The 55136-nt window shown below is 74.4% G+C and carries 50 protein-coding genes; 24 read left to right on the forward strand and 26 right to left on the reverse strand.

From position 1 onward, the window contains the following. Window positions 1-91: 91 nt before the first annotated feature. Window positions 92-1744, reverse strand: coding sequence for a hypothetical protein (locus ACZ6Y1_RS00005; protein ID WP_469619874.1), 1653 nt, complete (start codon window positions 1742-1744; stop codon window positions 92-94). Window positions 1745-2074: 330 nt separating this feature from the next. Here ACZ6Y1_RS00005 and polX point away from each other — a divergent pair, with 330 nt between their 5' ends. Both polX and thpR read left to right on the forward strand, forming a co-directional pair. After that, the gene (gene polX, locus ACZ6Y1_RS00010) at window positions 2075-3790 is read left to right on the forward strand and encodes a DNA polymerase/3'-5' exonuclease PolX (protein WP_469619877.1); all 1716 of its coding nucleotides are present in this window, start codon (window positions 2075-2077) and stop codon (window positions 3788-3790) included. Between the two features lie 52 nt (window positions 3791-3842). Then, window positions 3843-4430, forward strand: coding sequence for an RNA 2',3'-cyclic phosphodiesterase (gene thpR, locus ACZ6Y1_RS00015; protein WP_469619879.1), 588 nt, complete (start codon window positions 3843-3845; stop codon window positions 4428-4430). Between the two features lie 39 nt (window positions 4431-4469). Here the strand turns inward: thpR and ACZ6Y1_RS00020 are convergent, their stop codons facing one another. From ACZ6Y1_RS00020 to ACZ6Y1_RS00030, 3 genes are all read right to left on the reverse strand, one after another. Continuing rightward, the gene (locus tag ACZ6Y1_RS00020; RefSeq protein ID WP_469619881.1) at window positions 4470-5042 is read right to left on the reverse strand and encodes a hypothetical protein; all 573 of its coding nucleotides are present in this window, start codon (window positions 5040-5042) and stop codon (window positions 4470-4472) included. A gap of 57 nt (window positions 5043-5099) precedes the next feature. Continuing rightward, window positions 5100-6482, reverse strand: a complete 1383-nt coding sequence (locus ACZ6Y1_RS00025) for a L,D-transpeptidase (RefSeq protein WP_469621671.1) — start codon at window positions 6480-6482, stop codon at window positions 5100-5102. Between the two features lie 169 nt (window positions 6483-6651). Beyond that, window positions 6652-7050 (reverse strand): RidA family protein, encoded by a 399-nt coding sequence (locus tag ACZ6Y1_RS00030; RefSeq protein ID WP_469619883.1) that lies wholly within the window; start codon window positions 7048-7050, stop codon window positions 6652-6654. A gap of 131 nt (window positions 7051-7181) precedes the next feature. On the opposite strand from ACZ6Y1_RS00030, the gene ACZ6Y1_RS00035 reads away from it, so the two are divergent. Further along, window positions 7182-8417, forward strand: coding sequence for a serine hydrolase domain-containing protein (locus ACZ6Y1_RS00035; protein ID WP_469619884.1), 1236 nt, complete (start codon window positions 7182-7184; stop codon window positions 8415-8417). 1 nt (window position 8418) lies between these two features. On the opposite strand, the gene ACZ6Y1_RS00040 is transcribed toward ACZ6Y1_RS00035, so the two are convergent. Then, window positions 8419-9210, reverse strand: coding sequence for a class I SAM-dependent methyltransferase (locus tag ACZ6Y1_RS00040; protein ID WP_469619886.1), 792 nt, complete (start codon window positions 9208-9210; stop codon window positions 8419-8421). An 86-nt stretch (window positions 9211-9296) separates the two neighbouring features. On the opposite strand from ACZ6Y1_RS00040, the gene ACZ6Y1_RS00045 reads away from it, so the two are divergent. Beyond that, complete coding sequence (locus ACZ6Y1_RS00045) at window positions 9297-9923, forward strand: L-threonylcarbamoyladenylate synthase (RefSeq protein ID WP_469619887.1); 627 nt, start codon at window positions 9297-9299, stop codon at window positions 9921-9923. 39 nt (window positions 9924-9962) lie between these two features. Continuing rightward, window positions 9963-10502, forward strand: a complete 540-nt coding sequence (locus tag ACZ6Y1_RS00050; protein WP_469619890.1) for an isochorismatase family protein — start codon at window positions 9963-9965, stop codon at window positions 10500-10502. A gap of 95 nt (window positions 10503-10597) precedes the next feature. On the opposite strand, the gene ACZ6Y1_RS00055 is transcribed toward ACZ6Y1_RS00050, so the two are convergent. Further along, the gene (locus ACZ6Y1_RS00055) at window positions 10598-11098 is read right to left on the reverse strand and encodes a hypothetical protein (RefSeq protein ID WP_469619891.1); all 501 of its coding nucleotides are present in this window, start codon (window positions 11096-11098) and stop codon (window positions 10598-10600) included. Between the two features lie 246 nt (window positions 11099-11344). Here ACZ6Y1_RS00055 and ACZ6Y1_RS00060 point away from each other — a divergent pair, with 246 nt between their 5' ends. After that, complete coding sequence (locus tag ACZ6Y1_RS00060) at window positions 11345-13432, forward strand: SpoIIE family protein phosphatase (protein WP_469619892.1); 2088 nt, start codon at window positions 11345-11347, stop codon at window positions 13430-13432. A gap of 30 nt (window positions 13433-13462) precedes the next feature. Here the strand turns inward: ACZ6Y1_RS00060 and ACZ6Y1_RS00065 are convergent, their stop codons facing one another. Continuing rightward, window positions 13463-13897, reverse strand: a complete 435-nt coding sequence (locus ACZ6Y1_RS00065; RefSeq protein WP_469619894.1) for a MarR family winged helix-turn-helix transcriptional regulator — start codon at window positions 13895-13897, stop codon at window positions 13463-13465. A 133-nt stretch (window positions 13898-14030) separates the two neighbouring features. Here ACZ6Y1_RS00065 and ACZ6Y1_RS00070 point away from each other — a divergent pair, with 133 nt between their 5' ends. Beyond that, a complete protein-coding gene (locus ACZ6Y1_RS00070) occupies window positions 14031-14726 on the forward strand; it encodes a beta-glucanase (protein ID WP_469621674.1) in 696 nt (231 codons plus the stop codon). A gap of 30 nt (window positions 14727-14756) precedes the next feature. Here the strand turns inward: ACZ6Y1_RS00070 and ACZ6Y1_RS00075 are convergent, their stop codons facing one another. Then, entirely contained in the window at window positions 14757-15467 is a 711-nt protein-coding gene (locus ACZ6Y1_RS00075; protein ID WP_469619895.1) for a ribonuclease H family protein, read from the reverse strand. Between the two features lie 159 nt (window positions 15468-15626). Continuing rightward, a complete protein-coding gene (locus ACZ6Y1_RS00080) occupies window positions 15627-15830 on the reverse strand; it encodes a cold-shock protein (protein ID WP_030036890.1) in 204 nt (67 codons plus the stop codon). Window positions 15831-16186: 356 nt separating this feature from the next. On the opposite strand from ACZ6Y1_RS00080, the gene ACZ6Y1_RS00085 reads away from it, so the two are divergent. From ACZ6Y1_RS00085 to ACZ6Y1_RS00105, 5 genes are all read left to right on the forward strand, one after another. After that, complete coding sequence (locus tag ACZ6Y1_RS00085; protein WP_469619898.1) at window positions 16187-16684, forward strand: SigE family RNA polymerase sigma factor; 498 nt, start codon at window positions 16187-16189, stop codon at window positions 16682-16684. After that, entirely contained in the window at window positions 16677-17084 is a 408-nt protein-coding gene (locus tag ACZ6Y1_RS00090; RefSeq protein WP_469619900.1) for a hypothetical protein, read from the forward strand. The genes ACZ6Y1_RS00085 and ACZ6Y1_RS00090 overlap by 8 nt, the downstream gene beginning before the upstream one ends. 97 nt (window positions 17085-17181) lie before the next feature. Further along, window positions 17182-18402 carry a mannosyltransferase family protein gene (locus tag ACZ6Y1_RS00095; RefSeq protein WP_469619902.1) on the forward strand — a complete coding sequence of 407 codons (1221 nt, stop codon included), beginning with the start codon at window positions 17182-17184 and terminating at the stop codon, window positions 18400-18402. Window positions 18403-18463: 61 nt separating this feature from the next. Then, on the forward strand, window positions 18464-18703 hold the full coding sequence (locus ACZ6Y1_RS00100; protein WP_469619905.1) for an antitoxin MazE7: 240 nt from the start codon (window positions 18464-18466) through the stop codon (window positions 18701-18703). 249 nt (window positions 18704-18952) lie between these two features. After that, a complete protein-coding gene (locus tag ACZ6Y1_RS00105) occupies window positions 18953-19783 on the forward strand; it encodes a class I SAM-dependent methyltransferase (RefSeq protein WP_469619906.1) in 831 nt (276 codons plus the stop codon). Here ACZ6Y1_RS00105 and ACZ6Y1_RS00110 read toward each other — a convergent pair. After that, complete coding sequence (locus tag ACZ6Y1_RS00110; protein ID WP_469619910.1) at window positions 19737-20729, reverse strand: LysR family transcriptional regulator; 993 nt, start codon at window positions 20727-20729, stop codon at window positions 19737-19739. The genes ACZ6Y1_RS00105 and ACZ6Y1_RS00110 overlap by 47 nt on opposite strands. A gap of 180 nt (window positions 20730-20909) precedes the next feature. On the opposite strand from ACZ6Y1_RS00110, the gene ACZ6Y1_RS00115 reads away from it, so the two are divergent. Continuing rightward, window positions 20910-24386 (forward strand): M28 family peptidase, encoded by a 3477-nt coding sequence (locus ACZ6Y1_RS00115; RefSeq protein WP_469621677.1) that lies wholly within the window; start codon window positions 20910-20912, stop codon window positions 24384-24386. An 82-nt stretch (window positions 24387-24468) separates the two neighbouring features. Here the strand turns inward: ACZ6Y1_RS00115 and ACZ6Y1_RS00120 are convergent, their stop codons facing one another. Further along, entirely contained in the window at window positions 24469-24870 is a 402-nt protein-coding gene (locus ACZ6Y1_RS00120; RefSeq protein ID WP_469619912.1) for a RidA family protein, read from the reverse strand. A gap of 103 nt (window positions 24871-24973) precedes the next feature. Between ACZ6Y1_RS00120 and ACZ6Y1_RS00125 the strand changes: the two genes are divergently transcribed. Further along, on the forward strand, window positions 24974-25948 hold the full coding sequence (locus tag ACZ6Y1_RS00125) for a helix-turn-helix transcriptional regulator (protein ID WP_469619915.1): 975 nt from the start codon (window positions 24974-24976) through the stop codon (window positions 25946-25948). Window positions 25949-25990: 42 nt separating this feature from the next. Here ACZ6Y1_RS00125 and ACZ6Y1_RS00130 read toward each other — a convergent pair whose 3' ends face one another. Continuing rightward, window positions 25991-26287 carry a hypothetical protein gene (locus ACZ6Y1_RS00130; protein ID WP_469619917.1) on the reverse strand — a complete coding sequence of 99 codons (297 nt, stop codon included), beginning with the start codon at window positions 26285-26287 and terminating at the stop codon, window positions 25991-25993. Window positions 26288-26385: 98 nt separating this feature from the next. Between ACZ6Y1_RS00130 and ACZ6Y1_RS00135 the strand changes: the two genes are divergently transcribed. Continuing rightward, window positions 26386-26775 (forward strand): response regulator, encoded by a 390-nt coding sequence (locus tag ACZ6Y1_RS00135; protein ID WP_469619920.1) that lies wholly within the window; start codon window positions 26386-26388, stop codon window positions 26773-26775. A gap of 214 nt (window positions 26776-26989) precedes the next feature. On the opposite strand, the gene ACZ6Y1_RS00140 is transcribed toward ACZ6Y1_RS00135, so the two are convergent. The 3 genes from ACZ6Y1_RS00140 to ACZ6Y1_RS00150 all read right to left on the reverse strand — a co-directional run bounded on the left by ACZ6Y1_RS00140 (window position 26990) and on the right by ACZ6Y1_RS00150 (window position 28710). Next, entirely contained in the window at window positions 26990-27400 is a 411-nt protein-coding gene (locus ACZ6Y1_RS00140; protein ID WP_469621680.1) for a rodlin, read from the reverse strand. Between the two features lie 394 nt (window positions 27401-27794). Then, entirely contained in the window at window positions 27795-28343 is a 549-nt protein-coding gene (locus ACZ6Y1_RS00145) for an RICIN domain-containing protein (protein ID WP_469619922.1), read from the reverse strand. 178 nt (window positions 28344-28521) lie between these two features. Next, a complete protein-coding gene (locus ACZ6Y1_RS00150) occupies window positions 28522-28710 on the reverse strand; it encodes a hypothetical protein (RefSeq protein WP_469619926.1) in 189 nt (62 codons plus the stop codon). 78 nt (window positions 28711-28788) lie between these two features. Here ACZ6Y1_RS00150 and ACZ6Y1_RS00155 point away from each other — a divergent pair, with 78 nt between their 5' ends. Both ACZ6Y1_RS00155 and ACZ6Y1_RS00160 read left to right on the forward strand, forming a co-directional pair. Beyond that, window positions 28789-29220, forward strand: a complete 432-nt coding sequence (locus tag ACZ6Y1_RS00155; RefSeq protein WP_469619928.1) for a GNAT family N-acetyltransferase — start codon at window positions 28789-28791, stop codon at window positions 29218-29220. Between the two features lie 106 nt (window positions 29221-29326). Beyond that, window positions 29327-30022 carry a hypothetical protein gene (locus tag ACZ6Y1_RS00160; protein WP_469619931.1) on the forward strand — a complete coding sequence of 232 codons (696 nt, stop codon included), beginning with the start codon at window positions 29327-29329 and terminating at the stop codon, window positions 30020-30022. A gap of 19 nt (window positions 30023-30041) precedes the next feature. Here the strand turns inward: ACZ6Y1_RS00160 and ACZ6Y1_RS00165 are convergent, their stop codons facing one another. Next, window positions 30042-31037: a quinone oxidoreductase family protein gene (locus ACZ6Y1_RS00165; RefSeq protein WP_469619936.1), complete on the reverse strand. Its 996-nt coding sequence runs from the start codon at window positions 31035-31037 to the stop codon at window positions 30042-30044. 97 nt (window positions 31038-31134) lie between these two features. Between ACZ6Y1_RS00165 and ACZ6Y1_RS00170 the strand changes: the two genes are divergently transcribed. Further along, window positions 31135-31788, forward strand: a complete 654-nt coding sequence (locus ACZ6Y1_RS00170) for a CGNR zinc finger domain-containing protein (protein WP_469619939.1) — start codon at window positions 31135-31137, stop codon at window positions 31786-31788. A gap of 1478 nt (window positions 31789-33266) precedes the next feature. Then, on the forward strand, window positions 33267-35213 hold the full coding sequence (locus tag ACZ6Y1_RS00175; RefSeq protein ID WP_469619943.1) for a D-alanyl-D-alanine carboxypeptidase family protein: 1947 nt from the start codon (window positions 33267-33269) through the stop codon (window positions 35211-35213). A gap of 19 nt (window positions 35214-35232) precedes the next feature. On the opposite strand, the gene ACZ6Y1_RS00180 is transcribed toward ACZ6Y1_RS00175, so the two are convergent. The 3 genes from ACZ6Y1_RS00180 to ACZ6Y1_RS00190 all read right to left on the reverse strand — a co-directional run bounded on the left by ACZ6Y1_RS00180 (window position 35233) and on the right by ACZ6Y1_RS00190 (window position 39277). Beyond that, entirely contained in the window at window positions 35233-37041 is a 1809-nt protein-coding gene (locus ACZ6Y1_RS00180; protein ID WP_469619945.1) for a serine/threonine-protein kinase, read from the reverse strand. Window positions 37042-37151: 110 nt separating this feature from the next. Further along, a complete protein-coding gene (locus tag ACZ6Y1_RS00185; protein WP_469619948.1) occupies window positions 37152-38000 on the reverse strand; it encodes a hypothetical protein in 849 nt (282 codons plus the stop codon). Continuing rightward, window positions 38000-39277: a VWA domain-containing protein gene (locus ACZ6Y1_RS00190; RefSeq protein ID WP_469619951.1), complete on the reverse strand. Its 1278-nt coding sequence runs from the start codon at window positions 39275-39277 to the stop codon at window positions 38000-38002. Before ACZ6Y1_RS00190 ends, ACZ6Y1_RS00185 begins: the two co-directional genes overlap by 1 nt. Window positions 39278-39409: 132 nt before the next feature. On the opposite strand from ACZ6Y1_RS00190, the gene ACZ6Y1_RS00195 reads away from it, so the two are divergent. Beyond that, window positions 39410-39763, forward strand: a complete 354-nt coding sequence (locus tag ACZ6Y1_RS00195; RefSeq protein ID WP_469619953.1) for a DUF6204 family protein — start codon at window positions 39410-39412, stop codon at window positions 39761-39763. Between the two features lie 25 nt (window positions 39764-39788). On the opposite strand, the gene ACZ6Y1_RS00200 is transcribed toward ACZ6Y1_RS00195, so the two are convergent. Further along, complete coding sequence (locus tag ACZ6Y1_RS00200) at window positions 39789-41420, reverse strand: FAD-dependent monooxygenase (protein WP_469619956.1); 1632 nt, start codon at window positions 41418-41420, stop codon at window positions 39789-39791. A gap of 105 nt (window positions 41421-41525) precedes the next feature. Next, entirely contained in the window at window positions 41526-41936 is a 411-nt protein-coding gene (locus tag ACZ6Y1_RS00205) for an organic hydroperoxide resistance protein (protein ID WP_384578983.1), read from the reverse strand. Window positions 41937-42062: 126 nt separating this feature from the next. Between ACZ6Y1_RS00205 and ACZ6Y1_RS00210 the strand changes: the two genes are divergently transcribed. Together ACZ6Y1_RS00210 and ACZ6Y1_RS00215 are read left to right on the forward strand one after the other, a co-directional pair. Next, on the forward strand, window positions 42063-42563 hold the full coding sequence (locus ACZ6Y1_RS00210) for a MarR family winged helix-turn-helix transcriptional regulator (RefSeq protein WP_469619960.1): 501 nt from the start codon (window positions 42063-42065) through the stop codon (window positions 42561-42563). 62 nt (window positions 42564-42625) lie between these two features. Continuing rightward, window positions 42626-43660, forward strand: coding sequence for a PHP domain-containing protein (locus ACZ6Y1_RS00215; protein WP_469619963.1), 1035 nt, complete (start codon window positions 42626-42628; stop codon window positions 43658-43660). Window positions 43661-43754: 94 nt separating this feature from the next. Here the strand turns inward: ACZ6Y1_RS00215 and ACZ6Y1_RS00220 are convergent, their stop codons facing one another. Next, window positions 43755-44750, reverse strand: a complete 996-nt coding sequence (locus tag ACZ6Y1_RS00220; protein WP_469619966.1) for a hypothetical protein — start codon at window positions 44748-44750, stop codon at window positions 43755-43757. A gap of 165 nt (window positions 44751-44915) precedes the next feature. Between ACZ6Y1_RS00220 and ACZ6Y1_RS00225 the strand changes: the two genes are divergently transcribed. Then, complete coding sequence (locus ACZ6Y1_RS00225; RefSeq protein ID WP_469619969.1) at window positions 44916-46601, forward strand: carboxylesterase/lipase family protein; 1686 nt, start codon at window positions 44916-44918, stop codon at window positions 46599-46601. Here the strand turns inward: ACZ6Y1_RS00225 and ACZ6Y1_RS00230 are convergent. After that, a complete protein-coding gene (locus ACZ6Y1_RS00230; protein WP_469619972.1) occupies window positions 46585-47343 on the reverse strand; it encodes a hypothetical protein in 759 nt (252 codons plus the stop codon). The genes ACZ6Y1_RS00225 and ACZ6Y1_RS00230 overlap by 17 nt on opposite strands. A gap of 65 nt (window positions 47344-47408) precedes the next feature. On the opposite strand from ACZ6Y1_RS00230, the gene ACZ6Y1_RS00235 reads away from it, so the two are divergent. After that, the gene (locus ACZ6Y1_RS00235; RefSeq protein WP_469619974.1) at window positions 47409-47897 is read left to right on the forward strand and encodes an HAD domain-containing protein; all 489 of its coding nucleotides are present in this window, start codon (window positions 47409-47411) and stop codon (window positions 47895-47897) included. On the opposite strand, the gene ACZ6Y1_RS00240 is transcribed toward ACZ6Y1_RS00235, so the two are convergent. Genes ACZ6Y1_RS00240 through ACZ6Y1_RS00250 form a run of 3 tightly spaced genes read right to left on the reverse strand, consistent with a single transcriptional unit; the run spans window position 47887 to window position 55111 of the window. Further along, window positions 47887-49962, reverse strand: a complete 2076-nt coding sequence (locus tag ACZ6Y1_RS00240) for a hypothetical protein (RefSeq protein WP_469619978.1) — start codon at window positions 49960-49962, stop codon at window positions 47887-47889. The genes ACZ6Y1_RS00235 and ACZ6Y1_RS00240 overlap by 11 nt on opposite strands. Beyond that, window positions 49959-53963, reverse strand: a complete 4005-nt coding sequence (locus tag ACZ6Y1_RS00245) for a DUF5682 family protein (protein ID WP_469619980.1) — start codon at window positions 53961-53963, stop codon at window positions 49959-49961. Before ACZ6Y1_RS00245 ends, ACZ6Y1_RS00240 begins: the two co-directional genes overlap by 4 nt. Continuing rightward, window positions 53960-55111, reverse strand: a complete 1152-nt coding sequence (locus ACZ6Y1_RS00250; protein WP_469619983.1) for an ATP-binding protein — start codon at window positions 55109-55111, stop codon at window positions 53960-53962. Before ACZ6Y1_RS00250 ends, ACZ6Y1_RS00245 begins: the two co-directional genes overlap by 4 nt. Between the last annotated feature and the right edge of the window lie 25 nt (window positions 55112-55136).

Consider the following 55136-nt stretch of genomic DNA (forward strand, 5'->3'; position numbering starts at 1 on the left):
CCTCGTACTGGGCGTACTCGGGGCTTCGGCCGGTGCGGCGAGAGTGCGTGCCGGGCGCCGTGGGCGCCGTGCGGGACTTTCGCAACACCCCCTAGTCGCGACGGCCGCAGACCAGCGCCCATTTGTCGCCGGGGACGCCGCCGCACCACAGCTTGCCGTCGTCGGGCTTCTGCCACCAGTTCCGCGTGGTGACGCCCTGGCAGTCCTTGACCGGCGCGTACCGCGGGCAGGTGCCGTCCGCCTTCTTCACGGTGTGCGCACGGTAGGCGTCGATGCCCATGCTCGTCGCGTCGGGCGAGGGCATGTACCGGTTGACGCTCCACGACGCCCCCATCGTCGCGAACAGCGCGATGACGCACACCATGCCGGCGGCGACCTGCTGGACGACCGGACGCGGGACGACGCTTGCCCGAGCGGGAGCAGTGGGCCGCAGCGAGCGCTCGATCCACCCGGAACCCCGCTGCACCAGGGCCATCACGCCCAGCACGGCCAGGATCATCAGGCAGTACATGATCAGCCATGTGGTCCGCGGGTAGAGCTGCACGGCCTGCGCGTGCTCCATGTTCGAGGCCAGCGTGAAGCGGAGCACCCACGCGCTGGCGAGCACGACCGCCGCCGTACGGACCGCCAGGCTGCGCATCCCGAGGCCGATGCCGAGCCCGACGCCGAGCAGCAGCAGCAGCGCGAAGCCGCTCTGACCCGCCATCTCGCCCGGGACGGGCCAGTTCTCGTACGTCAGCGAGCCGGACCGGTCGCTCGCCCAGCCCAGGACGTAGGCCGGGTCCACGTACGCGGAGAGGTAGGCGTAGCGGTCCGGGTGCCCGGAGCGCAGCCGCAGCATCTGGTAGACCAGCGGGGCCCCGATGACCCCGGCCGTCACCACGGTGGCGGCCAGGAAGGCCAGGGCCCGCCTGCGGACCGCCTCGGACCCCCGCCAGGGGAAGACGAACAGGGCGAGGAGGAACGCGCCGGGCACGGACCACACGAACCAGCCCGAGTACCAGAGGAAGAGCACTCCGAACACGAGGCCGAGGCCGGCTCCGCGCAGCAGCGTCGCCCGCAGCGAGCGCTCGGCCGTCCCGCGCATCTCGCGCATGCAGTACACGAGCAGCGGGAGCAGCACGATCATGACGATGTGGCTGTACGGGCGGATCGGGTCGAGGAAGAGCACGGCCGACGGAACGGCGATGAACAGGGCCCAGAAGGGGCGCAGCAGCAGCCGCCAGGCGAGGTAGGCCATCGGGCCGGCCAGCGCGCTGAAGAAGATCTGCAGGTCGTGCAGGGAGTAGCCGGTCCCGCTCGTACCGCCGTACCGGACCTTCGCCCACACCGCCATCAGCAGCGGGAAGGCGGGCGGGTAGATCCCGGACATCCCCTCGCCGTGCAGGAACGAGTTGGCCATGGTGACGAGGGTGTCGGGGTCGCCGTCCTTGCCGCCGAGCGGGGAGGGGGTACCGATGAGGGCGACGGTGGCGCCGCCCGCGATGACGCCCGTCGCCAGACCCGCGAGGGCGGCGCAGACCAGGCGCTTGACCAGCTGGTGGCGGTGGGCCGGGCCGCGGTGGGCCGTGTACAGGAGCAGCGCGAGCAGCGGGAGGCCGATGACGGCCGCGTACTGCTGGAGCTTGGCGAGGCCGCTGACCTGGCCGATGCGGATCAGCGGGTTCACGTCCACGCGCGTGCTGAGCAGCGTGTACCCGAGGGCGGCGGCGACGCTGACCGTCACCTCGGCGACGATGAGCACCCTTCTCCTGCCGGCCCGTGCGGTCCACCGTCCACCGGTGGCCGCTCTCTCCTCGCCGTCCGGGGCGCCGGGCCGGTGGGATGCCGTTCCTGCCCCTTCCGCCGGTTCGAGCTCGGGGGCCACACTGCTCATCTCGTCCACTTCCGTCGTCGTGTCACCGCGGTGAAGATCTCGCGGCCCTCGACCGTACCAAGCCCGGGTTGTCCGGGAACGGCCGGTACCGTTGATGATTCACGTTCCGCCGGCCGACGGGAGGGCAGCGAGGGGGAGTTCACCGGGCGGCACGGCGAACTCTGGCGGAACCGCGGGCACCGGGCGCACCCTGGAGGTATGGGCCGGGCCAACGACGAGGTCGAGGCGCTGCTGCAGGAGTACGCCGACCTGATCGCCATCAGCGGCGGGGACGCCTTCAAGGTGCGTGCCTACGAGAAGGCCGCCCGTTCCATCGGAGGCAGCCCCCTGGATGTCGCGGAGCTCGACGCGAAGGGTCTCAAGGAGATCCCGAACGTCGGCGCCTCGATCGCCGAGAAGGTGCTCGATTACCTGCGCACCGGCCGTGTGCCGACCATCGACGAGATCAGGGCGTCGGTTCCGGCGGGGGTGCGGGAGCTGACCCGGATCCCGGGGCTCGGGCCGAAGCGGGCCATGCAGCTCCACGAGCGGCTCGGGGTCGCCACGGTGGATCAGCTGCTCGACGCCATCCACGCGGAGCGGCTGCGCGACCTGCGCGGTTTCGGCGAGAAGAGCGAGGAGAACATCCTCGCCGGCATCGCGCTGATGCAGAAGGCCGGCAGCCGGATCCTGATCGGCGCCGCGACCGAGATCGCCGAGCAGATCACCGGCGAGCTGTCGTCGGTGCCGGGCGTCGTCCGGTGCGCGCACGCGGGGTCGCTGCGGCGGATGCGCGAGACCATCGGTGACATCGACGTGCTGGTGGCGTCGGAGCGGCCGGGCCCGGTCATGGAGGCGCTCGTCGCCCTGCCGTACACGGCCGAGGTGCCGGCGCGCGGGGCGAAGAAGACCTCGATCCGTACGACGAAGGGCCTCCAGGTGGACCTGCGGGTGCTGCCGCCCGTGTCCTGGGGGGCGGGCATGCAGTACTTCACCGGGTCGAAGGCGCACAACGTACGCACCCGGGAGCTCGCGGTCCGCCAGGGGCTCAAGCTGTCCGAGTACGGGCTGTTCGACGCCGAGAGCGGCGAGCGGCGGGCCGGCGAGACGGAGGAGGAGGTCTACGCCGCCCTCGGCCTGCCGTGGATCGCCCCGACGCTGCGCGAGGACCGCGGGGAGATCGCGGCCGGGCTGCGGGACGAGCTGCCCGAGCTGGTGGAGGAGCGGGACCTGCGCGGCGATCTGCACACCCACACCGACCTCACCGACGGGCTGGCGCCGCTGGAGGAGATGGTGGAGGCGGCGGCCGCGCGGGGGTACGCGTACTACGCCGTCACCGACCACGCACCGAACCTGTACATGCAGCGGATGACCGACGAGAAGATCCTGGCCCAGCGGGAGCGGGTGCGCGCCCTGGACCGGGCCCACCGCGGAATGCGGCTGCTGCACGGCACGGAGCTCAACATCGGGCCCGACGGGGAGCTGGACTGGCCCGACGAGTTCCTGGCCGGGTTCGACCTGTGCGTGGCCTCGGTGCATTCGCACTTCGGGCTGGACCGGCAGGCGCAGACCCGCCGTCTGGTGCGGGCCTGCGAGAACCCGTACGTGCAGGTCATCGGCCATCCCACCACGCGGCGGATCGGCCGCAGGCCGGGCATCGAGGCCGATTTCGACGAGGTGTTCCGGGCCTGCGCCCGGACCGGGACCGCCCTGGAGATCAACGCGCACCCGGAACGGCTCGACCTGTGCGACGAGGACGTCCTGCGGGCGAAGCGGTTCGGCGTGCGGTTCGCGGTGGATTCCGACGCCCACTCCCCCACGCATCTTCCGTACGTGCGCTACGGGGTGGGCACCGCGCAGCGGGGCTGGCTGACGCGGGAGGACGTCGTCAACACGTGGCCGCTGACCCGGCTGCGCAGGTTCCTGCGTCCGTGATTTCCGCTGCCGGATGTGACCGATCGGCCCGGGGCACGGTACTAAGTGCTGTGTGAAGGAAAAGTCCCAGACCTCGACCGTCCGGATATTCGTCGCGCTCGCCCCGCCCGACGACGCCAAGCAGGAACTGGAGCAGGCGCTGCGCCCGGCCTACGAGGCGTACCCGCGCATGCGCTGGAACCGCATCGAGGACTGGCACATCACGCTGGCGTTCCTCGGCGAGCTCCCGGTGGCGGCGGCCACGCTGCTGAGGCCGCCGATGGCGGAGCTCGCGGCGGCGCACCGGCCGCTCAGCCTGGCGCTGCGCGGCGGCGGGCACTTCGACGAGCGGGTGCTGTGGACCGGCGTCGACGGGGACCTCGACGGTCTGCACCACCTTTCCGACGCCGTGCGCGCCCTGGTCAAGGAGTGCGGGATCCCCTTCGAAGGGCGGCCGCTGCGCCCCCATCTGACGCTGGCCCGGTCCCGCCGGAACGAACCTCCGCACGCGGTGGAGGCCGCTGCCGGACTGGCCGCGTTCACCGGCCGGCCGTGGCCGACGCGGCGGCTGCACCTGGTCGGCAGCAACATCGGGCGCGGCCCGGGGCCGATCCACTACCGGGACATCGAGGCCTGGGACTTCGGCGGCGGGCAGGGCTGAGCCTTTCCGGGCCACGGTCGGGCCACGGTCAGGCGGCGGTCAGGCGGCGGGTTTGCGGCGTCGGGCGAGGCCGGTGCCGAGGGCGAGGAGGAACACCGCGCACACGCCGGCCGTCCACGGCGAGGTCCCGCCCTCCGCCGCCGGGGACACCCGGCGTCCGGGGTCGTAGGTGACCCGGATCTCCGCGCCCACCGAGGCCTCGGGACCGTCCCTGAGCTCCGCCGGGTAGCCGCCGGGGCAGTCCAGCGCGAGGCGGTAGACGGTCTTCGGGGCGGGCCCGTCACCCTGGGACTCCTGGCTCCTGGCCCGGACGTCCCGTACGACGCAGGTGGCGACCTCGCCGCGGGCCGTCGTCTGGTCCGCGGTCGCCACCGTCGCCAGCAGCCCCAGTGCCAGGAACAGCGTCCCGAAGAAGCCGCCGCTGCCGCCGACGCGTACGAAGTACACCGCGCACGCGGCGAGGACGAGGATCCCGGCGCCCGCCACGGTGACGGTGACCGACGGCGCCGCGGCCCCTCTGAAGCACCAGGCGGTCCAGGCGAAGACGGCCGCCGCGGCGGCGGCGGGCAGGGCCGCGACCGGCCCCCGCCCCTTCGGTTGCTCCTCTGACATGGACACCACCCCCGCAGGGGGACGCCCGCCGGGCCCCGGGCGGTTTCGAGGAGTGCGTCAGGTGGTCGGGGACAGCCGGGACGGCGCCGGCGGGTCGCCGGGGGCGGGGGCGCCGTAGGTGGTGGCCAGGGCGCTGCCCGCCCGCCAGGCCTGCCAGTCCAGGTTCCAGTCCCCGATGCCGTTGGTGAAGGGCTCCATGAGGGGGCCGCCGCTGTTGACGACCTCGACGATGTCCCCTTCGCGGACCGTCTCGAAGAACCAGGCGGCGTCCTGCGTGCTCATGCCGGTGCAGCCGTGGCTGACGTTCTCCTCCCCCTGCGCCTCCACGGACCAGGGCGCGGCGTGCACGTACTCCCCGCTCCAGGTGACACGGGTCGCGTACTGGACGGGGAGGTCGTAGAACTCGCTGGTGCCGCGCTTGATGCCGACGGAGTCCCCGCGCATCCGCACTTTGGGTTCCTTGCCGAGGACGACCTTGACCCCGGCCCGGGTCCTGAACCCGGGTTTGCCCGTGGTGACCGGGATCGTCCTGAGGATCCGTCCGTTGCGGCTCACCGTCATGGTGTGCGCGGCGGAGTCGGTGATCGCCTCGATCCGGTCCGCGACGGTGAACTCCACGCCCTCGGAGGGCCCTCCGTGGAGTCCCCCGCCGATCTCGACCCCGTCGAGGCCGCTGCGGACGCTCACCGTCGTGTGTGCGGGCCAGTACGTGCGGGGGCGGTAGTGCAGGGTCGACTCGTCGACCCAGTGCCAGGCTCCCTCCACCCGTGGGTGGGAGGTCACCTGGAGCGCCTGTTCCACCCGGCTGCGGGCCAGGCCGTCGGTGGCCGGCACCGGGTGGCTCAGTTCCGCGGTCACGATCTCCCCGGCGCCGTACGTCCCGCCGCGCGGCCCGAACTCCGCGGTCAGCCGCCCTCCTTCGGCGGCCGTCGGCGCGGTACGGAACTCCAGGGTGACGCCCACGGCGTTGCCCGCCGGGTCCTGCGCGCCGACGCGCACCGTGTAGGACTCACCGGCCCGCAGCGACTCCGCGTTCACCCAACGCCCGCCGCCCTCGGCGAGGGTGCCCGCCAGATGGCGGCCGTGGGCGTCCGTCACGGTCACGTCGGTGAGGATCCCCTGCCCCGGTTCGGCCACGGAGATCTCCAGGGGCCCGCCGGCGTGCGTCCCCCGTGCGGGCCGGCGGGACACTCCGTCGAGGGCCGGCGGGGGCAGCACCGTGCCCTGGCCGCCGGTCGTGGCGACCACCCGCTCCTGCCGCCAACTCCGGCACATGCCCGGCCGGAAGACCTCCACCGCGCACTGCTCGCCGCCGGGGCGGACGGTCTCGCGGCCCTCGTCGAGGACCCGGCCCACCAGCAGGCCGACCGAGGCCGTCCCGGGCGCACGACGCCCTCCGTCCGCGCCGAGCACCTGGCCGGGGGCCGCCGCCCCGACCATCAGCAGCACGCTCGCGCCTGCACCCGCAACCACCATCCGTGTCCGTCGCGCCCGCCGCATGACCACACAACCCTCCCTGAACCGCTTCAGCCCGGAGAGGCATCAAAACGGACAAGACGCCAGAACGATGATCACCACCTCGGGCGTGCGGCCGAACGAGACCCCGAACTCAACCCGCACGGACCACGGCGTCGACCTCGACCTCGACGAGCCAGGCGGGGTCGATGAAGCGGGACACCTCCACGAAGGTGGTCACGGGCCGGACGGCGGCGAACCGCTCGCCGTGCGCCCGCGCGGCCTCCCTCCACCGCGTCACGTCCGTCAGCAGGATGCGCGTACGGATCACGTCCTGCGGGCCGGCCCCCGCCTCGCGCAGCGCCCGCTCGGCGATGTCCAGGCACCGCACCGTCTGTCCGTACACGTCACCGGGCGCGGCCGTGGAGCCGTCGTCCGCGATGGGGGCCGTGCCCGCCACCGCCACCTGGCTCCCGATGCGTACCGCGCGGGCGAAGCCGATCTCCGGTTCGAGGGGCGATCCTGAGCTGACGATGTGACGCGTGGTGTCCATCGCGCCATGATGCCAGCGCGCCGGACGGCCCTCCGCGGTCACCGGCCGGCCGCGGTCGCGGGCCCGGTGGGGCGGGTCTAGGCTGGTGAGACTGCCTTGCCTTTGGTCCTTCGCACGACAGGAGGCACGCCGTGAGGCCGACGCACGAACGACTTCGCCGGGCCTGTGCGGCGACCGCCGCCGCGGGCCTGCTCGCCCTCCCCGCCACCACGGGCCCGGCGCACGGAGCGGCGGCACCGGAGCCCTCCGTCTCCGCCTCCTCGGCCTCGCCCTCACCGGACGGCTCCGAGTTCCCGCAGCTCACGCCCGCCGTCGCGGGTCAACTGGACGCGGCCGTGCAGAAGGTGCTGAGGGAGACGAAGGTGCCGGGCGTGGTCGTGGGCCTGTGGGCGCCCGGCAAGGGCAGCTACGTCCGGACCTTCGGCGTCGCGGACAAGGCCACCGGTGCCCCCATGGAGACCGGCTTCAACTTCCGGATCGGCAGCGAGACCAAGACGTTCACCGTCACCGCCCTGCTCGAACTCGTCGACCAGGGCAAGCTCGCACTGGACGACCCGATCGGCAAGTACATCGAAGGCGTTCCGAACGGGTCCCGCATCACCCTGCGCCAGCTCGCCGGCATGCGCAGCGGTCTGTACAACTACAGCGAGGACCCCACCTTCAACAAGGAACTCACCACCAGCCCCAAGAAGTACATCCCGCCACGGCAGTTGCTGGCCTACTCGTTCAAGCACCCCGTGCAGTTCGAACCGGGCGCGCAGTTCGACTACAGCAACACCAACCTGATCCTGCTCGGACTCGTCGTGGAGAAGGTCGGGAAGAAGCCGCTCGGCGAGTTCATCCGGCAGGAGGTGCTGGAGCCGGCCGGGCTGCGCCGCACGGTCTTCCCCGTCGACGCGAGCTTCCCCGATCCGCACCCGCAGGGCTACACCGACCAGTCGGCGACCGGCAAGGTCGTCGACGCGACCGACTGGAACCCCTCCTGGGCCTGGTCCGCGGGAGCGATGATCTCCGATCTGCTGGACCTGCGCAGCTGGGCGCGCACCGTCGCCACCGGCACCCTGCTGACGCCCGCCACCCAGGCCGAACGGCTGAAGACCACGCCGATGGACATCCCCGGAGCCGGGTACGGGCTGGGCATCTTCGACGTCCAGGGCTGGATCGGCCACAACGGCTCACTGCCCGGGTACGAGTCGCTGACCATCTATCTGCCCCAGTACCAGGCGACCCTGGTCGTCCTGCTCAACACCGACATCCTGAGCGACGGCCAGGAGCCGAGCACGCTCTTCGGCGAGGCGGTCACGAGCATCGTGACCCCCGACCACGTCTACCCCGGCCACAAGCCGCCGGAGCCCAAGGCGAGCTGAGTCAGGCCGCCGATGCGGTGGTGACCACCAGGGGCGGCCTCGCCCGCTCCGCCGCCCAGGCTCGGGCGCGTACGAGTTCCGGGTCGGCGACCGTGAGCGCCTGGTCCACCGTGGGGCGCTCCTGGGCGATGTCCCGGAAGCGGGCCGGTCCCAGGAGGGCCGGGAGCAGGCCGACCGGCCAGGCGTGGTTGCGCACTTCCTGCCAGGTCCCGTCCGTGCGCCGCAGGCCCACGGCGAGCGGGTCGCCCGGCGCGTACGGCGTGCCCGGGTCGGCGATGCGCAGGGAGGCGTACTCGGTGCCGGAGCACGCGGGGTCGGTGGTCAGCAGGACCAACGGCGCCCCTGGGCGCAGGAGTCGGCGGATCTCCGTGAACACCGCCAGCAGGGCTTCCCGGGTCGGCAGGGAGGCGAGGACGTGGTTGCACATCACCGCGTCCGCGCAGCCGTCCGCGAGGCCGGTCGCGCGCCCGTTCTCGATGAGGTGGTACCCGGCGACCGCCTTCCCCCCGGCACGTGCCAGCTCCAGCATCTGGGGGGAGGTGTCGGCGCCGAGCACGCGGGCGCCGAGCCGGCGGGCCGCGGCTTCTGCCACCCTGCCCGGTCCGCACCCATAGTCCACGAGGACGTCGCCGCGGCCGATGCGCCGGGACAGCGAGCGGAAGACGAACGGATATCCGAGCAGCCAGTCCGTGGCACCCTCGACGGCGGCGAAGGCGCGCGCGCCTTCGTGTCCCGTCCAGTCCGTGCCCGGTGCGGCGCCGTCCCGTCCCGTGCCCTGCGAGGAGTCGCTCACGGGCCCACTATCGGCCCGGCGCCGTGTCCGCGCGCGGTGCGACACGAGGTGTCGGAGGCGGGAGGCGGATCCCGTAGTCTCGGCGGATGGCGAAGTACTTCGACGTGCACCCTGACAATCCGCAGGCGCGCACCATCAGCAACGTGGCCGACAGCATCCGCTCCGGCGCGCTCATCGCGTACCCGACGGACTCCTGTTTCGCTCTGGGATGCCAGCTCGGCAACCGTGAAGGCGTGTCCCGGATCCGCTCGATCCGCAACCTCGACGACAAGCACCACTTCACCCTGGTGTGCCAGAACTTCGCTCAGCTGGGGCAGTTCGTGCAGATCGACAACGACGTGTTCCGTGCGATCAAGGCGGCGACGCCCGGCCCCTACACCTTCATCCTCCCGGCCACGTCGGAGGTGCCGCGCCAGCTGCTGCACCCGAAGAAGAAGACGGTCGGGGTCCGCATCCCCGACCACGGCGTCACTCAGGCCCTGCTGGCGGAGCTGGGCGAGCCGCTGCTGTCCAGCACCCTCCTGCTGCCCGACGAGGACGAGCCGCTGACCCAGGGCTGGGAGATCAAGGAACGGCTCGACCACGTGGTCGACGCGGTGGTGGACTCGGGCGACTGCGGCACCCGGCCGACCACGGTCATCGACTTCTCCGGCGGCGAGGCGGAGATCGTCCGGCGGGGTGCGGGCGACACCTCCCGCTTCGAGGCCGAATAATCGTTCCGGCCGTGCGGTCCGGCTGACTACGATCACCGCGTGACGCATACCTCGGCCGGCACCGCCCTGGTCCTCGTGGACCTCATGCCCCGCATCATCGCCCTGCCGGTCGCTCCGCACTCCGGTGCGGAGGTCGCGGCCCGCTGCGCACGGCTGGCCGAGGCCTTCCGCGCCGAGGGGCGCCCGGTGGTGCTGGTGCGCGTCGAACGGCCCGGCGTGGCGGAGCAGCCGCCCGGCAGCGGTCTGGCGGAGGGCCTCGCGCGCCCCGGTGACATCGAGATCGTCAAACGGACGGTCGGCGCCTTCCACGCGACTGGCCTGGACGAGGAACTCCGGGCGCGCGGCGTCGACCGGCTCGTGCTGGCCGGGCTGGTGACGACGATGGGCGTGGAGTCCACGGCACGCGCGGCGAGCGACCACGGCTACGAGCTCGAGTTCGTCGAGGACGCGATGTCCGCGTTCGCGGCGGACGAGCACGAGTTCGCGGTGCGCAGGATCTTCCCCCGCTTCGGCGAGGTGCGCGACACGGCCTCGTACACGGGCTCCGTGCGGCGGGACGGCCCCGGCCCCGGCGCGTAGCTCCGGGCCGGCGGCCCACCTCGCGCCACCCGGGACGGCGGGCATCGTGGACGGCGCCGGCCGCCGGGTGGGGCGAGGATTCCGCCCGGCGGCGGCTACAGCGGGGTGCCGGATTCGTTCGCGCGCTTGACGGCGGCCAGGCCCTCGGGGGTCCACGCTCCGTCGTCCGCGATGTAACCGAGGTCGAGCCAGCGCTTGAACTGCTGGAGGGCGATGACCGGGTCGTCCGCGTACTCGATCTTGTTCGGGTTGAACCAGCCCGCCTTCCGGAGCCGGGCCAGCTCGTTGCCCGCCGCGGTCGGGTCCTCGGTGAGGGTGACCTGCGGCCTGTCCCCCTTGGGAGTGGCCGCCGCCGTCGCCGAGGGCCGGGTGACGGCCGGGGACGGTGCCGCGGAGGCGGTGGGTGAGGAGGCGGTGGGTGAGGAGGCGGTGGGTGAGGGGGCGGCCGGGGAGGAGGAGGCGGGCCGCGAGGCGAGGCTGGGCGCGGCGGATCCGGACTCCCCGCCGGTCTTCGCGCACGCTGCCGTGGCGAGGGCGCCGAGGACCGCGGCCGCGGTGAGCAGCACCGCCTTGAGCTGAGGGTTACGCATCGTCATGTCTTCCCCTGGTGGGTGCGGATGACCGGCGCCGGCCGGAACGGCACTGAACGGAACGGACCCTACTGTTTGCGCGCCCGTCCGGCGGCCAGGCCCGCGGGGCGGGTCGGGCGACCACGCGGGCACGGCGGTGACGGGTCCCCCGCGTGCCGCCCAGAGGTCGCGTGGCGCTCTTCTGGGCCGCAGCATGGAAGAAGGCCCGGGTCCGTCCGGGCTGCCCGGCGTGAACGGGTGAGGAGGCCGGTGATGGCCGCTGACCAGTCCCTTCCGCCGGTCCCTGGCCCCGGCGCGGGGGACGTGGCGCTCGCGGCGGGCGGTCTCCTGGACGTGCTGGGGGTCGCGGCGATCGTCCTGGACGGCGAGGGGCGGGTCACGCTGTGGAGCCCGCAGGCCGAAGAGCTGTTCGGTTACACGGCGGAGGAGGCCTGGGGCCGGTACGCCGCCCAGATGCTGGTCGACGAGCAGCACCGGGACGTGGTGCTGGGCCTGTTCGCCCAGGTGATGGCGGGCGACGGCGCCTGGGCCGGAGCCTTCCCCGTCCGGCGCCGGGACGGGACGACCGTACTGGTGGAGTTCCGCAACATGCGGCTGGAGGCTGACAGCGGCCGCGCCTTCGCGCTGGGGCTCGCCTCCGACCGGGCCACGCTGCGCCGGGTCGAGCGGGATCTGGCGCTCTCGCTGCGGCTGGTCGACCAGTCGCCGATCGGGCTGGCCGTCCTGGACACGGAACTGCGGTACGTGCTGGTCAACCCCGCGCTGGAGCGCATCAACGGGGTCCCGGCCGAACAGCATCTGGGGCGGCGGATCAGCGAGGTCCTGCCGTTCCTGGACGGGGCCGGCATCGAGGCGGGGATGCGGGAGGTCATGCGCACCGGTGTGCCCCGGCTGGACGACTTCACCACCGGGCGCATCTCGCCGCACTCGGAGAGTGAGCACGCCTGGCTGTCGTCCATGTACCGGCTGGAGGACCAGGCGTCCCAGGTGATCGGGGTCGCCATCTCGGTCGTCGACGTGACCGAGCAACACCTGGCCGCCGTGTCGGCGGCGCACGCCCGCCGCCGCCTGTCGCTGATCGCGGACGCGTCGGTCCGCATCGGCACCACCCTCGATCTGGACGTGACGGCCCGGGAGCTCGCGGACGTGGCGGTGCCCGAGGTCGCGGACATCGCCGCCGTGGACGTCCTCGACACCGTCCTCGCGGGGCCCCGGCCCGGCGAGGGCGCGGACGGCGAGGCCGTACGGTTCCGGGCGCTCGCGCTGAAGACCGCCTACCCCACCCCGGCCGAGGAGGCGGCCGACCCCGTCGGGGACGTGGCCCTGTACGGCCCGACCCGGCTGGTGTCGCGCTGTGCGAGCACCGGCCGGCCGGTGCTGGTCCCGCACGTACGGCCGGAGGACCTGCCCCGCATCGCCCGCGACGAGAACGCGGTGCGGCTGCTCGCCGAGGCGGGGGTGCACTCCTACCTCGCGGTGCCGCTCATCGCCCGCGGCCAGGTGCTCGGCGCGCTGGACCTCAAGCGGGCCCGCAATCCGGAGCCCTTCGGCCCGGACGACGTGCTGCTGGCCTCCGAACTCGCGGCCCGCGCCGCCGTTTCCGTGGACAACGCCCGCTGGTACCAGCACCAGCGGCACACCGCGCTGGCCCTCCAGCGCCACCTCCTGCCCCAGCACCCGCCGACGGCCGTGGGACTGGACATCGCCTACCGGTACCAGCCGGCCGGCGTGGCGGACGAGACCGGCGGCGACTGGTTCGACGTCGTCCCGCTCTCCGGGGAACGCACCGCGCTGGTCGTCGGGGACGTGATGGGCAGCGGCATCAACGCTGCGGCCACCATGGGCCAGTTGCGCACGGCCGCCCGCACCCTGTCGCGGCTGCGACTGGAGCCGGCGACGGTGCTCGGCCACCTCGACGGGGTCACCGCCGACGTGGGCGACGCCATGGCGACCTGCATCTACGCCGTCTACGATCCGCACACCCGGCTGTGCCGCATCTCCAACGCCGGGCACCTGCCGCCGGTCCACCTCCACGCGGGGCAGCCGCAGGTGGTGGAGCTGGAGACGGCCGTGCCGCTGGGCGTGGGCGGCATTCCCTTCAGTACGACCACCGTCACCCTCGCCCCCGGCGACACGCTCGTCCTGTACACGGACGGGCTCGTCGAGACCCGTGACCAGGACATCTACACCCGCATCCAGACCCTCACGGACCTGCTCGCGGGCCCCCACCGCCCGATCGAGGAGACCTGCGACCTCCTCCTCTCGGCCCTGCGCCGCCCTGACACCCATGACGACGTCGCCCTGCTCATCGCCCGTACCCACGGGCCGGAGACCCCCTGAGGCCGCGCCAGCCGGCGGTCGTCCCGGCGGTCATGCGGACACCTCCGTCAGGGCGTCCAGGCCCGCGCGCAGGCCCGCCAGCGCCTCCGGCGACAGGCCGCCCAGCGCGCGGTGCTCCAGCGCCGTGACGGTCTCCCGGATGGTGGCGGAGGCCGCCCGGCCGGAGTCGGTGAGCTCGACGAGCACGGCGCGGCGGTCTCCCGGACGGGAGCCGCGGGTGATGTGCCCGCGCCGTTCCAGGCGGTCCAGCACGCTGGTCAGAGTGGTGGGCCGGGTGCCCGCCGCGGCGCCGAGTTCGGAGACGGTCCGGCTGCGGCCGTCCGCCAGGTTCGCCAGCGCGTTGATCTCGGACGCGGTCAGGTCCAGGTCGGCGAGCTCCGCGGCGAGCACCTGGAGGGTGGCGTGCGTGGCTCTCTGCAGCGCGAGGAGCGCGGACCAGCCCGGTGCGACGAATTCGGAATGCATAATTTCGGACCATACGATTTCGTACCATGTGCTGCAAGCGAGCATCTGTGCGCCGGTATGCGCTCCCGTGACGGCCGGGCATGAGCCAGTGGCATCCGTAGCGTGAAAGGACCGCGCCTTGGCCACTCAGCTCATCGCCCGGCTCGTACGACAACTGGAGCGGCGCACCGGCAAGGGGCGCCCCGCCGTGGTGTTCACCGCCGATTTCGGCTCGGCCTCCCAGTGGGTGGCCGGCCGCTCCTGGGCCTATCCCGACGGGGGTCCCACCAATCCCGGGGACAACAAGCTCGACCACCTGGTGGAGGATCCCGCGTACAGCCGCACCGGCACCTTCCTGGCCACCCGCCGGGCGGACGGCGACTGGGACGCCGGCCTGCTCACCACCGAGGGCAGCGACGAGGGGTTCATGGTCCGCACCGGGGACGTGCTGGAGACCCGGGTGCGGCTGCCGACCGAGCTCGGGGCCTGGCCGGCGGTCTGGACCTGGCGGGACGGGGGGAACGAGGTGGACGTCTTCGAGTACCACCCCGACAACCCCGACCTGCTCGAACTCTCCAACCACGTCAGAGGGGGACAGCGCTACCACCGGGACCCCGCCGTCACCCCCGGCGGCTGGGTGGACCTGAAGGTCGAGTTCGGTTCCCGCTCGGTGGTGTGGTGGGTCGACGGGACCCGCGTGTTCGCCGACCGCCGGGGCGTGGGGCGCGGCTGGCGGGCGTACCTCATCGTCAACCTCTCGGTGTGCGCCGGGCGTTACCACCCGGCGCCCGATCCCGATGTGACGCGCATGTCGTTCGAGGTCGCGCACCTGCGCGTCCGGCGGCCCTGACGGCGGCCCGCGGGGGACCGCCCCGGCGGTCTAGGAGGCGGGGGCGGAGGTGGAGGCGGCGCCGGCGCAGGCCTCGTGACCCCAGCGGCTGCCATTCTTGGCGATCATGTCGCCCGCGGCGTAGGGCTTCCCGCAGGGGCAGCTGCCGGGGAACTTCGCCTTGATGGCCCGGGAGGGGCGGCCGCCGGAGGCGCCCTCGGCCGTACGCTTCTTCGGCGCGGCCGCCTTGCGGCGCGCGGGCGCGACCGGTGCGGGCACCGGCATGTCCGCGTCCCCGTGGGCCGTGCCGGCGGCCTGCTGGGTGACGGCCGCGTCGCTGGCGGCCTGGTCGGCGATGGCGTTCAGGTGGTCGCCGTCCTCGCGGTGGGCGGGCACGTAGAGGAACGTCACGTCGCGGTCGGCCAGCAGCTCGTCGATGCGCTCGACGAGTTCACGGTTGGCGACGGGCTGGCCCGAGGAGGTCTTCCAGCCGTTGCGCTTCCAGCCCGGGAGCCACTGCGTCACGGCCTTCATCGCGTACTGCGAGTCCATCCGCACCTGCATAGACGTCCCGGGAGCGACGGCCTCCAGGACCCGCTGGAGGGCGGTCAGCTCCCCGATGTTGTTGGTGGCCCGCCCCAGCGGACCGGCCTCCCAGCGCTCGGGGCGGCCCTCGGAGTCGGCGATGACCCATCCCCATCCGGCGGGGCCGGGATTACCTTTCGCCGCTCCGTCACAGGCGGCAATGATGCGTTCGGACATCCCCCGATCATGCCGCATCCGGAACGGCGGCAGGATGACACCAGGGCCGTGCGGCGATCGCCGCACGGCCCTGGTGGTGCACGTCATCCGTTTCCGCGCCTCAGCGGTGAAACGGTTCCTCGCCCGCCCCCGGGCGGGCGCCGGAGATCAGACGCGGGCTCAGGCGGGGGTGATGTTCTCCGCCTGCGGGCCCTTCTGGCCCTGCGTGATGTCGAACGTCACGGCCTGGCCCTCCTGGAGCTCACGGTAGCCGGTGGCGTTGATCGCGGAGTAGTGCGCGAAGACGTCCGGACCGCCGCCGTCCTGGGCGATGAAGCCGAAGCCCTTTTCGGAGTTGAACCACTTCACGGTTCCCGTAGCCATGTTCATGCCTTCCATTTGACGTACGTCTCCCACACCGCGTGGGAGACGGAGGTGATCGCCCTGGTCCTACGGCACAACACAGCAAAACTGCCCACACCGAACGGCGCGGGCAAGGCACTTGGAACCACGACAGCTACCGGAGAAGGTACACGTCTGCACGCACCGTCACCAGGGGGTTTGATCGTTCCTTGACGGCGGGTCGCGGATCGGGCCGGATCCGGGTCCTCCGCCCCGCCCGGAATGACCCCCGCCGTGTGACCGCACTCACACGAAGTTCCGAGCCCGCCGTGTCGACCGGACGCCCGGCGCCGGGCGTATGCCTGGAGAGGGGGACACATGGATTCGGGAGCGATTTCTTGACCGTCGAGGAGTTCGAGGAGTTCTACGCGCAGGCGGCGGGACGGCTCACAGGGCAGTTGTACGTGATGCTCGGCGATCATCACGAGGCACAGGACGTGGTGCAGGAGGCCTTCGTCAGGGCCTGGGACCGGCGCCGCCGGCTGGAGCGCGACGGCCGGCCCGAGGCCTGGATCCGCACCGTCGCCTGGCGGCTCGCCGTGAGCCGCTGGCGCGGGCGGCGCCGCAGCGCCGACGCCTGGCGGCGCACCGGGCCCGCGGGCCACGTGGAGGGGCCGGGGCCGGAGGTGGTGGCCCTCGTACAGGCGCTGCGCCTGCTGCCGCTGAAACAGCGCCGGACCATGGCGCTCCACTACCTGTGCGATCTGACCGTCGAACAGATCGCCGCCGAGACCTCGCTGTCCGCGAGCACGGTCAAGACGCACCTGGCCCGGGGCCGGGCCACCCTCGCCCGCGAGCTGCGGGACCCCCGCATGGAGGAGGCTCCCGATGCCTGACCCGTACGACCACGACCCGCTGCGGTCCCTGTTCCGGGAAGCGGCCTGCGCCGGCCGCTCCCGCGCCGCCCTGCCGCCCGTGTCCGTCATCGCGCGGCGCGGGGAGAAGGCGCGCCGGCGCCGGATCGCCGGCCTCGCGCTCGCCTGCTGCCTCGTCGTCGGCGGTTCCGCCGCGGCCGTCGCCGCGTTCCTGCCGCGCGGCACCGGCCCGAGCCTCCCGGCGACCACTCCCCCGCCCCTGGCGCCGTCCCCCGTACCCCACCAGTCCCCGCCGCCCACGACGGGGACGTCCGCCCCTCCCACCCGGACGGCGTACCCGGGCGCGTCCGCCACCACCACGGCCTATCCCCCGTCATCGACGCCGACCTCGGCCCACAGCTCGACGCCGTTCTCCCCGTAACCCTCCGGCGACGACCGCACCGCCACCGGCCCGGACCTCGGCACCCCGACCCCGGCCGGCGCTTCCGCACACCCCAGAGCCGATCAGGAGATCCCGTATGCCCGTTTCCGCCCCGCCCCGGCCGCTCGCCGCCCCCGGCCCGCCCGCCCCCGCGCGGCGCCCGCCCGGAGCCCGGTTCCCGAGGTGGCGGCCCGGTCCGGACGACCGCGAGGTGCTCTGGCTGTACGTGCTCACGCGCGTGGGGATCTGGACGACCGCCGGCGCGGTCCGCTGGCTCTTCCCGGCGGGCGGGGGCAGGGCCCTGTGGCCCGGCTCGCTCTTCTCGCCCTGGGAGCAGTGGGACTGGTCGCACTACCTCCACATAGCCCGGGACGGCTACTTCCCCGCCGGAGCGGGCCCGTGGACGGCCGGCTGGGACAACCGGGAGGCCTTCCTGCCCGGCTTCCCGCTCGTTCTGCGCGCCGTCCACACGGTCGTGCCGCACTGGGCGGCGGCGGGAGCGCTGGTCTCGTTCCTCGCGGGAGGCGTGGCCGTCCTGGCCCTGGGGCGCATCGCCCGGCACCAGCTGCGGGACGCGGAGGCGGGGCGGCGCGCGGTCCTGTTGCTCCTGCTTTCCCCCTGCGCCGTGTTCCTCGCCGCCGGGTACACCGAGGCGCTGTTCCTGGCGCTGGCCCTGCCCGCGTGGCTGGCGGCCCGGCGCCGCAACTGGCCTGCGGCGGCGGTGCTGGCCTGCCTGGCGTCCTCGGTGCGCGTCACGGGGCTGTTCCTGACGGCGGCGCTGGCACTCCTGTTCGTGCTCACGGCGCGGGACCGGCGCGACTGGCGGGCGGCCCCGTGGCTGGGCCTGCCCGCGCTGGCCCCGGCCGCGTACAGCTGGTTCCTGCACGCGCGGACCGGGGACTGGATGGCCTGGAAGCACGCCCAGGAACGGGGCTGGTACCGGGACTTCCACACGCCGTGGGAGGCCTGGGCCAACACCTGGAACGCAGCATTCCAGCACACGCAGCCCACCGGGTACGCGCTGATGTGGCAGGCCGAGCTGGTGGCGATGGTCGTCGGCCTCGCGCTCCTGGTCCTGCTCCTGCGGCGCCGCCAGTGGCCCGAGGCCCTCTACACCGCCCTGACGCTGTGGGCCCTGGGGACCTCGTACTGGTACACCTCCGTCCCCCGTTCCACGCTGCTGTGGTGGCCGCTGTGGATCGCCCTGGCGGGCTGGAGCCTGCGCCGTCCGCGCCTGCGGACGGCGTACGTGTGCGTGGTGGGCCCGCTGTCCACGCTGGTCGCCGTCACCTTCCTGACGGGTCGCTGGGCGGGCTGATGCCTCACGGGAGGGTGTCGAAGGGGCCCCCGGCCGGGTCGCGGACGCGCATACTCGGTGCATGGCTGACACCACCACAGTCGAGGTCGACACCGATGTGCACGAGCGGCTCACCGCGCTCGCCACGGCCCGCGGACTGAGCCTGCGCGCGTACCTCGCCGAACTCGCCGCCTCCCAGGAGAGCGAAGCGGCCCTCGCCCGCGCCGCGCACGCCTTCGAGCGGGCGGTCGAACGGCCCGGGTTCCGGGAGGGTTTCGAGCGGGACTTCGGCCCCGGCCGGGAGGGCGGCCGGGTGGCGTGAGCCGGCCGGCCCGACGCCGAGGCGGGGCCGGTGCGGGGCGCGTAGGGTTCCGGGTCCGCCCGGCGGGCCCGGCCGGGGTCCACCGCCTCGGCGGGCGGGGCCGGCACGGCGGCCGGGTCTTCGTACGCGGGGCGCAGGGCGGGCGATCAGCCGCTCGGCCCGCGCTGCGGCGGTGTCGACGGGCCGCGTCGGCGGAACCTACCTATGCTCGGAAGAGAGCCCTGACCCGACTCCTGGAGGGCGGCTGTGATGACCGAGTCGAACGACGCGGCCCAGGCAGACCGCGCACTGAAAGCCAAGCACCGCGCCATGTGGGCCATGGGCGACTATCCGTCGGTGGCCTCCCACCTCATTCCGGACCTGGGCGCCGTGCTCGTCCGGGAGTGCGGGGTGGGCCGGGGCGACCGGGTGCTCGACGTCGCCGCGGGCTCCGGCAACGCTGCCATCCCGGCCGCGCTGGCCGGCGCGGACGTGGTGGCCTGCGACCTCACCCCCGACCTCCTGGAGGTCGGGCGGCACCTGGCCGCCGTACGCGGTGCCCAGCTGGAGTGGCGGGAAGCGGACGCGGAGGCACTGCCCTTCGCGGACGGCGAGTTCGACATCGTGATGTCCTGTCTGGGCGTGATGTTCGCGCCGCACCACCGGGCCGCCGCGGACGAACTGCTGCGGGTCTGCCGGTCCGGGGGCACCATCGGGCTGATCAACTGGACCCCGCAGGGCTTCATCGGCCGGATGTTCGCGACCATGAAGCCGTACGCTCCCCCTCCCCCGCCCGGGGCGCAGCCGCCGCCGCTGTGGGGCGACCCGGAGCACGTCCACGAGCTGCTGGGCACCGGGGTGACCGATCTGGTCGCCCGCCGCGAGACGGTCCGCGTGGACCGGTTCACCAAGCCCGCCGACTTCCGGGAGTTTTTCAAGGCCCTCTACGGGCCGACCATCGCCGTCTACCGGTCGATCGCCGAGGACCCCGACCGTGTCGCCGGCCTGGACCGCGACCTCGACGCGCTCGCCGCCGAGCACACCGTCGACGGCGTCATGGAATGGGAATACCTGCTGCTGACGGCTCACCGCCAAGGCTGACCTGCAGCTCGGGATGGGCGTCCCACCACTCCTTGTGGAACGCGTTGTTGTCCACGTTCGCCAGATAGGCACGGGCCGCCGCACGGTAGAGCAGTTCCGCCTGGCCGGCCGATACCGCCGCGCGGTTCCACGCGAGGCGGATGCGGCCGGTGATCGGCGTGCCCGCCAGCGGACGCATCACCGTGCCGGCCACCTGCGGGGCCGTGGGCTGGCTGAGCGAGATGGCGCGGCCCGCGGCGATCAGGTCGTACTGCAGCATGCGGTCGGTGATCCGGTAGCGCAGTGACGGGGTGAAACCGACGTTCGCGCAGGCGGCGATGAGCGCCTCGGGTCCGCCGTCGTCCTCCTCCACCAGGGTCAGCCAGGATTCCGCGGCGAGGTCGGCGAGGTCGACGCGCTCCCGGCCGGCCAGCGGGTGGCCCGCCGGAAGACGGATGCAGAACGGCTCCTTGGGGACGAGCGTCCGCGCGAGGACTCCCGTGGGGAGCGGCACCTCGTGGTCGTTGACCTCGCCGTAGACGATGGCGTCGTACCGTCCGGTGCCCAGCATCCGGGCCAGCGCGGTCACCGAGTGCTCCAGGTTGACCGTGATCTCCTGACCTGACATGAACAGGTCTGTCTGGGCGAGCAGTCCGTCGACCAGCACGAGCAGGATGCAGCCGAGCCGCAGCGGGGTGCCGGTGCCGATGGCCCGCGCCTCCGCGCCCAGCGCGTCCATCTCGCTCAGCACCCGCCGCGCCTTGGCCAGTACGAAGTGACCCAGTGCGGTCGGCTCCACCCCGCTGCGGCCGCGCACGAAGAGCTCGCCACCCGTGACCCGCTCGATCCGCCGCAGTTGCGCCGAAAGCGCCGGCTGGGACACCCCCAGCCGCCGCGCCGCGCCCCCCAGGCTGCCCGCCTCCGCTATCCGGCAGACGGCTTGCAGATGCCTCAACTCCAGCTGCATCCGGGCAGCGTACGCAGCACGCCGCCACCGCACCATAACGCGGACCTTATGTCCGCCGAGATGACCCAAAGCCGTCATGTACACGCTCATACTCGGCCGCGAACGAACACTCATCCATCCAACCCCCCACGATCGGAGTGGACGTTGCAGCCCACCAGATGGACGGCGGCCCTGGCAGCGATGGTGCTGACCGCGGGTCTCGCCGGCACCCTGGCCGCCGGGACGGCGTCGGCGGCGCAACACGCCCAGCCGGCCCCGGCCCAGAAGGACACCCCCGCGGCACGCGCGGTCGCTGCCGCCGACCAGGCCGTCGCCAGCGGTCTCGACACCCTGGTCAACTCCTCGCAGGAGCAGTACGAACGCCGCCAGGTCACCCCCTGGGTCAAGGACCTGTTCTCCGTGGCGTACGAGCGCAGCTACCGCGGACTGCCCGTGGTCGGCGGCGACGCGGTGGTGCTCGCCGACGGCGCGGGCAAGGTGCGCGCCCTCCAGTCGGCCTCCTCCGTACGGATCGACGTCCCGACCCGGGCGACGGTCAGCGCCAAGGAGGCCGAATCCACGTCCCGTTCGAAACTGGCCGCGGTCGACAAGGTCGACAGCAGCCGGCTCGTGGTCCGGCTGAAGGACGACAAGCCCGTGCTGGCCTGGGAGACCGTCCTGATCGGCCGGACCAAGACGGCGCCCAGCAAGCTGCACGTCTTCGTGGACGCCCGGACGGGCGCCTTCGTCGACAGCTACGACGACGTCGTCGCGGGCACCGGCAACAGCAAGTGGAACGGCCCGAACCCGCTCACCATCGACACCACCAACTCCTCCGGCACGTACTCGTTGCGCGACCCGAACCGCACCGGCCTGAGCTGCGCGGACTACAGCACCGGCACGGTCTTCTCGAAGTCCTCCGACTCCTGGGGCACCGGCAACCCCACGGCCAAGGAGACCGGCTGCGTCGACCTGATGTTCGCCGCGCAGAAGCAGTGGGACATGCTGAGCCAGTGGCTGGGCCGCAACGGCGTCAGCGGCAACGGCCGCAGCTTCCCCGGCAAGGTCGGCCTGGGCGATCTGAACGCCTACTGGGACGGCAGTTCGGTCACCATCGGGCACAACAGCGCCAACGAGTGGATCTCCGGCGTGGACGTGGTGGCCCACGAGTACGGGCACGCCATCGACTCCAACACCCCCGGCGGCACCAGCGGCCAGGAGGCCGGGCTCGGCGAGGGAACCGGTGACATCTTCGGCGCGCTCACCGAGGCGTACGCCAACGAGCAGTCGCCGTACGACACTCCGGACTACACGGTCGGCGAGATGATCAATCTCCAGGGCCAGGGTCCGATCCGCAACATGTACAACCCGTCGGCCATCGACAACGACCCGAACTGCTACAACTCGTCGATCCCGAACACCGAGGTGCACGCGGCGGCCGGACCGCTGAACCACTGGTTCTACCTGCTCGCCGAGGGCAGCAACCCGGGCGGCGGCAAGCCGAACAGCCCCACCTGCAACTCGTCCACCGTGACCGGCGTGGGCGTCCAGAACGCCGGAAAGATCTTCTACGGCGGGATGCTGCTCAAGACGAGCAGCATGTCCTACAAGAAGTACCGCACGGCCACGCTCAGTTCCGCCAAGTCTCTCGACACCACCTGCGACCTCTTCAACAAGACCAAGGCCGCCTGGGACGCGATCAGCGTGCCCGCCCAGTCCGCCGATCCGACGTGTACCCCGAGCGGTCAGAACAACGACTTCTCGATGAGCCTCAACCCCACGTCGGGCACCGTCCAGCAGGGCGGTACGGTCACCACCACCGTCGGCACCACCGTCACGACCGGCACCGCCCAGTCGGTGACGCTGACCGCCACCGGCCTGCCGGCCGGAGTGAGCGCCTCCTTCAGCCCGGCCACCGTTCAGTCCGGCCAGTCCTCGACGCTGACCCTGAGCGCCACCGCCAACGCGACGCCCGGCGCGGCCACCGTGGTCGTCAAGGGCCAGGGCAGCACCCTCTCGCACACCGTCGACTTCGCGCTCAACGTCGGCGGCACCCAGCCCTCGAACGACCCGCCGAACATCGACGTCGCCAACATTCAGGCGCACCTGGCCCAGCTGAACACGATCGCCTCCCAGAACGGCGGCAACCGCCGTGCGGGCAGCGCCGGTTACACCGGGTCGGTGGCCTACATCAAGGGCAAGCTCCAGGCCGCCGGCTACACGGTCATCGAGCAGAACTGCACCTCCTGCACCTACCCGTCGAACAACCTGATCGCCGACTGGCCGGGCGGCCCCGCCGACCAGGTCGTCATGTTCGGCGCGCACCTCGACAGCGTCTCGGCCGGTCCGGGCATCAACGACAACGGCTCGGGCTCCGCGACCCTGCTGGAGAACGCCCTCGTACTGGCCCAGAAGAACCCGACGATGACCAAGCACGTGCGCTTCGCCTGGTGGACGGACGAGGAGCAGGGCCTCAACGGCTCGGCGTTCTACGTCAGCCGGCTGAGCAGCACCCAGAAGGCCGCCATCAAGGGCTACTACAACTTCGACATGGTCGCCTCCCCCAACGGCGGCTACTTCATCAACAACATCAACTCCACGACCGCCGGGCCGCTCAAGGCGTACTGGACCTCCCTGAACCTCGCCCCCGAGGAGAACACCGAGGGCCAGGGCCGCAGCGACGACTACTCCTTCCAGCAGGGCGGCATCCCGACCTCCGGTTACGCGGCCGGCGCCAGCGCCCGCAAGACCTCGGCGCAGGCGGCCAAGTGGGGCGGCACCGCGAACGCCGCCTACGACTCCTGCTACCACAGCGCCTGCGACACCACGAACAACATCAGCGCCACGGTCCTGGACCGCAGCGCCGACGGTGTGGCCTACGCCGTGTGGAAGACGGCGGTCGGCGGTGAGACGCCCGCGCAGGACTTCTCCATCGGCGTCAGCCCGACGGCGGGCAGCGCGGCCCAGGGCGGTTCCACCTCCGCCACGGTGAACACCTCCACCGTGAGCGGCGCCGCCCAGACCGTGGCCCTCTCGGTCTCCGGCGCGCCCGCCGGGGTGAGCGCCACGCTCAGCCCGACGTCCGTGCAGTCGGGCAGCTCCTCGACGCTGTCCGTCCAGGTCGGCGCGAGCACCGCGCCCGGCACCTACACCCTGACGATCACCGGCTCGGGCACCGTCAGCCACAGCACCACGTACACGCTGACCGTGACCGGGACCGGCGGGTGCACGCCGCGCCAGCTCGTGGTCAACGGAGGCTTCGAGAACGGCTCCTCCCCGTGGACCGCGACGGCGGGCGTCGTCACGAACCAGTCCGGCCAGGTCGCGCACGGCGGCAGCTACTTCGCGTGGCTGAACGGGTACGGCTCCAGCCACACGGACAGCGCCTCCCAGTCGCTGACCGTCCCGTCGGGCTGCTCCTCGTACCAGCTCTCGTTCTTCCTGCACATCGACACGGACGAGACGGACCCGGTGGTCTACGACAAGTTCACCGTCTCCGTGGGCGGCCAGACCCTGGAGACCTTCTCCAACCTGAACCCGACGTCCGGCTACGTCCAGAAGACCTACAACCTGGCGCAGTTCGCCGGCCAGACCGTCACCCTGAAGTTCAACGGCGTGGAGGACCAGTCCCTGCAGACCTCCTTCGTCGTGGACGACGTCACGGTCCAGGTGAGCTGACACCGCACCACCGCATGAGCACGTGAAGTCCGGCCCGGTCCCCGCCCGCGCGGGGGCCGGGCCGGACGCGTGCGGCCGGGCGTCAGGGCCGGACGGCGAGGGCCTCGACCTCGAACAGCACGCCGGGGGCGGCCAGGCAGGCGACACCGATGAGGGTCTGCGTGGGCGGCTCCTTGCCCCAGATCTCCTGCACGGCCCCGCCGATCGGCCCGAGCCTGCTGACGTCGTGGTCCACCACGTACGTCCTGAGCTGGACGACGTGGCCGAGGCCGAGGCCGTGCGCGGCGAGGGCGACGGAGATGTTGCGGAACGTCTGCCGCACCTGCTCGGCGAAGTCGTCCGAGACGACCCTGCCGTCGGGACCCGATCCGTACTGCCCGGAGACGAGCACCAGTTCCGCGCCGGAGGGGACGGTGGCGGTGTGGCTGTAGCCGAACGGGACCGGGTCGTGCAGGCCGTCCGGATTGACGATGGCGTGGGCCATGGGGATCACCCTTCATGTGGGATGGAGCCTGGATCTGTGCCGCCGCCAAGCCTCACAACTCATCACGACATCCTCTGTCGTGTATTGCCGGTACGGTTTTCGTATGCGCGCCGACCGGTTGGTTTCGCTGGTGCTGCTGCTGCGGCGGCACGGCCGGCTGTCCGCGGCCGCGCTCGCCCGCGAGCTGGAGGTATCGACCCGCACCGTCCTGCGCGACGTCGAGGCGCTGTCCGCGGCCGGTGTCCCGGTGTACTCCGAACGCGGCCGGCACGGCGGTTTCGCATTGCTGCCCGGTTTCCGGACCGAGCTCACCGGGCTGAACCACGACGAGGCGCTCGCCCTGCTGATCGCCGGATCACGGCGCGGCGCGCAGGCGTTCGGGCTCGGCTCGGCGCTCGCCTCGGCCATGCTGAAGGTGGTCGACGCCCTGCCCGAAGGCCTGCGGGCCGTCGCGGCCGGTGCGGTGGAACGGTTGCTCATCGACCCGGAGACCGACCTCCTGTCCCGCCGGCAGGCCGTCGACGAGGTGCCCGACGCGGTCGTGGCCGAGGTCCGTCGGGCGGTGCTCGCCGGGCACCGGCTGCGCATCCGCTACGCGGCCGCGGGGCAGGACCCGAAGTGGCGCACGGTGGACCCCGTGGGCCTGGTCACGGTCCGCGACCAGGGCTACCTGCTGGCCACCCGGTCCGGGGCCGACCGCACCTACCGGCTGTCCCGCGTCCTGGCCGCCGAGGAGCTAGCCGAACCGGCACTGCGCCCGGACCGTGTCGACCTGGACCGGGCCTGGCGGGAACGCGGCACGCGGTTCCGGACCGGTGGCGGCCAAGTGAGCGTGCGCGTACGGATGGATCCGGCGCGGCGGGACGAACTGACCGGCACGGCGCTGGCGGTCCTCGCCGAGGAGAGCGCGGCCGACGGCCGGCTGGAGCTGGAGCTGGCCTTCCAGGACGCCCGGCACGCCGAGTGGGCCCTGTGGCAGCTCGCCCCGGACGCGGAAGCCCTGTCTCCGCAGTGGTTGCGCGACTCCCTGCGCGACCGCGCCACCGCGCTCGCCGCCCGGTACGGCGCCTCGCCCTGAGAACGCGGACGCGGTCCGGATCCCGGGCGGGCTACCGTCATGCTACGAGCGGCCCTTGGCCCGGCCGGAGCCCTTGCCGCCTTCCGGGGCGACCATGGCGATCAGCCCGAGGTCCAGTTCCGCGCCGTCGACGAGGAGGGCCTCGATCGCGCGGGTACGCGGGTCGATGTCCGCCTCCACGCCCTGCCCGCGGTAGCGGGGATAGCCGGAGGCGCCGGTCTCGCCGGTCGCCTCGACCAGGGCCACGCGCAGGGCCCTGTCGGCTGCCGAGCCGCCGCGCAGGTTCTCGATGTGCTCGGGCACCAGCAGGATCTCGAAGCTCTGCGGCTCAGGGGTCATGTCCCGAAACTACCCGATAAGGCCCCCCGGGGCAGGCGGGCGCGCGCCCGCTCTCGTACCCTCGGCGGGAGCACCGCCGGCACGAGCAGAGGAACACGATGAGCGGCCATTCCCCGACCAGGATCCTCCTCGTGGCGAGGGAGGGAACCCTGCGCGGCCTGCTGGAGCGCCTCCTCGTGGCCCGGGGCCACACCGTGATCGACGGCGGGAGCGGGACGGACACCCTCGCCCTGCTGGGCAGCGAGGCCCCGGTGGACCTGGTGGTGTGCGAGCGCACGGGGCCGGGTCTGGACGAGGTGGCACTGTTCGAGGAGATCCGCCGCCACCCCGACCACGGCCTCGTACCGATCCTCGCCCTGCCGCCGGCCGACCCCGAGTGCACGGCCCGCGCGCTGGAGGCCGGGGTGGACGACTGCCTCGCCAAACCGTTCCACCCGGCCGAGTTCCTGACCCGCGTCGAGCGCCTGGCCGCCCGTCCGGCGGCCTAGCGGGACGCTCCGTACGCACCGGCGCGGGCACGCGCACACACCACAGAGCCTCCGGCCCGTTCCGCGGGGCCAGGAGGCTCTGTCTCGCACCTGCGGGTCCGTACCCGCCCCGGCGGCCTCACGGCCGACGCGCGCCTGCGGTGTACGGGTGAAGCCGGGGCCCCGTGGGCACTCGCGCAGGCATCGGAGGCCCCGGCTCGTGAAGGGGACTGCGTCAGCTGCCGGCCGAGAGGTTGCCCGAGAGGACCGGGATGTTGTCCAGGATGTGCGAGAGCGGCTCGTCGCCCTTGGCCTGGGTGGAGTTCTCGGTGCACTGCTGGTTCTGCGGGTTGGACAGGACGTTGATGTCCTGGACACCGACGTTGACCGCGGCAAGGATCGACTGCGCGTTGAGCTTGGCGGGCAGGCCGATGCAGGGCTTGTTCAGGGTGCCCTGGACCACGCCGAGCTGCGGGCTCAGGTCGCCGTGCGTCTTCTGGTTGCCGTAGATCTGCTGGGCACCGTTGCCGTTGACGGTGTTGATCCCGTTGTCGTTGCCGATGGCCATGGCCGGGGCTGCAACGGCGGCGCCCGCGCCGAGGATGGACGCGGTGGCGGCGGCGGTGGCCATCATCTTCTTGATCATCATTGGTCCTTCTGTTGCACAAGTGCATGGGGGTGAGCACCTTGATCAACGGACGCGATCACTCCAGGTTTCTCAGCTTCACCCGATCAGCGGCGCAGAACCTCCGGGCCGGGTCCTGGACGAGCACGTCGGCGTCTGTCGCAGCCGGACTGGCCGGGCAGGCAGAAGAACTCCGCGGCCAGGTGGTTTCGGGCGAGGCCGCAGCCGCGAAGTCTTCGGCCATAGGGGGTGTTGCGGAAGTCCTGTGCGGCGCCCGCGGTGTCCGGTGCGTGCTCTCGGCGTGCCGGGCGAAGGTCCTCGTACTGGGCGTACTCGGGGCTTCGGCCGGTGCGGCGAGAGTGCGTGCCGGGCGCCGTGGGCGCCGTGCGGGACTTTCGCAACACCCCCTAGTCGTCTAGGTGGCGGTGAAGAACCGCCACTGCTGGCTGTTGTCGTCGAGGTTCCGGCAGGTCCACTGGTGGATCTGCGCCCCGTCGTTCAGCCAGGGCCCCTCCACGTCCGCGCACTTCCCGCTGTACGGGCTGACCAGCTTGAAGTATTCGGTGGTCGTGTACCGCAGCTCCCACTTCTGGCTGCCGTAGCCCGAGCAGGTCCACTGGTGGAGGTGCGCCCCGTCGGCGAACGAGGGGCCCTGGATGTCCAGGCACTTGCCGCTGTTCTGGTTGACGACGTTCCAGTACCCGTCGGCCGTGCGGCGGAACGTCCACTTCTGGTTCGCGTCGTCGTCCAGGCGGCAGCTCCACTGGTGGACGCTGGCGCCGTCGTCCTTGGACCACGCCTCCACATCGGCGCACTTCGACGAGTTCCTGTTCACGAGCTTGGTCGGGCCGGCCGGCGGCAGGGCCGCGGCCTGCGCCCCGTGGGCCGGAACGGAGGTCGGGAGCAGGGGAAGGACGGCCGCGGCGAGCGCGGCCAGGATGCGGTTCTTACGATTCATGGTCATGGCACGGGTTTGTAGCGATCCGGTCCGTCCCGCGGAAGAGGACCGGCTTCGCGGTCACCCGATCGGGCGGTCCGGTTCACCGCAGAAACGGCACGTCGGCGCCGGTGCCCCTGCATGCCCTCAAAGCTGCTTGATCGGAGACGGTTCCGCGGGAAGGCCTGCGGTCGGACTTATTCGTCTAGGCCGCCGGCACGACCGAGGCGCGGATCGCCTCCGCCCACTCCTGCAGCAGCGAGGCGTGCCGGACGCGCTCCGCGTCGGTCAGGCGGCCGTCGGCGCGGGCGAAGAGGCCCCTGATGTCGGCGTTGATCTCGGAGAGGGGGCGCTCGGGGGCCGGGCGGGCGTCGCTTTCGGGGGTCGGGCTCACGTGATCAAGAGTAGGGGGAGGGTCCGACAACGATGGACGACGTCCGGCATGCGGACATGCTCCTACTAGTCTGAATTCATGAAGATCATCGACTTCGAGCCCGGGGATCCGCGACTGACCGGGGACCTCCTGCCCGTGCTCCTCGAACTGCGCCCGCACCTCACCGAAGAGCTCTTCCTCGGGATCCTCGCGGAGGGCGGGCCCCAGGGGCTGCGGTTCACCGCCGCGTACGACGGGGACGGCAGGTGCGTGGGCGCGGCCGGCTGGCGCGTCGTCGCCACCACCTGCCTGGTCCGCAAGCTCTACGTCGACGACCTGGTCACGGCCTCCACCGCCCGTTCGGGCGGCGTGGGTCATGCGCTGCTCGCGCACCTCGAGGAGCACGCGCGCGCCGCCGGGTGCGCCGCGCTCACGCTCGACTCGGGAACCCAGCGCGCCGACGCGCACCGCTTCTACTTCCGCGAGCGGATGTCCGTGACCGCGTTCAGCTTCGAGAAGCCGCTCGCCTGAGGTGCGGCCGTGACCGAAACGTCGTCCGTCCGAGTCCCTCCCGGGCTCATCGGGGCGGGTCGCGGTTGTTAGGTTCCTGGGAAACGACCTCGGGGAGACCGATCTCATGCCCGTTTCCGGGGGAACCAGCCGGTCCCTCACCGCCTCGGCCCTGGCCGCCGTCCTGCTGGCTGGTGCCGCCGGGTGCGCGGACGAGGGCGGCGAGCCGTCGGCGAGCGCGGCGGCCTCGGTGCCGTCGGCCGCCTCCGCGCCGGTCTCTCCTTCGGTGACGCCCGCGCCTTCGGCCGCGGCCACGGCTTCCGGGGGGCCGTCCGTCGCCGCTTCGCCCTCCGCCTCCCTGTCCCGTACGCCGGCCCCGACGCGGCCGTCGGGCTCCGTCGAGACCCGGGGCGGCGCGCTGTCGCTCGTACGCGGCGGCGCCGGCCAGGAGTTCACCGTCACCCTGCGGAACGGGAACTCCGCCGGGTACCGGCACGTGCTGGTCGCCTTCCAGATGGAGTTCCTCGTCGGCGGGCCCGGGGACGGGCCGGGCAGCGGACCGGGCTTCCTGCTGGAGCGCTTCGACGCGGCCACGGGCGCCTGGCGTCCCGCCGACCTGCGCATCGCCAACGACGTCAAGCCGCCCTCGCTGTTCACGGGCGGTGCGCCGCTCGCCCGCGAGGCCGTCCGCGTCGAGCGTTACCGGATGCGCGCGACCACCGGCGGGCCCACGGGCAGCAGTCCGGTGATCGTGTCGTTCATCGACACGGACGCCGGCCGGGAGGTCGCGGCCCACCTCGTCCTCGGGCACACCACGCGCTGAGACCGGGCCGGGGCGGCCGTCAGCCGGACACCGAGAGCACGATCTTCCCCCGGTTCCCGCGCTGTTCGAGGCGCTCGTGGGCCTCGGCCGCGCGCTCCAGCGGGAACCGCGCCTCGACGGGGACCCGGTAGGTGCCCGCCGCGACCCGGGCGGCGATCTCGCTCAGGTCCGCGCGGGGGTCGTAGCCGTGCTCCAGCAGATTGGTGAGCTGGAAGCCGTGGACGGAGGCGTTCTTCGGGTAGAAGTCGCGGGTGTCGACGGTGCTCGGCTCCAGGGCGACGTTGGCCAGGGCCACCACCCGTCCCGCGTACGCCGTCATCCGCAGGCTCTGCCCGAACACCCGCCCGCCGACGGTGTCGAGGACCACGTCCGCGCCGCGGCCGTCCGTCAGCCGCAGTACCTCCTCGGCCGGATCCCCACCGGCGAGTGACGACAGGTCGACGGCCTCGTGGGCGCCGAGCCCGGTCGCCCAGGCCGCCTTCGCCGCCGAGCCGGCGACGGCGACGACCCGCGCCCCGGCGTCGGCCGCGATCTGCACCGCCGCGCTGCCGACGCCACTGGCCGCCGCGTGCACCACCACCGTCTCGCCCGCGGCGACGCGGGCCAGCCGGCGCAGGGTGTACCAGGCCGTGAGCCAGGCCACCGGGAGGGCGGCCGCCTCGGCCGCGCCGACTTCCCCGGGCAGCGCGACCAGGCGCCCGACGGGCACGGCCGCGCGTTCCGCGTAGAAGCCGGGGGCGCCCGCGGCACCCAGGGCCATGACCCGGTCGCCCACGCCGATGCCGGTCACGCCCGGCCCGGTCGCCTCGACGGTGCCGGACGCCTCGAGGCCGGGGAGGATCGGCGGGCGGCCCGCCCGGTGGTAGCTGCCGGCGCGGGTGAGGGCATCGGCCCGGTTCACCCCGGCAGCATGGACCCGGACGAGCACCTCGCCCGGTCCCGGTACGGGGTCGGGCAGCTCCACCGGGACCAACACCTCAGGGCCGCCGAACTCTTCGATCCGCACTGCTCGCATGCTGTGCCCTCTCTCATCCTGACACCGGTTGAACCGGTTGAAGTGGTGTCACCTTGCGACACCGCACGAACAGGTGTCAAGGGAGTAGAGTCGGCCCATGACCCTCACCCCGGCCGACCCGCTGCTCGCGTTCCCGTTCACCGGGGGGCGCCCGTGCCTCGATTTCGTCGCCACGCTCGGCAAGCGGTACACCGCCCCCTTCGAGCGGCTCACCGACCCAGGCGCGCTGGGCCGGTGGATCGATGAGGCGGGACTGCGGGTGGAGCGGCCCGGCGGGGAAGGCGTACGGGTGACGGCGGCGGAGCTCGGCGCGGCGCGGGAGTTGCGGGAATCGGTCCACCGGGTGCTGCGTGCCGCGATGGGCGGGGGCGAGCGGGTGGTGGCGGGGCCGGACGCGGGGGATCTCGTACGGATCAACGAGGCGGCGGCCCGGCCGGACCTCGCGCCGCAGCTCGCGTTCGCGGGGGGTGGCGGCGGTGGCTGGGCCGTACGGAACCACGCGGGCGGGGCCTCGGCCCGGCACGACGTGCGGGCGGCGATGGCCACGGTGGCGCGGGACGCGGTGCTGCTGGTCGGCGGTCCGCTGGTGGCGCGGGTGAAGGAGTGCGAGAACCCGGAGTGTTCGCTGCTGTTCCTCGACGACTCGCAGGCGCGGCGGCGGCGTTGGTGCTCGATGGAGCGCTGCGGCAACCTGGCGAAGGTCGCGGGCTACCGGGCCCGTTCGCGGGCGGCCGGGGCGCCGCGCCGCTGAATATGACCGAACGGTCACAGGATCGGACGCGGGGAACGGGTGGGCGGCCGCGCACATCTAGGCAGGCGGCGAGGGCCCGCGGGGGCCTCGCCGCACGGTATCGGCAAGGACCGGCCGGCCGCCGGGCACCGCGTGTGCGTCGCGGTGGGGACCGGGGCGAGCGGCAAAGCGGGGCTGGGATGAAGGCAGTGACGGCGGCGGACGGTTCCCCGGACGGCGAGGAGAGGGAACGGACCACCGTTCTGCGGATACCCGGGGCGGCCCCGGCGGAGGCCGGGCGTGTGCCCTCCAGGGGGCGGGGGGCGTACACGGATTCCGCGCGGACCCGCGAGTTCGGGGCACCTGAAGAGCCGGAGCCGGAGCCGACGGGGGCGCCGGGGGCGCCGGCCGCGGCCGGTTCGGCGGACGCCGGAGCAACTGCGGGGCGGCGGCCGGGCGGGGGTGCCGCCACCGAGCCGGTTGCGGAGCCCGGGGCGGCGTCCCCGCAGGACCCGGCCCCCTCCGAGGCCCCGTCGAACACGGGCGCGGATGCGGGCGCGGGCGCGGATGCGGGCGCGGGCGCGGATGCGGGCGCGGGCGCGGATGCGGGCGCGGGCGCGGATGCGGGCGCGGGCGCAGGCGCGGTCCCGGACGCAGAGGCAGGCGGGGACGTGGAGGCCACACCGAACCCGGACGCAGACCTGGACGCCGATGCCGACACGGGCGTGAACCCGGGCCCCGACGCAGACCCGGACGCCGACGGGGGCGTGAACTCGGGCCCGGACGCGGACCGGGACGCGGACGCGGAGCCTAAGACGGACGCGGACGCGAAGGGTGGTTACCCCGCGAGCCGCCAATCCGAAGGACTCACCGAGGCGGCAGCCGGCGTGGAGGCAGTTCGCCGTTCTGACTCCGCCGACGGGGCCGCCTCGGGCTCCGCCACGAGCCTTCAGGGACCCGGCGACCGAGGGCCGGGTGCCGGACCCGCGACCGACGCAGAAGGCCACGCGGCCGCGGGAACGGGCGCCCAGGCACATCGCGACGCGGGGGCCACGACCGGTATCGGGGCGGCGCCCCTGCCGGGCGCCGAGGCGGCAGCCGGCGCACAGGACCGGACGGCCGCAGCGGCGGCAGCCCGGGAACGCCCCGACGCCGGGGCCACGACCGACGCGGACGCGGGCCCCCGGGCAGGACGGGGCTCCGGGCCTGCGACCGGCGCGGGGGGTGGGCTCGGCGCTTCAGCGCGCGGCGACGCGCATGCGGACCTCCGGCCGGACCCGGAAGACCCGGCGGTAGCCGACCCAGGGGGCCAGGTGGCCGCGGAGGCAGGCCCCCAGGCACACCGCGACGCCGCAGCAGGCGCCGGGACAGCCGTGGGGGCGCAGGGGCGCCCGGACGGCGCGGCGACGCCGGGGAACGCCGGTGCGGGTACAGAGCGACGCCCGAACGGCGCGGCGAAGCCGGGAGGCGGGGAAGCCCCGGTACCGCCGCTCGCGGCCGTGGGGCCGGAAGGGCGCCCGGACGACGCGGCAACACCGGCGGAGGCCGAGCAGGGTACGGCGGCGGGGCCGCACAAGCGCCCCGACCACGCGGCGACGGCGGCGGAGGCCGGGGCGGGTACGGCGGCGGGGCCGCACAAGCGTCCCGACGACGCGGCGACGGCGGCGGTCGCCGGGGCGGGTACGGCGGCGGGGCCGCACAAGCGTCCCGACGACGAGGCGACGGCGGCGGTCGCCGGGGCGGGTACGGCGGCGGGGCCGCACAAGCGTCCCGACGACGAGGCAACACCGGCGGAGGCCGGGCCGGGTACGGCGGCGGGGCCGTACGAGCGTCCCGACGGCGCGGTCACGGCGGTTGACGCCGGGGGACGTACGGGGGCCGGGGCGGAAGGGCGTCCGGACGGCGCGGCGAAGCCGGGGCGCGGGAAGGCTCCCATGCCGCCGCTCGCGGCCCTGGAGTCGCAAAAGCGCCCCGAGGGCGCGGCGGAGCCCGGAGGCGCCGGGGCAGGGGCGCAGGGGCGTCCGGATGGGGCGGTGGCGTCGGGAGGTGGCGCGGCCACCGTGCCGTCGGCCGTGGGGGCGCAGGGGCGTCCGGGGGCGGTGGGGGTGTCGGCGGGACCCGAAGTCGCCGTGCCGCCGCTTGAGTTGCCGGCCTCGCTCACCAACACCGCTCCGGCTCCCAAGACGCCCCGCCGGACCGTCGTGCGGCGGGTCAAGGTGTGGACGCCGTTGCTCCTGCTGGCCGGTGGTGTGTTCGTCGGTGCGCAGTTGCTGCGGCCGCTCCCCGCGCCGGTGTTCGCCGGCGCCGAGCCCGTCCACGCCCTGGACGGGCAGTTCACCGTGCCCTGGCCCGCCAAGGGGCAGGGGGCCGTCCGCGTGTCCGGATCCGGGGACGTCGGCACCTTCGGGGAGCAGAAGCCCGTCCCGACGGCCAGCGTCGCCAAGGTGATGACGGCCTACGTGATCCTCAAGGGCCACCCGCTCCGCAACAAGAACGACGCCGGCCCCGACGTCGAGGTCGACGCGAAGGCCGTCGCGGAAGGCAACTCCGAGAGCGAGTCGCGCATCGAGGGGCTCACCGCCGGAACGAAGTTCAGTGAGCAGGACATGCTCAAGATGCTGATGATCCCGTCCGCCAACAACGTGGCCCGGCTGCTCGCGCGGTGGGACACCGGCAGCGGCGACGAAGCGGCGTTCGTGGCGAAGATGAACGCCGCCGCCAGGGAACTCGGGATGAAGGACACCACGTACACGGACCCCAGCGGCCTGGACGCGGGTACCGTCAGCACCGCCGTCGACCAGCTCAAGCTCGCCGAGGCCGTCATGAAGGACGAGGCCTTCCGCGCGGTCGTCGCCATGCCCAACGCCACCATCAAGGGCCTGCCGAAGCCGATCTACAACAACAACAGCCTGCTCACGGCGTCGGGCCTCAGCATTCGGGGCATCAAGACAGGTTCGAGCACGCCGGCCGGCGGAACGCTGATGTGGGCGGCCTACAAGTCGGTCGGCGACGAGACACCGCTGGTGCTCGGCACGATGATGGACCAGCGCGTGGACGGACCGGACCCGGACGCCCGCAACAGCCTGGTCCTGGTGATGGAGAACAGCCGGAAGGTGATCGAGGCGGTGCGGGGTGCACTGGCCTCGGCGCCGGTCGTCCGCAAGGGCCAGCAGGTGGGTTACGTGGACGACGGGCTCGGCGGCCGCACCCCGCTCGTGGCGACGAAGGACCTGAACGTGATCGGTGTTCCGGGGCAGCGGCTGCGGCTCTCGCTCGGAGCCGCAGCCGGTGCCGGGACCAAGGGCGTGCCCCGTACCGCCAAGGGCGGTACGGAGGTCGGCGTGCTCACGGTCGGCGACGGGGACGCGGCCAGGAGCGTCCCGGTGGCGGTCCGCGGGGACCTGGCCGAGCCCTCGTTCAGGGCCCGGCTCACCCGTCTGGGATAGGAGGGCGGGCGCGCGGCCCTCAGTCCTTGCGGGCCGCGCCGCGCCAGACCGTCACGTCCAGGGTCGCGTAGGTGCTCGGGTCGCCCTTCGCCGAGCTGCCCTTGTAGATGACCAGCGCGATGCTTCCCTGCTCGGTCTTGACGCACATCGCGCCTCCCTTGGAGAGCGCCTCGACGGGGATCCTGGTGGTGTACCGGGTCTCCTGGCGGCACGCCTGGAGCGAGCCCTCGGCTCCGCTGTCGAGGCGTGCGAGCTTGGATCCGTAGGTGCCGAAACTGCACTCCCCGCTGGAGCAGTAGTAGTAGAGGTCGTCCTCCTGGCCGTCGCGGGGCTCGAGCGTGTCGTCCGCGAACTTCAGGTGGTAGTTGGAGGTGAGCCTGAAGTCCTTGGTGACGACGGGCTCGGGGTCGGGGCGCGGCTGTCCCTTGGGCGTCGCCGTGGACCCGCCCGCGCCGCCGGAGGAGTAGGAGGTGCTCTTGCCGAGGGAGTTGATGAAGGCGCCGCAGCCGGCCAGGAAGAGGAGCAGGCCGCCGAAGACGGAGACGAGGATGATCGCGGTCCGGTTGCGCCGCTTCGGCGGGTGCGGCGTTCCCACCTGGATGAGCGGCATGGGGACGGGCATCGGCACGGGCGTGGGATGGGGGCCGTACGCGGCGCGTGGCGGCCCGAACGCCGCGGGCGGGCCGTAGCCCTGGGGGTGGGGCGGCGTTCCCGGCCGGGAGGGGTGTGCCGCGGGGTGGGTGGCGCCCGAGGGGTGACCGGCCGGTGCGGCGGGTGCGGCGGGTGCGGTGGCCGGGGCGGCCGGGGTCGCGTGGGCCGTGGGGGCCGTGTGGGGCGTCGGGGGTGCCGTGGGGGGTGCCGTCGGGGCCGGGGGGACCGCTGCCGGGGCCGTCGGGACCGCGGTCGTCGGGACCGGGGCCGGGACCTCCTGGCGGTTGGAGATGCCCGCCGCGACCCCGCCCGGCAGCCAGTCCTCGGGCCGGCGCAGCTGGGTCTGGTCGGAGGCGGCCCGGCACAGGTCGAGGATCTCGGTGAGCGAGGCCCGCCCCTCCGGGTCCTTCACCAGGCAGCGCGTGATCAGGGGACGGAGTTCGGCGGGGATCCCGGAGAGGTCCGGTTCCTCGTGCACGATCCGGTACAGCACTCCGTGCGAGGGTCCTTCTCCGTACGCGGGCGCGCCCAGCGCCGCGTACGCGGCAACCTGGCCGAGGGCGAAGATGTCGGTGGCCCCGCTGATCTCGCGCCCGGCGGCCTGCTCGGGGGCCATGAAGGCGGGGGTGCCGACGGCGACGCCGCTGGCGGTGAGCGAGGTGGCGTCGGCGGCCCGGGCGATGCCGAAGTCGATGACCCGGGGGCCGTCGGCGGCGAGGAGTACGTTGGAGGGCTTGAGGTCGCGGTGGACGATGCCCGCTCCGTGGATGACCTGGAGGGCCTCGGCGATCCCGGCGACGAGCATCAGGATGGTCCGGGCCGGGAGCGGTCCGTGCTCGGCCACGGCCGCGGAGAGGGTGGGCCCGGGTACGTAGGCGGTGGCGAGCCAGGGGTTGGGCCCGTCGGTGTCGCTGTCCATGACCGGTGCGGTGTAGAGGCCCTGGACGCGCTGGGCGGACTGCACCTCCTGGCGGAAGCGGCGCCGGAACTCGGGGTCCTCGGCGAACTCGGGGCGGATCACCTTGATGGCGACCGGCCGGCCTCCCGGCGTGTGCGACAGGTACACCTTGCCCATGCCGCCCGAGCCGAGCCGGGCGGCGATCCGGTAGCCCGCGACCATCGGCGGATCGTCGCCCTCCAACGGCTGGAAGACTCCGGCCGCCACTTCCCCGTTCATCAATTCCCCTTGTCGTGCGTGATGTTGCGCCCACCCTAGTGCTCCGGCCGGGCGTTCGAATGCGGCCGGGGCCGTACGGGAGCCCCGTACGGCCCCGGCGATCTGCCCGGTCAGGCCCGTGGCGGGACCCCGGGCGGGCGGCCCGAGCCGCGCGTCAGGGAGTACCCGTACAGGCCCGCGAGGGCCGCGAGGACTCCGCCGGCGGCGGTCCAGAGCCAGCGGTCCGACCACCAGCCACCGGACCAGCCGGCCTCCGGCGCGCGCCGGGGGCCGGTGACGGTGGCGGGGACCAGCGGCGTGGAGAGGGATCCGTCCACCGCGTGGGCGCCGCCCGTCTCCTTCACCTCGGCCTCGACCGAGGCCCGTACGGGCAGGCCCTTGTCCTCGTCGGGCACGTCGAGGGCGGTCAGCCGTACGTAGTAGCTGCCCGGCAGCGGGTCGTTGGCCCACTGCTCGGCGGACGCGCGGACGGTGCGCAGGGTGCAGGACAGTGCGACCGTGGGCGCTTCCTTGGCGGCGGCGCGGGTCTGGTTGCCGTAGGTGCACGCCTGCCGGCGGCGCAGGCCGTCGTACACGTCGAGCTGCCAGGTGGCGGCGCCGTGCCGGCTCGCCGGGGCGGGCAGGGTGACGGTGGCCTTCACCGTGGCGCGCTGCTGGGCGTCGACGGGGACGACCCAGTAGAGGTAGTCACCGGTCGAGGCCCCGGCCGTGGCCGTCTCGCCGGGGCGGAAGGCGGTGGCTGTGCGGAAGCTGGTGCCCGCCTCGGTCGGACCGGTCCCGCTCTTGCCGATGTCCTTGCCCCGGCCCGCCTCGTCGCGGGTCGCCGTGGCCGAAGCCGTGGCCGAAGCGGAGGGCGAGGCGGAGGCCGACGAGCCGTCGGCCCCGGCCGTGCAGCCCGCGATCGCGAGGGTGGCGGCGCCGGCCAGCAGGGCGGCGGTCAGTGTGCGTACGGTACGCATCAGTTGGTCCTCCAGACGGAGATGCGCCAGCGCGAGACCCAGCCCCACACCAGTCCGGCCAGCAGCCCGACGATCGTGAGGGCGGCCAGCAGCCACCAGCCTCGTCCGAGGCCGAAGGCGGCGGCGTCGGAGGCCTCGTCGGGTCCGTCCACGAGCTCGACGGTGAGCTCGACGGGCATGCCGGGCGAGGTCTTGACGGAGGCGGGCGCGGAGAAGGAGTTGCTGACCTGGATGCAGACGGTCTCGGCAGCCGGCTCGGTGTCCGAGTCGGCCCCGTCGATCACGGCCTTGGGGTAGCGCAGCCCGGTGGAGATCACGTCGGTGCGGCCGTCACCGGCTTCGGAGCCGCGGACGATCTCGCGGCCGTGGACGGTCGTGGCGCGCAACAGGACTCCGTAGTCCCGGTTGACGGCGCGGTCGGAGGCGATGCTGACGGCGGTGCGCAGCTCCTGGCCGGGCAGGACCTCGACGCGGTACCAGCGGTGCTCGCCGAAGGTCTCGCGGTCGCTGTAGAGGCCGGGCTTCAGCAGCGGGGCGCCCTCGCACTGCTTCGCGCCCTCGGTCGCGACGGGGTTGACGACGGGATCGGCCGCGCGGTCGACGAGCTGGCGGACCCTGCCGGAGAGTTCGGCCTTGTGCTGCACCGAGGTGTAGGTGCCGCCGGTGGCCTCGGCGATGCAGGTGAGCTGGGCGCGGGTCTTGGCGTCCGGTACCAGGCCGAGGGTGTCGATGGTCAGGTGGATGCCCTTGGCGGCGATGTCGCGGGCCACTTCGCAGGGGTCGAGCGGGGCGCAGGTGTCCTCGCCGTCGGTGATGAGGACGATCCGCTTGGTGGCGTCGCCGCCGTCCAGGTCCTGGGCCGCGGCCAGCAGGGCCGGGCCGATCGGGGTCCAGCCGGTGGGGGCCAGGGTCGCCACGGCGGTCTTCGCCTCGGTCCGGTTGAGCGGGCCGACCGGGTAGAGCTGCTTGGTGTCCTTGCAGCCGAGGGCCTTGTCCTCGCCGGGGTAGGTGGCGCCCAGGGTGCGTATGCCGAGCCGTACTTCGTCGGGCACGGCGTCGATGACCTCGTTGAAGGCCTGCTTCGCCGCGGCCATCCGGGACTGGCCGTCGATGTCGGTCGCCCGCATGGAACCGCTGACGTCGAGGACGAGATCGACCTTGGGAGGTTCCTTCGCCGTCGTTCCGTCGGCGGCGCCGGCGCTGGCCGGGAAGAGCCCGACGGCGAGGGCGGCGAGCAGTCCGCACGCCCCGGCCGCAAGCCGTTTTCTTGTGATCATCGCCGGATCGTATTGAGGATCCCGCGTCAATCCAAAAACGTGATCCCCGGACCGGCTTTCGGGGGTGGCCGACCGCTGTGCGGACGGAAAAATGCCGGTGCGTGGGCGCAATGCCCGATCTAGGCTGCCGGGATGAGTTCCCGTACCTTCCGTATCACCGTCCGCGGTTCCTTCGACGACCTCACCGACGAGCAGCGGGCGCGGCTGCTCGCGGCCGCGGCCGAGCACGACGTGCTGCGCGCGTCCTTCACCTCCGAGGGGAGCCTCACGTACGACCTCGCGGCCCGGCCCTTCTTCACGTTCCGCTTCCTGGACTCGGGCGAGGCCGAGGAGGACATCCTCGACGCGACGGCCCGTGCGGAGCTGGCGGCGGAGAGCTGGCTGACGGAGCGGGGGTACGGCTTCAAGCAGCTCAGGTCGACGGCCGAGGACCTCTCCCAGGCGCCGCTGGGCAAGCGCCGGCGCCGGGAGCAGGCGAAGGGGTAAGGACGGCCGTGACCGGTCGGCGCGCTCAGCCGGTGGCGGCGAAGGTGCGGGCCAGGTGGGTGCGCAGCGCCTCCGGTGTCGGTGGCGTGAGCCGGGCGCCGAGGTAGCCGTCCGGGCGGATCACGAAGGCCGTCGGGTCGTCCGTCTCGTAGAGGCGGGCGAACTGGCCCGCGGTGTCCGTGTAGACGGGCAGTCCGTCCGCCGCGGTGTGCGGGCTGCCCGCGGTGAGCAGGACGATGGTCTCCATCCGGCCGCCGGAGGCCTCGCGGGCGGTGCGGGCGAGTGCGCCGGGGTCCTGCGTGGCGCCGTACAGCAGCATGACGTGGTCGCGGTCGCGCAGCAGGTCGTAGAGGCGCAGCGGGTAGGCGGCGATCTCGCCGCTGAGGCCGACGCAGTCGGGAGCCCGGTCGCCCGGGCGGGGCCCCCGGCCCTCCCCCGGCGGGTCGTTGTCGGGGCTGCCCCGGTAGCCGACGAGGAGTTGGGCCTCGCGCAGCATCAGCGTCGCCGGGTCCTCCGGGTCCGCCTGGACACCGTGGGCGGCGTGCCGCACGGTGCGGCCCACGACTTCCTCGCCGACGGGCCGGCGTTCGGCGTCGTATCCGGCGAGCAGGTCGGGGCGGGCGCGGCCGTCGACGGCGAGGGCGAGTCTCCAGGCCAGGTTCCAGGCGTCCTGGATCCCGGTGTTCATGCCCTGGGCGCCGGTGGGCGGGTGGATGTGCGCGGCGTCGCCGGCGATGAGGACCCGGCCCCGCCCGTAGCTGTCGACGATCCGGTGGCTGATACGGAACACGGAGGTCCAGCGGACGGCGGAGGCGGTGGTCGGCTGCGGCGACAGCCGGTCCAGGACGGCCTGGATGTCGGGCAGTCCGGGGGCCCGGCCGGCGGTCTGCAGGCCGTGCGCGACGGAGTCCGAGGCCTCTCCCACCTGCCGGGCGGTGGAGAGCTCGGGCGGAACCATCATCGACACGCGGTAGCGGCCGGCGCCGGGCAGCGGGATGCACACCAGTACGTCGTCCACGGCGCCGGAGGCGTCGTGGTGCATGGAGCGCACGGTGTAACCGCGCGGGAGGTCCCAGTCGAGCTCCACGTCGCCCAGCATGAACTCGTCGGGGAAGGCGCCGCCCCGGAAGGTGAGGCCGAGTCCTTTGCGGACGGTGCTGTGGGCACCGTCGCAGCCCACGAGGAACCGGGTCCGCACCTCCTCCTCCGCTCCGGAAGGGGTACGGACCCGGCTGGTCACTCCGTCGGAGTCCTGGGTGAACGACACCAGTTCGGCGCCGCGTTCGATCCCGGTGCCGAAGCGGGCCAGGAACTCGGTCAGGACGCGTTCGGTCTCGTACTGCGGCAGGGCCGCGAATCCGTACGGGACTTCGGGCGGCAGGGCCAGCTCCATGCGGGGCCGCTCGACGCCGTTGACGTACACGAGCTGCCCGTGCAGCGGGACGGCCGCCTCCAGGGCGGTGCGCACCAGCCCCATGCGGTCCCAGAGTTCGAGGGTGCGGGGCTGGATGCCGACGGCCTTCGCGTACGGCAGGCGTTCGGGCAGCCGGTCGAGGATCCGGCAGGCGACTCCGCGTCTGCGCAGCTCCACGGCGGCCGTCAGCCCGACCGGGCCCGCGCCGACGACCAGTACGTCGGTTGCGTAGGTGTGCGCCATGAGCGCCTCCCGGCGTGCGGCCCCCGCTGGAGTCGGTGCCCCTCCATGGTGGCCGCCCGCCGGGTGTCCGGCATCTTCGCCGGCCCGCCCCGGCGTGGATCGGACCTACTCGATGACGAGGTCCACCTCGATGTTGCCGCGCGTGGCACGGGAGTACGGGCAGACCTCGTGCGCCTGCTTGACGAGCAGGGTGCCCGTCTCGCCCGCCAGGGACTCGGGGAGCTCGACGCGCAGGACGACGCCGAGACCGAAGCCCGCGCCGTCCTTGCCGATGGAGACCTCGGCGGTGACGGAGACCTCGCTGGTGTCGGCCTTGGCCTGGCGGCCGACGAGGCCGAGGGCGCTGGCGAAGCAGGCGGCGTAGCCGGCGGCGAAGAGCTGCTCGGGGTTGGTGCCCTGTCCGTTGCCGCCGAGCGCCGGGGGCATGGCGAGGGCGAGGTCGAGCTGCCCGTCGGAGCTGACGGTGCGGCCCTCGCGGCCGTTGGCGGTGGCTACAGCGGTGTACAGCGCGTCCATCGGAGTTCCTCTCACAGAAGTCGACCGTTGCGGCGGCCGGTGCTCGGCGCCGCTCCATGAGTAGAGCACACAATTCAGTTGTGCACAATTAAATGCCTCGCAAGGCCACCCGGGTACACTGGCCGTATGACCGAGCAGCCGACCGGCCTCCACCCCGACCAGGACTTCCTTCGTCTGGACGGACAGATCTGCTTCGCGCTGAACGCCGCGAGCCGCGCCTTCGGCGGCCTCTACCGCGTCGTCCTCAAGGACCTCGGGCTCACCTACCCCCAGTACCTGGTGATGCTGGTGCTGTGGGAGCACGGCGAAATGCCCGTCAAGCAGATTGGACAGCACCTGCGTCTCGACTCGGGAACGCTGTCCCCGCTGCTCAAGCGGCTGGAGGCGGCCGGTCTGGTGCGCCGCGAGCGCAGCGCCGAGGACGAGCGGTCCGTGCACGCGCACCTCACCGAGGAGGGTGCCGCGCTGCGCGCGCGGGCCGTGGAGGTGCCGCGCCGCATCGCGGTCGCCACGGGCTTCGAACTCGGCGAGATCCTCGACCTGCAGACCCGACTGAACCGCCTCACCGCCGCTCTCGACGCCGCCGTACCGCATGAGGAGGCGCGGGCCGGGGCCGGGGAGGCGTAGCGCGCGACGCGCGCGAGCACGCGCCCCGCCGGACACTGGGTCCGGGAGTCAGGAGGTGCGCGATGGACCCGGTTGCCGCGCTGGACCGGATCGCCTTCCTGCTGGAGCGCGCGCAGGCCCCGACCTACCGGGTACGGGCCTTCCGTACGGCCGCCGCCGCGCTCGGGCGGATGGACGGCCGGGAGGTGGCCGACCGGGCCGCGGCGGGCTCCCTGGAGCAGGTCAAGGGCATCGGCCCCAAGACGGCCCAGGTCGTGCGCGAGGCACTCGCCGGGGAGGTGCCCGCGTATCTGCGGAACCTGGAGGACGAGGCGGCCGCGCTCCCGCAGGCACCCCCGTCCACGCCCGCCGGCACCGCCCTGCGCGCGGCGCTGCGCGGCGACTGCCACATGCACTCGGACTGGTCGGACGGCGGGAGCCCGATCGAGGCGATGGGGCGGGCCGCCGCCGCGCTCGGTCACGAGTGGGCGGTCCTCACCGACCACTCGCCGCGGCTGACGATCGCCCGTGGACTCTCCCCCGAGCGACTGCGGGACCAGCTGGAGGCGGTGGCCGCGCTCAACGCGACGTGGGCCCCGTTCCGGCTGCTCACGGGCATCGAGTGCGACATCCTCGACGACGGTTCGCTGGACCAGGAGCCGGAGCTGCTGGAGCGGCTGGACCTGGTGGTCGGCTCGGTGCACTCCAAGCTGCGCATGGACGCGCCCGCCATGACCCGCCGGCTGCTGGCGGCGGTGCGCAATCCGCTGATGGACGTCCTGGGCCACTGCACGGGGCGGCTGGTGACGGGGCGGACCCGGCCCGAGTCGCGGTTCGACGCCGAGGCCGTCTTCGCGGCCTGCGCGGAGGCCGGCACCGCCGTGGAGATCAACAGCCGCCCGGACCGGCTGGACCCGCCGAGACGGCTGCTGCGACTCGCCGTGGCGGCCGGGACCTTCTTCGCCGTGGACACGGACGCGCACGCCCCGGGCCAGCTCGACTGGCAGCCGCTGGGCTGTGAACGGGCCGCCGAGTGCGGGGTCCCCACCGGACGGGTGGTCAACACCTGGCCGGCGGAGCAGCTGCTGGAGTGGACCCGCACCCGCCGGGCGCCCTGATCCGGCCCGGCTCGGGCGGCGCACGGGCACCTCGTGAAGCGACACCCCGCGCCTCGGGGCGCCGGGTGCCGCTTCGTACCGGGTCGGCCGCGGATCAGGCCGAGCTCTCCTGCCGGTTGCGCAGCGCCAGGCCCGCGAGGACGGCGCCGACCGCCGCGCACAGGACCACCGCGACGCCCGCCCAGGCCACGGCGCCGCCCACTGCTCCGGCCAGCGGGTCGAAGCCCGCCACGCCGCCCGCCACGTGCAGGGCGACGACGCCGAGGGCGGCCACCGCCGCGGCCCGCCACACCGCGGCGGTGTCCCGGAGCGCCAGCAGCGCGCCGAGCCCCAGGCAGACCACGGTGACGAGCAGCGGCAGGTACCGCTCGGGCGGCGCGTACTGCAGTGCCGTCAGGTCCGCGGGGAGGTGGAGCGCCCCGCTGACCAGCAGGGCGATCGCCACGGGCCAGCGCAGTACGTGCCGCAGCACCTGCCCGCCGCCGGCCGACCCCGGGGCGGGCGCCGGAGCCGGGGCCGGGATCGCCGCCACGGGGATGCGCCGCGGCCGCTCCTGGTACGGGGCGTCGTAGAGCTCCGGGTGGCCGGGGTCCTGCGGCTCCTCCGCGAACGCCGGGACCGGCTCCTCGCGGACCGGGGCGGCCGCTTCGGGTTCGGGGGGCACCGGGGCGCGCCGCGGATCCGCGGCCCGGTGCTCCTCGTCACCGAGGATGGTCGCCAGCAGGGCGACGTCCTCGATCGGGCGCCCCACCGCGGCGGCGCGCAGGGTGATGTCGGCCTCGACGGTCTCGTGCGGCGGCTCGCCGAGGAGGGCGACCATCCGCTGGACGTCGTGCACGGGCCGGGTCACGGCGGCCGTGCGCAGCGCCTCGTGTCCGGCGTCGGGAAGGCTGCCGTCCTCCTTGAGGAGGCTCACCAGAGCGGTGACCTCTTCGAGCGGACGACAGGTGACCGCCGTCTCCAGCAGCGTTCGTATCGGCCGGACGTCCGGCGCCTCCGGCACGTCCGGCACTTCGGGAGGCAATGGGGTGTCGGGGGCCCCGGGGCGGTCGTCATGGTCCGTCGCCGCGAGGGTGATGGGGTCAGTCATGGGAAGCTCCGTTCGCCGACGCGCGGGTCTACGCATTGCGCGGCGGTCATCGTGCGTCATGGGAAGCGCACGCTTTGTTACATTTACGGACGAATCCGCCCGCTGCGCCATTCGGGGCGGGCAAACGGGGGCCGACCCGGTCCCCACGGGGAAAGGGCTTCAGCCGTGCCCGATTTGAGTGCCCCGCGCCGGGGATGGCGGGCTACGCTCCTGGCGCTCGTACTGCCCGTCGTACTGCTCCTGACCGGCGCCGCACCGGCGCCCACCGCCTCCCCGTCCCCGCCGCCCGGGCCTGCGCTGCTGGTGCGGACCGACCGGGGGCCGGTCCGGGGGCGGGCGCACGAGGGGTACCGGACCTTCGAGGGGATCCCGTACGCCGCTCCCCCGACGGGGGCGCTGCGCTGGCGGCCTCCGCAGCCCGCTCCGCGCTGGACGGGCGTACGCGACGCAGGGGCCGCGGGCGCCCGGTGCCTGCAGCTGCCGCCCATCGGGCCGGGCGGCCCCAGCGGTGCGGAGGACTGCCTCTTCCTGAACGTCACGGCGCCGGCCGGCGGTGTCCGCGGCGGCGGTGGCACGCGGCCGCTGCCCGTCATGGTGTGGTTCCACGGCGGCGGGTTCGTCAACGGCGCGGGCGACCTCTACCGGCCGGAGCGGCTCGTCGTGCGGGGCGGGGTCGTCGTCGTGACGGTCAATTACCGGCTGGGCGTCTTCGGGCTGTTCGGCCACCCCGAGCTCGGCGGGGCGCCCGCCCTCGCCCTCGCGGACCAGCAGGCGGCGCTGCGCTGGGTGCGGGCCAACGCGGCGCGATTCGGGGCCGATCCGCACAACGTGACCGTGTTCGGCGAGTCGGCGGGCGCCCTCGGCGTGTGCGCACACCTCGTCTCCCCCGCCTCGGCCGGCCTCTTCCACCGTGCCATCCTGCAGAGCGGCTCGTGCTCGACGACGATTCCGGCGGACTCCCTGCTGCCAGGACTCGGCACGTACGAGCCGTTCGTGCCCGAGGCACGGACCGTCGCGGACGGGGTCCGGGCGGCCCGGCGGCTCGGCTGCGACAGGCCCGCGGGCGGAGTGCTGGACTGCCTGCGCCGGCTGGACGCCCGCACGCTCGCGGCCCCCGAGCTGATGCAGCGCTTCTCGCTCGTGCCGTACGGCAACGGCCTGCTGCCGGTGGAGCCGCGGCGGGCCCTGGAGGCCGGGCGGTTCCACCGGGTGCCGGTGCTCCAGGGCACCACCCGCGACGAGATGCGGGTCTTCGTGGCGCAGACGCTGGCGGCGCATCCGGTCGCCGACGGGGCCGCCTATCGGGCGCGGTTGGAACGGTCGTTCGGCGCCGGCACCGCGCGGGCCGTCGAGGCGGCCTATCCGGTGTCCGGCCACCCGACGGCCGCCGCGGCCTGGGCCGCGGTGCTGTCCGACGCCTCGTTCGCCTGTCCGACGCTGCGGGACGACGGCGCGCTGGCCCGGCGCGTGCCGACGTACGGCTACCGGTTCGGCGACCGGGACGCGCCGAACTTCACGGGGCTGCCGGAGCGGGCGGAACTCCCGTACGGCGCTTCGCACGGCTTCGAGCTGCCCTATCTCTTCACGATGGTTCCGCTGGGCGGTCCGCAGCGGGAGCTGGCGGAGCGGATGACCGGGTACTGGACGGCGTTCGCCCGCACCGGACGCCCGGACCCGGGTCCGGAACCCGGCGGCGTGCCGTGGCCGCGGTACCGGGGGCCGGACTCGGTGCTGTCGCTGGCGCCGGGTGCGGAGGGGATCCGCTCGGTGGACGCGCGGGCCGAACACCACTGCGCGCTGTGGGACGCGTGGTGGCCGGGATCCCGTCAGGGGGCTACCAGGGCTCGGTGACGACGATCCCGTCGCCCGTCCGCAGGACCAGCGTGCCGTGGTCCCCGTACACCTCGCGCCGCCAGGAGGAGAACAGCTCGGCGATGCGGCGGGCCACGTCCCCCCGGCCCTTGCCCACTTCCCGCGTACTGAAGAGGATGTTCGCCTCGCCGACGGTGCGGACCTTGCGGACGCGGGCCTGCTGGACGAGGAACTCGTCGTGCGCGGCGCGGTGCGCGGCCGCGTAAGCGGTGAAGTCCCGGGTCATGTCGAACCAGTCCGCAGGGCCGCAGGGGCCGCCGCCGTTCCCGATGTCCGTGGTGTCGGCGGGGGCGGCGGCGCCGCCGTCGGTGGGCGGGCCCGCGGAGCCGGTGTCCTGGTCGGTGGGCGGGCCCGCGGAGCCGCCGGTCTCCTGGTCGGTCGGAGGTCCTGCGTAGGCGCCCGTCTCCTCGTCCGTGGGCGGGCCGGCGTAGGCGCCCGTCTCCTCGTCCGTGGGCGGGCCGGCGTAGGCGCCCGTCTCCTCGTCCGTGGGCGGGCCGGCGTAGGCGCCCGTCTCCTGGTCGGTGGGCGGGCCCGCGTAGGCGCCCGTCTCCTCGTCCGTCGGTACGTCGAGCGCGCACTTCTCCGGTGTCAGGCTGGGGACCGGGGCCGGGCCCGAGGCCTGTCCGGCCCGTCCGGTCCCGCAGGCCGCCAGCGCGGCGCACAGGAGCGCCGCCGCCAGGACCCGGCCCGCCGGCCTCTTCACGGTCTTCCTCTTCGTCATGCTGTCCCCCCCGGCTCCCAAGAGGGGAAAACCCGGGATCCGGTTCCACGGCGTACGGTGCGGGCATGACCGTTTCCGCGGCCCGCCCGCTCCTCTACCTCGACGTCGACGGACCGCTCATCCCGTTCGGGGCCGGCCCCTATCCTCCGGGGGACGGCGCCAACCCCCTGCTCGCCAGGGTCGATTCCACCGTCGGGCCCCGGCTCGCGGCGCTGGAGTGCGAGCTGGTGTGGGCCACGACGTGGATGGAGGAGGCCAACGAGTGCCTCTCGCCCCGGCTCGGCCTGCCCCCGCTGCCCGTCGTGGAGTGGCCCGAGCCCTCCGCCGAGGACGGGCACGGTGAGCTGAGCCGGGTCCACTGGAAGACCCCGGCGCTCGTCGGGCACGCGGCCGGGCGCCCCTTCGCATGGGTCGACGACGAGATCACCGCCGCCGACCGGGCCTGGGTGGCCGCCCACCACCCCGGGCGGGCCCTCCTGCACCGCGTCGATCCCGGCCGGGGCCTCACCGACACGGACTTCGGCGCGCTGCGGGCGTGGCTGCTCACCTCGTAGCCGCCCAGGACTCGGCGACCAGCAGGCGTTCCGCCGCCGCGAGGTGGGTGGCGGCGGCCAGCCAGGCCCGGGCGTAGCCGTCGGCCGAGGGGTCGCGGAGGCGGCCGAAGGCGTCGCGGGGGCGCCGGTCCGCCTCGGTGGCGAGGGCGGTGGCCAGTTCCGCGGCCGCGGTGAGGCCCGCTCGCCGCAGCGGGCCGTACGCGGCCGTGGGCCCGTCGGCCCGGGCCGCCTCGGCGACGGCTCGGCGGCCTCCCGCGACACCGGTCTCCAGGAGGCGGCGCGACCGCCACAACGGGGAGTCGGCGAGCGGGTCCGGGAGCCCGGGGGCGGCCCCGGGTACGGCGGGGGCGGGTGTGGTGGACGGGTGCGGGAAATGGGCCCCCTGGAGCCGGTCGTAGCCGAGGTCGGCGCGGCCCAGCCATTCCTCGGGCAGTCGGAGGGTGTACTCCGCGCCGGGGACGGGACCTGCGGCGAGGGGCCGCAGGGTGGCCGCGCGGTCCAGGTCCGGGCGGCCGAGCACGCGGAGCGCGAGGCCCGGGTACGAGGCCAGCCGGCGCAGGTTCTCCGCGTGCGGCAGCTCGGGGTGGGGGTGCGCGGGCAGCAGCCGCAGCAGCGGCCCGTCCTCACGCAGCTCGCGGACCAAGAGGTGGTCCCCCGCCGCGCCGACCACCGCGACGTCGCAGCCGAGGAGCGCCGGCCCGGCCTCGTCCGATCCGTCGGCCAGTTGCGCGGCGACGGCCTCCGCGGCCGGGCGGGCGAAGAGCGCGGCGGCGGGCTGCCCGGTCCAGGACGTGCCGCGCAGCGGGGTCGCACGGACCGAGCGTCCGGCGCCGAGGCGGCCTTCCGGGGAGACGGCCGCGCCGACGATGCGCAGGCCGCCGCGGGCGAGTCCGGCATGGTCGAGGGTGGCCCCGCCGAGGGCCACGGAGGCGGACCCGGCTCCGCGGGCGCGGGCGAGGCCGCCGGGGCGCACGTCGGCGACGGAGTACTGGGCGCCGTCCGGGGCGAGGAGGTGGGTGACCACTCCCCCGTACCCGGTGGCGGACAGTACGGGTTCCCGGCACAGCCCGTACACCTGGAGGCTGCCGCCGGGGGTGTAGGCGCGGCGGGAGGTGCCGACGAGGGCGGGATCGGCGGAACCGGCGGCGAGCAGTGCGGTGGTGCGCAGGAGTACGCGGAAGGCCCCGGTGAGGTCGGCGAGCCGCTGGCCCGCCGTGCGCTCACGGGCCGCGCGCAGTCCGCGTACGACCCGGAGGGCGGCCGCCTCGGCTCCGGGCAGTGCGGCGAGGCGGGCGGTGTGCGCGGCCCGCAGCAACTCCGCCTGGACCACGGCGCCCCCGGCCGTCACCCCGGCGGCGAGCGCCTCGGCGGCGGCCCGCCAGAGCGCGGCCGCGGCCTCCGCCTGGGCCGCGGTGAGCGGCTTCGCGGGCGCGGGTTCGGACGCGGGTTCGGGCGCGGGCGCGGGCGCGGGCGCGGGCCGGGGAGTCCGCGCGGCCCGGGGGGCTTGCGGGAGCCCGGTGGCCCCGTCCGCGTGCGCGGCGCCGGCGGCCCCGTGGTGCTCGGGCGTCCCGGCGGCCCCCGCGGCCTGGGAAGCCGGCGGAGCCGGGGAGGGCTCGGGCTCCCCCGGAGCCCGCCCGGACCCCGCGGTCGGGGGGCCCTCAGCGGCCGGGAGCGGCTCGGGCACCGCAGGGGACCCGGGGGTCCCGGGTCCGTCCGCCGGGACGGGCTCGGCTTCCGGGCCCGGGGCTGGGGACGGGGCGGGGTCCAGGGGGGCGTCCGCCAGCGGGGCCGCGCCCAGGACCGCCGTGCGGTGCAGGCAGCGGGGGGACAACAGGCAGCTGCATACGGCCTGATCGGCGCGGGTGACCGTGCCCTCGGGCCCCGGGGTCAGGGTGACCACGGCGTCCTCGCCGAAGCGGACGGTGACGCTGCCGTCCGCTTCGCGGGCGGCGCCCGCGCCACAGGTCCCGATGGCGGCGTCCAGCTTCTTGCGCAGCCGCGCGGTGAGGCTCTCGACGGCTTCGGCGAGCACCTCGGGCGCGACGGCGGGCAGTTCGGTGCTCAACTGGTCTCTCCACGGAGGCGGTCCCCCACCCAGCGGGCGAGGGCGAGGGGGCTGAGGGCGGCCACCGGCATGCCGGCCGCGACGAGTTGCCGGGCCACGGGGACGCTGTAGCGGGGCGAGCCGGTGTCGTCGAGCGCGGCGCAGCCCAGCAGGTGGGCGCCGGAGGCGGCCAGCGCACGCACTTCGCCGAGGAGTCCGCCGACGGGGGCGCCCTCCTCGAAGTCGCTGACCACCACGACCAGGGTGCGGCTCGGGACGGTGATCAGGGAGCGGGCATGGGCGAGCCCGGCGGCGATGTGCGTGCCCCCGCCGACCCGCACCTCCAGCAGCAGCGACAGCGGGTCGTCCACGCGGTCGGTGAGGTCCACCACCTGGGTGGAGAAGGCGAGGAAGTGGGTGGACAGGGTCGGGACGCCGCCCAGCACGGCGGCGGTGAGCGCCGACCAGACGACGGAGGCCTCCATGGAGCCGGAGACGTCGACGACGAGGATCAGCCTCCAGTCGGCCTCGCGGCTCGCCCGCGTGGTGAACACGGGCCGCTCGGGGACGACGACCACGCTGCCGTCGTCCCGGCGGCTGGTGTGCGCGAGGTTGGCGCGCAGGGTGCGGGCCAGGTCGAGGGTGCCGCCGGGGCGGCGGGTGGGGCGCGGGGTGGCGAGGCCGGAGAGGGCCGGGCGCAGCCGGGTGGCCAGTTCCCTGGCGAGTTCGTCCACGAGCCGCCGTACCAGCGGGCGCAGGCGGGCGAGCTGGGCTTCCGGCATCCCGCCGGCGAGCGAGAGCACGGAGCTCAGGAGCTCCACGGAGGGCCGTACGCTCGCCGGGTCGAGCTGGGCCAGTACATCGGTGCGGCCCGCTTCGGCGGCCCCGGCGAGCACTTCTTCCCGTACGTCGGCGCCGAAGAGCGCCTCCAGTTCCTCGGACCACTCACGGGCCGTCGGGAACGAGGCCTCCTGGCCCCCGCCCCGGCCCCCGCCCCGGCCTGCGCCCGCGTCGCCGGCGCCTTCGCCGCGTCCGGCGCCGTACAGCTCGTCCAGGGCGTGGGCGTAGCGGCGTGCTCCGGCGGGCAGGCGGTCGCGCTCGCGGCCGAGCAGCAGCCGCCAGCGGTCGGCGGGGGCCAGCCGGGCCGGTCGCCGCGGGGGCCCGGCGGCGGGTTCCCGGTCGGGGACGGGGTCCTGGCCGGTTTCCGGGGCCTCGGCGGCCTGTGCCCCGGGCGCCCGCGGGAGGGCCCGGACCGCGGCGAGGCCGGCCGCGTCGGCTGCCGCCCAGAGGGCGAGGAGCGCGGGCGGGGCGTCGAGGCCGAGGTCGATCCGGTCGCCGAGGCGTTCGGTGACGGTGTCCAGGAGCCGGTCGCGGGCGGCCGGCGACAGGGCGTCGAAGCCGCCGCGCAGGGCCGGGAGTCGGTCCAGGAAGAGGTCGTCGTCGAGGTGCTCGACGCGGTCGAGGAGGGGGGTGAGGGCGGCCTGGGAGGCCTGGAGCAGGGACCCGGCGGCGGTGAGGAGTCCGCCGAGCCGGCGGCTCAGGGCGCGCCGGCCGTCGGGGCCGGCCGCGCCGTCGATCCAGCCGGCCGCGCGGGCGCCGAGCAGCGGGGCCGGGTCGAGGTCGAGGAGGACCCGTACGGCCAGGGCCGCGCCCTGCATCAGCGGGGAGGCCGTGGCGGCGAGGGCCGCGAGCGCCTCGTCCGTACGCAGGCCCAGCCGGTGGGCGGAGGCCCGGTCGGCGAGGGCGACAAGGGCGGCCGCGTCGGCGGGGTCGTCGCTGCCGGCGAGTCCGGGCAGGGAGCGTACGGCCGCGTCGAGGAGGTCGGCGGTGAGCCCGCTCGCGGTGGCCCGGGACTGCGTGGTGGTGCCGGGGAGGTGGCCGCGGTGGAGCGCCTCCAGGAGGTCGAGGGCTTCGAGGAGTTCGGGCAGGGTGGCGGTCTGCGGCAGGACGCCGGCGGCCTCGTGCAGGCGTACGTCGACCAGCGCGGGCAGGTCGCAGCGCGCGGCGGCCCCCAGCCCGGCGAGGATCTGCGCCGGGGTCGGCCCGCCGTCGGCGGCGGCCCGGCGGGCGGTGTCGCGGAGGGTTCCGGCGGCGGCCTGGGCGGCGGTGACGCCGCGGACCCCGGCGAGGTCCAGGCGGGCCGGGACGGAAGGCGTCCAGGAGAGCCGCCACTTGGTGCCGAGGGCGGTGCCGTCGCCGGTGGCGGCGACCGGGGCGGGCTCGCCGTAGGAGGCGCCGCAGACGAGGAGCCGCTGGAGCAGCACCTCGCGGCGGGCGTCGAGGGCGGAGCGCAGCGGGTCGAGGCGGAGGTCCTTGGGGGCGGGGTCGTCGGGGCCGGGCAGCCGCAGCTCCGCCAGCTCGGCCTCGACGGCGGGGCCGAGGCCGGAGCGGGGGGCGTGCGGGGTGATCCGGCCGCGGGCGGTGCCGACGAGGACGGCCTCCAGGGCGCGGGCCAGTGCGCGGCCCCGGCCGAGGGGTTCGCCCTGGCCGAGCACGGTGGTGACGGCCTCCAGGAGCTCGCCGCGGCCGGGCGCGGGGAGCCCGCGCAGGACGGCCAGGTCGCAGGCGAGCCGCAGGGTCTCGGCGGCCTCGCCGGTACCGGCGGTGTGTCCGGCGCGGCGCAGCTCCCGGCAGAGCCGGACGACGGCCCCGGAGGCCGCCTCCCGTACGAGGCCGGGATCGCCGCCGGCCTCCAGCACGGCCTGCTGCCAGAGCGGGTCCCGGATCCCGGCGGGGTAGCCGGAGCGGGCATCGAGCAGATCGAAGGAGTAGGGCACGAGCGAGGTGACCGCGTCGCCGCTCGCCGCCGGCCCGGAGCCCGCGGTGCCGGGCACGTGCCGTTCGGCCACGTCGCCGGAACCCTCCAGGGCCGCCGCCGGGTCCGCGCCGTGCCCGTGCCCGGGCGCACGAGCCGCAGGCACCTCGGCGGCGGTCCCCTCGCCGTCGGCGCGCCGGGGAACGGACACCGGGTCCACCCCGGCCACGACGGCCGGGGCCGGGTCCGCGCCCGGGGCCGCACCGTGCGCGGGACCGGGTACGCGGGCCGCGGGCACCCCGACCGCGGCATGCGGGCCCCCGGCAGCGGTCCCCGCACCATCGGCGGACGGGGCCGCGTGGGCGTGCCGGGGAACGGACGCCGGGTCCGCCCCCGACCCGACGGCCGGAACTGGGCCGGCCGCTGGGTCCGCGCCGTGCGCGTCACCGGGTGTGCGGGCCGCGGGCACCTCGGCGGAGTCGCTCGGGCGTCCGGCAGCCGCCCCCACGGCCGTGGCGGCGTCGGCGGCCGTGGCGGCGTCGGCGCGCCGGGGGGCGGCCGACGGGTCGGGGGAAGGCGTCGCGGGGGGCGGGGGCAGGAGGGCCGGGGCGTGGAAGGCGCCTATCACGGCCGCCACCCGGTGGCCCCCGGCGAGGGCGGTCGCGATCACCTCGCGCATGTGGGCCTCACGGGCCAGGTCCCTCGGCTCGACGGGCCCGGTGTCCGTGCGCAGCGCCCAGCCGACGCCGAGCGCGGCGCGGCGTACGGCTTCCGGGGCGCAGCCGGGTGCGAGCACCTCGACGGCACGGTCCCACATGTCCTCGCCGTCCCGCCCGGTGCCGGCGGCGGCGAGCCCGTCCGCGAACCGGCTCCCGCGGCCGGCGACGGCGTCCGGGGCCGGGTCGCCGGGGGTCCAGGCGTCGGCCGTCAGGGGGAGGTCGCAGCACAGGACGGTCGCACCCCTCGCCGCGGCCCAGCGGATGGCCGCCAGTTCCGGGGAGAAGTCCGCGAACGGGTAGAACGCGAGGCGGCCGTCTCCGGCCGTGCCCGCCAGGGCGACCGGGGAGACGGTCTCGGGGTCTGCCAGGTGGGTCAGCCACGGCTGGAAGTCCGCCGGGAGCTCCACGCACACCACGTCCGCGCCGGAGGCGTCCAGCAGGGCCGGGACCACCGCCGCCAGAGCGGGGCTGTGGTGGCGCACGCCGAGGAGGTAGGGCGTGCGGGAGGCCGCGAGGGCGTCCAGCGCGGCCTTCGGGTCAGGCGTCACCGCAGGCTCCCGCGCAGGTCCCACAGGCGGCGCCACATCGCCGAGCCGTCCTCGGCCCGGCGGCGGACCGGCCCGTCCCAGTAGCCGAGGAGCCGGGCGTGGTCGGCGGGGTCGTCCTTGCGGACCACGCCCAGCAGGTGCCCCGGCAGCAGGTCGAGCACGTCACCGCCGGGCAGGTACGCCGCGGAGACCCCCAGCGAGGCCGCCACCTGCACGGCTTCGGCGGTGGACATGACCGTACTGGGTCGTTCCACGTCCCAGCCCTCGGCGGAGCGTCCGCCGCGCAGGTCCCGGAAGACGGTGACGAGCGCGTCGAGCACGGCGTCGTCCACTCCGAAGGGCGCCCCGGCCCGCTGGACGGCGGCGACGGCCTGGCGGCGGATCAGGGTGGCCTCCGCGTCCGCGTCGGCGATCGGCGCGACCGTCTCGAAGTTGAACCGCCGCTTGAGGGCGGCGGACATCTCGCTCACGCCTCGGTCGCGCAGGTTGGCGGTGGCGATGACCGTGAAGCCGGGGGCCGCGCTGACCACGCCGTCCTCGGTGGCGGTCAGTTCGGGCACGCTGATCCGCCGGTCGGACAGGATCGACACGAGCGCGTCCTGCACCTCGGGCAGGCAGCGGGTGATCTCCTCGACGCGGACCACCCGCCCCGTCCGCATGGCGGCGAGCACCGGCGAGTCGACGAGGGCGCCCGCGCTCGGCCCCTGGGCGAGGAGCAGTGCGTAGTTCCAGCCGTAGCGGAAGGCGTCCTCGGTGGTGCCGGCGGTGCCCTGGACGGTGAGCGCGCTGGTGCCGCAGACGGCTGCGGCCAGCAGCTCGGACAGCATCGACTTGGCGGTGCCGGGCTCGCCGGTGAGCAGCAGGCCGCGCTCTCCGGCGAGGGTGACCACGCAGCGTTCGACCAGGGCGCGTTCGCCGACGAACTTGGGGGCGATGGCCATCTTCGTGCCCCCGCCGGGCAGGGCGAGTTCGGTGCCGTCGCTGCCGCACACGAAGGTGACGACGGCGCGCGGGGTCAGGGCCCAGCCGGGCGGGCGGGGGCCCGGGTCCTGGGCGGCGAGGAAGGCGAGTTCGGCGGCGTACCGCTCCTCGGCCGGGAGTACCTGGCGTGCGGGCACCGCCGCGGCGGGCTGCTCGGTGAGGGTCATGGGGTTCCTTGAGAGGGAGGAGGAG

This window comes from Streptomyces sp. NPDC053432 (assembly GCF_055585365.1).

Bases quoted from the DNA above. Each gene is read 5' to 3' on its own strand.
- polX (WP_469619877.1), top strand. From the start codon at position 2,075: ATGGGCCGGGCCAACGACGAGGTCGAGGCGCTGCTGCAGGAGTACGCC.
- ACZ6Y1_RS00020 (WP_469619881.1), bottom strand. From the start codon at position 5,042: ATGTCAGAGGAGCAACCGAAGGGGCGGGGGCCGGTCGCGGCCCTGCCC.
- ACZ6Y1_RS00025 (WP_469621671.1), bottom strand. From the start codon at position 6,482: ATGGTCGGGGCGGCGGCCCCCGGCCAGGTGCTCGGCGCGGACGGAGGG.
- ACZ6Y1_RS00030 (WP_469619883.1), bottom strand. From the start codon at position 7,050: ATGGACACCACGCGTCACATCGTCAGCTCAGGATCGCCCCTCGAACCG.
- ACZ6Y1_RS00045 (WP_469619887.1), top strand. From the start codon at position 9,297: ATGGCGAAGTACTTCGACGTGCACCCTGACAATCCGCAGGCGCGCACC.
- ACZ6Y1_RS00055 (WP_469619891.1), bottom strand. From the start codon at position 11,098: ATGACGATGCGTAACCCTCAGCTCAAGGCGGTGCTGCTCACCGCGGCC.
- ACZ6Y1_RS00060 (WP_469619892.1), top strand. From the start codon at position 11,345: ATGGCCGCTGACCAGTCCCTTCCGCCGGTCCCTGGCCCCGGCGCGGGG.
- ACZ6Y1_RS00065 (WP_469619894.1), bottom strand. From the start codon at position 13,897: ATGCATTCCGAATTCGTCGCACCGGGCTGGTCCGCGCTCCTCGCGCTG.
- ACZ6Y1_RS00075 (WP_469619895.1), bottom strand. From the start codon at position 15,467: ATGTCCGAACGCATCATTGCCGCCTGTGACGGAGCGGCGAAAGGTAAT.
- ACZ6Y1_RS00080 (WP_030036890.1), bottom strand. From the start codon at position 15,830: ATGGCTACGGGAACCGTGAAGTGGTTCAACTCCGAAAAGGGCTTCGGC.
- ACZ6Y1_RS00090 (WP_469619900.1), top strand. From the start codon at position 16,677: ATGCCTGACCCGTACGACCACGACCCGCTGCGGTCCCTGTTCCGGGAA.
- ACZ6Y1_RS00095 (WP_469619902.1), top strand. From the start codon at position 17,182: ATGCCCGTTTCCGCCCCGCCCCGGCCGCTCGCCGCCCCCGGCCCGCCC.
- ACZ6Y1_RS00100 (WP_469619905.1), top strand. From the start codon at position 18,464: ATGGCTGACACCACCACAGTCGAGGTCGACACCGATGTGCACGAGCGG.
- ACZ6Y1_RS00105 (WP_469619906.1), top strand. From the start codon at position 18,953: ATGACCGAGTCGAACGACGCGGCCCAGGCAGACCGCGCACTGAAAGCC.
- ACZ6Y1_RS00110 (WP_469619910.1), bottom strand. From the start codon at position 20,729: ATGCAGCTGGAGTTGAGGCATCTGCAAGCCGTCTGCCGGATAGCGGAG.
- ACZ6Y1_RS00115 (WP_469621677.1), top strand. From the start codon at position 20,910: ATGGTGCTGACCGCGGGTCTCGCCGGCACCCTGGCCGCCGGGACGGCG.
- ACZ6Y1_RS00120 (WP_469619912.1), bottom strand. From the start codon at position 24,870: ATGGCCCACGCCATCGTCAATCCGGACGGCCTGCACGACCCGGTCCCG.
- ACZ6Y1_RS00125 (WP_469619915.1), top strand. From the start codon at position 24,974: ATGCGCGCCGACCGGTTGGTTTCGCTGGTGCTGCTGCTGCGGCGGCAC.
- ACZ6Y1_RS00130 (WP_469619917.1), bottom strand. From the start codon at position 26,287: ATGACCCCTGAGCCGCAGAGCTTCGAGATCCTGCTGGTGCCCGAGCAC.
- ACZ6Y1_RS00135 (WP_469619920.1), top strand. From the start codon at position 26,386: ATGAGCGGCCATTCCCCGACCAGGATCCTCCTCGTGGCGAGGGAGGGA.
- ACZ6Y1_RS00140 (WP_469621680.1), bottom strand. From the start codon at position 27,400: ATGATCAAGAAGATGATGGCCACCGCCGCCGCCACCGCGTCCATCCTC.
- ACZ6Y1_RS00145 (WP_469619922.1), bottom strand. From the start codon at position 28,343: ATGACCATGAATCGTAAGAACCGCATCCTGGCCGCGCTCGCCGCGGCC.
- ACZ6Y1_RS00155 (WP_469619928.1), top strand. From the start codon at position 28,789: ATGAAGATCATCGACTTCGAGCCCGGGGATCCGCGACTGACCGGGGAC.
- ACZ6Y1_RS00160 (WP_469619931.1), top strand. From the start codon at position 29,327: ATGCCCGTTTCCGGGGGAACCAGCCGGTCCCTCACCGCCTCGGCCCTG.
- ACZ6Y1_RS00165 (WP_469619936.1), bottom strand. From the start codon at position 31,037: ATGCGAGCAGTGCGGATCGAAGAGTTCGGCGGCCCTGAGGTGTTGGTC.
- ACZ6Y1_RS00170 (WP_469619939.1), top strand. From the start codon at position 31,135: ATGACCCTCACCCCGGCCGACCCGCTGCTCGCGTTCCCGTTCACCGGG.
- ACZ6Y1_RS00180 (WP_469619945.1), bottom strand. From the start codon at position 37,041: ATGAACGGGGAAGTGGCGGCCGGAGTCTTCCAGCCGTTGGAGGGCGAC.
- ACZ6Y1_RS00185 (WP_469619948.1), bottom strand. From the start codon at position 38,000: ATGCGTACCGTACGCACACTGACCGCCGCCCTGCTGGCCGGCGCCGCC.
- ACZ6Y1_RS00190 (WP_469619951.1), bottom strand. From the start codon at position 39,277: ATGATCACAAGAAAACGGCTTGCGGCCGGGGCGTGCGGACTGCTCGCC.
- ACZ6Y1_RS00195 (WP_469619953.1), top strand. From the start codon at position 39,410: ATGAGTTCCCGTACCTTCCGTATCACCGTCCGCGGTTCCTTCGACGAC.
- ACZ6Y1_RS00200 (WP_469619956.1), bottom strand. From the start codon at position 41,420: ATGGCGCACACCTACGCAACCGACGTACTGGTCGTCGGCGCGGGCCCG.
- ACZ6Y1_RS00205 (WP_384578983.1), bottom strand. From the start codon at position 41,936: ATGGACGCGCTGTACACCGCTGTAGCCACCGCCAACGGCCGCGAGGGC.
- ACZ6Y1_RS00210 (WP_469619960.1), top strand. From the start codon at position 42,063: ATGACCGAGCAGCCGACCGGCCTCCACCCCGACCAGGACTTCCTTCGT.
- ACZ6Y1_RS00215 (WP_469619963.1), top strand. From the start codon at position 42,626: ATGGACCCGGTTGCCGCGCTGGACCGGATCGCCTTCCTGCTGGAGCGC.
- ACZ6Y1_RS00220 (WP_469619966.1), bottom strand. From the start codon at position 44,750: ATGACTGACCCCATCACCCTCGCGGCGACGGACCATGACGACCGCCCC.
- ACZ6Y1_RS00230 (WP_469619972.1), bottom strand. From the start codon at position 47,343: ATGACGAAGAGGAAGACCGTGAAGAGGCCGGCGGGCCGGGTCCTGGCG.
- ACZ6Y1_RS00235 (WP_469619974.1), top strand. From the start codon at position 47,409: ATGACCGTTTCCGCGGCCCGCCCGCTCCTCTACCTCGACGTCGACGGA.
- ACZ6Y1_RS00250 (WP_469619983.1), bottom strand. From the start codon at position 55,111: ATGACCCTCACCGAGCAGCCCGCCGCGGCGGTGCCCGCACGCCAGGTA.